Source organism: Brenneria roseae subsp. americana (assembly GCF_003115815.1).
Lineage (GTDB): Bacteria > Pseudomonadota > Gammaproteobacteria > Enterobacterales > Enterobacteriaceae > Brenneria > Brenneria roseae.
The window spans coordinates 1-57671 of record NZ_QDKJ01000012.1 but is presented as its reverse complement, the minus strand read 5'-3'; the positions used below and the strand labels follow the sequence as shown (position 1 = coordinate 57671).

Genomic DNA, 57671 nt, shown 5'->3' with positions numbered 1-57671 from the left:
GCCGTTTCGCTGTCCGGCCAGGGCTGATTCTCGCCTGGCTGGTGATCCTGACGGTCACGCTCTGGGCGCTGTTTCCCGGTTTGTTTACCGCCTACAGCCCAACCGCAGGCACGCCGGGCGCACAACGTCTGGCGCCCGGCGGCGAATACTGGCTGGGCACCGACCAGCTCGGACGCGACCTTTACGCCCGTATCGTTTACGGCGCAGTGCACTCCCTCTCCGGCGCGTTTATCGCCGTGGCGCTGGGTCTGGTTCTCGGTAGTTTTCTTGGTCTGCTGGCGGGAGCCGTTGACGGCTGGCTGGATACGATAGTGATGCGTTTTATTGACGTACTGCTCTCGATCCCCGGCTTGTTGCTGGCGCTGAGCGTCATTATCCTGCTCGGGTTTGGAACGGTTAATGCCGCCATCGCCGTCGGGGTAACGTCGGTGACCAACTTTGCCCGTCTGGTTCGTTCAGAAGTGCTGCGCGTGCGCTACAGCGATTATGTCGAGGCGGCTTATGGCAGCGGCGGCACGTTCTTCAGCGTACTGTGGCGACACATTCTGCCAAATTCGTTGACCACCGTATTTGCGTTCGCCGCGTTGCAATTCGGCAGCGCCATTCTGGCGATCTCTACCCTGAGTTTTCTGGGTTACGGCGCGCCGCCGCCAACGCCGGAGTGGGGCTTGCTGATCGCAGAAGGCCGCAATTACATCGCAACCGCCTGGTGGCTGACCACGTTCCCGGGGCTGGTCGTGGTACTGGTGGTGTTATCCGCCAACCGCATCAGCCAATCCATCGGGAGGACGGAACGATGAGCCTTGCTCTCCGGTTGCAAAGCAGCGCCAGCGTGCCCGTGCTGGCTCTGGACAAGGTGACTATCGCCTACCGCAGTGACGGCCGGGAACAAACCGTGGTGGAAGGAGTTTCCTTTCAGATTTACCCCGGTGAAGTCGTCGCGCTGGTGGGAGAGTCAGGCTCCGGTAAAACCACCACGGCTCAGGCCGTTATCGGTTTGCTGGCGGAAAATGGCCGCCTGACGCGAGGCACTATCCGGCTTAACGGCACCGATATCACCCACTGGCCGCAAAAGCGGCTTGATAACCTGCGTGGCGCCCATATCAGCCTGATTCCACAAGATCCCACCAGTTCACTGAATCCGGTAAAAACCATTGGTGAGCAGGTCGATGAAATTCTGCGCATTCACCAGCGGGAAGATCGCCATGCCACCCGCCAGAAAACGCTGACCTTGCTGGAGCGAGTTGGCCTGCACCAACCGGAACTGCGGGCACGCCAGTATCCGCATGAACTTTCCGGAGGTATGAAGCAGCGGGTGCTTATCGCCATGGCGATTGCCCTGAAACCGGCGCTGATTATCGCTGATGAGCCAACCAGCGCGCTCGATGTCACGGTACAAAAACGTATTCTCGATCTGCTGGACGAACTGCGACACGAAAACGGCACCGCAGTCCTGTTCGTCACCCACGATCTGGGCGTCGCAGCGGAACGGGCCGATCGGCTTCTGGTGTTTCAAAACGGCTATATTCAGGAACAAGGGCCGACGAACGACGTCCTGAAAGCCCCCGCCAGCCACTATGCGCAAACCCTGCTGGCGAACGTTCCCTCGCTGAACCCGGTCAAACGCCCTCCGCTACCGCCGTCAACCGATACCATTGTTTCCGTGGAAAATCTGGTACAGGAATTTACGCTGACGGGTAAAAACGAACGCTTCCGCGCCGTCGATAACGTTTCTTTTAACGTCGCACGGGGCAGTACGCATGCCATCGTGGGTGAATCAGGATCAGGCAAAACCACCACGGCTCGCAGCCTGCTGGGGTTTCAGCATCCCAGCGCAGGACGAATTCTGATTGATGGTACGGATATCACCCGCCTGAAGGGAGAAGCCCTGCGTCAGTTCCGGCAAAAGATCCAGTTGGTTTATCAGAACCCGTTTGGCTCGCTCGATCCGTCTCAACGGCTGTATGACATCGTTGAGGAGCCGTTACGCAACTTTAAACGCCATACGCCGGCACAGCGCGAACACAAGGTTCATGAAATGTTCGAGCGCGTCGCCCTGCCTGCCTCGCTGCTGGCGCGTAAACCGCGCGAGCTTTCCGGCGGTCAACGTCAACGCGTCGCCATTGCCAGAGCGCTGGTGCTGGAACCGCAGGTGCTGGTGCTGGACGAAGCGGTATCCGCATTGGATGTCACCGTGCAGGCTCAGATTCTGCGTTTGCTGAGCGAGCTACAGCGTTCGCTGGGCCTGACCTATCTGTTTATCTCGCACGATCTGGCGGTGGTACGTCAGATCGCCGACACCGTTTCCGTGTTGTACCGCGGCAAGCAGGTGGAATCAGGTCCGGTAGAGCAGATCTTTGCCCAGCCAGCAAATCGCTACACCCGCGAATTAATCGACGCAATCCCCGGGCGGCAACACCCGGCTTTCGTCTGATCGCCATACAAAAGAAGGATTTTCAGAATGACAAGTAAACGTCTCGGGTTTTTCACCCGCTTGCTGGATGATGTCTCCGCCCAGCAGCGCTATCGGTTAGCCACCGAGCAAATTATCAAAGCGGAGCAACTGGGGTTCGACAGCGCCTGGGTTGCTCAGCACCACTTTCATGCGGATGAAGGCGGCTTGCCGTCGCCGCTGGTTTTTCTGGCGCAGGTGGCGGCCCGCACTCAGCGTATCCGGCTGGGCACGGGGGTTATCACGCTTCCCATGGAACAGCCGCTACGGGTAGCGGAAGACACCGCCGTACTCGACCTGCTCAGCAACGGCAGACTGGAAGTCGGCGTTGGTTCCGGCGGCACGCCGTCGTCCTTTGCCGCATTCGGTCATGACAGCGCACAACGAGGACATATCCTGGGGCGTCATCTGGCCCAGTTACGCGCCGCCTGGCAAGGCGATGCGCTGAGCGAGGACGGTAATCAACTTTACCCCGCGGCCCCTCATCTGAATAAACGCGTCTGGCAGGCCACTTTTTCCGTAGAAGGCGCTGAACGGGCGGGTAAAGCGGGCGATGGACTGATGTTGTCGCGTACCCAGCCCAGGCCGGAAAATTTCCCCGACGCCACACTGGCCGATCTACAGAATCAGATGATCGATGTCTATCTGGATGCCCTGCCCGCAGGGGTCACGCCGCGTATTCTCGGCTCCCGCAGCGTATTTGTGGCAGACGATCGCCAGCTGGCGCTGGATTTGGCGGAGAAAGGTCTTCAGCGTTCCGCCGCTCGTCTGGGCGCCTTCCGCCCCATACGCAGTGACTCGGTTGAATCGCTGATCGCGTCATTCGATAGCCATGTTGGTACGGCACAGGATGTCATCGCGTCGCTACAGGCGGACAGCTCGCTGGCTCGCGTGACCGATCTGGCATTCCAGGTGCATTCTATCGATCCGCCGCATGCGCTGATCCTTCGATCGCTTGAATTAATCGCCACCCAGGTGGCTCCCGCTTTGGGCTGGAAGCCCGCCGTCAAACAGAAAAATCCGGTGCAGGAGATTGTATGACAACCCCATCCCACAACATCCATTCCCATGACGTATTGAACGTACTGGCTGAAATCCCCGCTGATTCAGAACTGGCGAACGCCAGAAAAACCCGTGAAGCGGCGACACGCCACACGCAGGGAAGCTATGATGCCCTGTTTTCTGCTGTCTCAGAAGAGGAAACGGCGCTTTCGTTATCACTACGTTTATTGCTGGCAGAAAAGATCAGCGGCTGGCATCAGGATGACGTTTTGCAACGCTTCTATTCCGACAGGCTTGCCGATTTCCCGGCGCCAGAACTGACGCCGACGTTACAGCTGGCGCTGGAGCATACTGAACGGCTGACCAAAAACCCGGTCAGTGCCGATGCCGGGCACCTACAGGCGTTGCAACAGGCAGGCTGGTCGGTGGATGACATTGTCACCCTTTCACAGCTGGTGGCCTTTATCAGTTTTCAAAGTCGATTGCTGCGCGGCTATCGCCTGATTGCGGGACATCGGGTCAGTCAGCCGCACTCTCAGGCTGCGGTGGCGGGTCGCTGGCATACCCATGCCAATACCCAAAGCGGGAAACGAGCGCCGCAGGCGTTCACCCAGGCAGAACTGGACTGGGAACCGTGGATTCAGCCCAAGTCGCTGGCCGCGTTCAGCAACGATGAACAAGCGATTCTGGCGCGTTTCGGCCATACCGATTCTGACTATTTCCGCCTGCTGGGACGCAATTTCCCGGTGCTGGAACAGCGCACGCTGACGGATAAGGGGATCTTTTACACTTCGGGCGGATTGCCGCGTAAGGAACGAGAATTGGTCGCCGCCATCACCAGCAAGGTTAACGGCTGCATCTATTGCGCATCGGTGCATGCCCGCAAGGCCAGCCAGCTCTCCAGGCAGGATGATGACGTGCAACGATTACTGGACGTCGCACCCGGCGGTGATTTGAGCATCGGCCAAAGCCCGCGCTGGCAGGCCATCATTGATTTTGCCGCCCGTCTTTCCGTTACGCCCGCACAGGTCAATAGCAACGATCTGTCCCGTTTACGGGAGCAAGGGTTGGATACGCTGGAAATTGTTGATCTGGTGCAGTCGGCCGCCTTCTTCTCCTGGGCCAACCGACTGATGCTAACGCTGGGCGAACCTTTCTGGCCGGAGCGCTAATCTTGTTTCTGCCCGTTTGCCGCCGGTGCAAACGGGCAAATATTATCGTCGAAACATCGCCAGACAAGCGGCGCAAGCCAGAAAAACCACGCCAGCCGTTCTGCCCCCGCCATTTAATCATCGCACCGCGACGTAAAAAACGAACTCATAACATGATAAGATTCCCTATCTGGAACATTAAAACCCTATTTTTGGTTTAATGTTCCACAATAGGAATCTTAAAGTCTACTTCGAAACAAAAAATCATAATGTGCTATTATTGTAATCTAAAGCCACAGTTTTGCGGTTTGTGTCCCCTAAAAGGAACATTATGAGCATTACTAATAAATCACCGGCGGCCATTGCAGAAGAGCTTGGAGAGCGGTTAAAACAAGCTCGTCTCAACAGTAACTTAACCCAGTCAGAGGTCGCGGATCTCGCCGGGTTATCAAGAAAAGCGGTACTCAACGCGGAAAAGGGTAAAGTCCAACTGGAAGCGTTGATCGCTATCATGGCCGCGCTTAACCTGACAGAACAGTTAGATAAGTTTCTGCCTCCGCAGGATATTTCTCCCATCCAGCTTGCCAGACTGCAAGGTAAGCAGCGGCAAAGGGCATCCGGTCAGAGAAAAACCAAAGATAACAAAAGTAATGAGGACGTACTGGAATGGTAATGGAAGTTATCAACGTCAATTACAAAAACAGTGAAGTGGGCGCCGTCAGTTTTAATACGGATACCGGGATAGGCGCATTCGAATATAGCTCGTCATTTATCAGGCAAGGCATCGAACTCTCACCGCTTAAGATGCCGCTGGAAAACCGGATATACGCGTTCCCCGAGCTTGATTTCGCAACCTTCAAAGGGTTACCGGGATTAATTGCGGATTCCCTGCCGGATGACTTCGGCAATGCCGTGCTAAACGCGTGGGTGGCAAGCAAAGGTAAACAGCCAGGCGACATTACGCCCCTGCAAAGATTGCAGTACACCGGTAAGAGAGGGATGGGCGCGCTTGAATACACGCCGGCCACCAGGCTGAAAAGCCTGAATGCTTCACAACAGGTAGAAATTGCATCGTTAGTCAATATTGCTCAGGAAATTCTGGATAGCCGGGCAAACTTTGCAGTTGAGTTAAATAAAGCGGGCCAGGAAGATCGCGAAGCCATGATGACGCTGTTATCCGTGGGCATGAGCGCAGGCGGCGCGCGCGCCAAAGCAGTTCTGGCATTTAATGATGATTTTACTCAGGTTCGTTCCGGTCAGGCCAACGTTCCCCCAGGGTTTACCCATTACCTTATGAAATTTGATGGCGTAAGCGAACACAATAAAAATAAGGAAACATTCGGGGACCCGCTCGGCTATGGCGCCATGGAATACGTTTACCACCTGATGGCTAAATCCTGTGGTATAGAAATGATGCCCTGTAAACTACTCAATGAAGGCGATCGCCGCCATTTCATCACCCGACGATTTGACCGGGCTGGCAATCAGAAAATTCATATGCAAACCCTGAATGGGATGGCGCATGTGAGTTATAAGCAACCGGGCTCTTTTTCCTACGCGGAATTATTTGGGGTAGCCAGACAACTCCGCCTTCCTGCCGCCGCCGCAGAACAATTGTTTAAGCGCATGGTATTTAATATCGTCGCCAGAAATCATGATGACCATGCTAAAAACTTTGCGTTTCTTTTGAATGAGAACACCTGGGCTCTGGCGCCCGCCTACGATATCGCTTACAGCTACAAACCAGAAAGCAAATGGGTCAACCGTCATTGGATGAGTCTCAATGGCAAACGCGATAACTTTTCCCGCGATGACTTCTATTCGCTTGCAAGACTCAGCCCGCGCTTTACCCATGACAAAATCAACCGCATGATTGATGAAACCATCAGCCATGTCGCGCAATGGCGAAAACTGGCGACGGAACAGCATGTACCAGAGACGTTGATAGCGGAAATTGAATCAAACCTCAGATTGTCGCTATAGCCTGAAACGAAGCAAGCGACTGACGAAGCGGCGGTGAGTGAATCCTCAAGCCATTATCAAGAGGTTTCTCAACCGATTCCCGATCAAGAAACCCCTTAAGCGGAAAGCATCAACGCATCGTCACAAACTCTTCCGATGCCGTCGGATGAATGGCGACGGTATTGTCGAAGTCTTTTTTGGTCGCGCCCATTTTTACCGCCACCGCAAAGCCTTGCAGCATTTCATCCATGCCGAAGCCAATACCGTGGATACCCACGATCTTCTCGTCCTTGCCGACACAGACCAGCTTCATGCGGCACGGCTGGCGATGCTGGGTGACAGCGGTATACATGGCCGTAAAAGCCGATTTATACACTTTTACCTGCTCGTCGCCATACTGTTCACGCGCCTGGGGTTCGGTCAGTCCGACAGTACCAATCGGCGGGTGGCTGAACACCACGGTCGGAATGTTGTTGTAATCCAGATGCTCGTCCGGTTTGTTGTTGAACAGACGCTCGGACAAACGACGCCCCGCCGCGACAGCAACCGGCGTTAACTCAACCGCGCCAGTATTATCACCCACCGCATAAATACCCGGTACGTTGGTGTTCTGGAATTTATCAACCTTGATATAGCCTTTGTCGTTCAGCTCAACCCCGGTCACGCCAAGGTTCAGGTTATCCGTTGCCGGTTCACGGCCAATCGCCCAAATCAGGCAGTCAACCGTGTGTGACTGCCCGTTTTCCAACTGTAGCGTCAGGCTGCCATCGGCATTTTTTACTACCACTTTGGGAATGGATTCGGTATGCAGCGCCGGTCCTTCGGTGTTCATCACTTCTACCAGCGTATCGACAATCAGCGGATCAAAGCTGCGCAGCGGCGCGTGTTTACGCACGAACAGATGCGTTTCTGAACCCAGCGCATTCAGCACCCCGGCAATTTCGACGGCGATGTAGCCGGCGCCAACCACGGCAGTACGCTTCGGTAATGCGTCCAGCGCAAAGAAGCCGTCGGAATCGATGCCATACTCCACGCCCGGAATATCCGGATGCGTCGGACGACCGCCGGTCGCGATCAAAATATGGTCGGCCGTGATTTTCTCACCGTTCACTTCCACGGTATGGGCGTCAACAAAACGGGCAAAACCCTGAATGACATCGACCTTGTTTTTACCCAACACGTTGTCGTAAGACTGGTGGATACGATCAATATACGCGCTACGGTTTTTCACCAACGTTCCCCAGTTGAACTGATTAACCGTGGTATCAAACCCGTAATCAGGTCCGTACTGATGGATCGCTTCGGCGATCTGCGCCGCATGCCACATCACTTTTTTCGGCACACAGCCGACATTGACGCAGGTACCGCCCAGCTGTTTTGCTTCGATCAACGCACATTTTTGCCCATACATCGCCGCACGGTTAATCGAAGCGATACCGCCACTACCGCCGCCAATAGCAAGGTAGTCATAGTGTTTGGTCATCAGAGTATCCATGCTTAAGTGAGTAAAATTTGCCTAGAGTGTAACGCCAGAGCCCTGCGCCCCACAAAGTTTATGCCTATGGCTATAATAGGAAAAACCAAACCACGCTAACCTGTGCGGGGATGCCCAACCTACTCCGGGACAATCTGCTCTACCAGAGTATGGCCCGTTCCCGCAGGCACCAGCACGCTGTGCAGCCAGGGCAGCACGCTTTTCATTTGCGCAGCCAGTTTCCACGGCGGGTTAATCACAATCATCCCGGAAGCGGTCATACCGTGCCGATCGCTATCCGGCAGCACGGCCAGTTCAATTTGCAGAATATTACGGATCCCGGTTGCTTCCAGCTCTTTCAGCAACCGCTTGATTTGCTGACGCAGCACCACCGGATACCACAGCGCAAATACGCCGGTGGCAAAACGTTTGTGCCCGTCCTGAATGCCTTTTACCACCGCCTGATAGTCGGTTTTCAGTTCATAAGGCGGATCAATCAGCACAAAACCACGGCGTGAGAGCGGCGGCAACTGCGATTTCAACTGCTGGTAGCCATCCTCGCGTCGTACTTTGGAACGGGCGTCTTTCTGGAATTCATTGCGTAACAACGGGAAATCGCTGGGGTGCAGCTCCGTCAGATGAATTTTGTCCTGCTCGCGCAGCAGTTGACGGGCAATCAGCGGGGAGCCGGGGTAATAACGCAGCTGTCCGTTATGATTATAGGTACGCACCGCCTGCATATAGGGTTCGAGCTCAGCCGGAATATCATCGCGCTGCCAGATTTTGGCAATCCCCTCCAGATATTCCCCGGTCCGTTCGGCGTGCTCGCCGCTGAGTTGATAGCGCCCGGCGCCCGCGTGGGTATCCAGATACAGAAAAGGTTTCTCTTTCTCTTTCAGGGCAGAGATGATCAGGCTCTGAACGGTGTGTTTCAGCACGTCGGCATGATTGCCGGCGTGAAAACTATGGCGGTAACTTAGCATAATGATTATTGCTTTCCGATGACTTGATATTAACAAGGTAGATCAGCTAATTACGCCGACTTGACCTATATGCTGTTCCTGCTGCGTATGCGTCGCGTTGTTGAAACGCCAGCGGGCAGGAAATAAAGAACGGTATGGCGACAGTATAAACTGTCTGACGCTGAACCGGCGATGATAAAAAATTTCCGGGAGAAATTTTTGGCGCGGCGTTAACAACACGCGTTAGGTGACGGTCATTGATAGTCCGTCACAAAAAATCCGCTTCTCACTTTTGAATGCTCTGCAACCATTGATTTTCACCTAACTTGACCTCATCTTAGTGATTAATCCGCAAGTTACATTCGCCTTGTTAGTCAATAACGGCAACGAGACCACCCACAATTATCAGGACTGCGCCATGACGAATCCATTACTGACCCCATTCACCCTGCCCCCGTTTTCCAGCATTAAAATCGAAGATATTGTCCCGGCAATAAAAACTGCGCTGGAGGAATGTCGTCAAACGGTAGAACGCGTTGTGGCTCAGTCAGAAGCGTTCACCTGGGAAAATCTTTGTCAGCCGCTAGCAGACAGCAGCGATCGCCTTAGCCGCATTTTTTCACCGATCAGCCATCTGAACTCGGTAAAAAATAGCGCGGAATTGCGTACCGCTTACGAGCAGTGTCTGCCGCTGTTGTCCGAATACAGCACCTGGGTGGGTCAGCACGCCGGGCTTTATCAGGCTTATCGCAGCCTGAAAGACGGCGAACATTATGCAACCCTGAGCGTTGCCCAAAAGAAATCCGTCGATAACGCACTGCGCGATTTTGAGTTGTCCGGTATCGGTCTGCCGCCAGAAAAACAGAAGCGCTATGGTGAAATCGCCGCCCGTCTGTCAGAACTGGGATCGCAGTACAGCAATAACGTGCTGGATGCCACCATGGGCTGGAGCAAGCTGGTGACGGATGTCGCCGAGCTTGACGGTATGCCGGAAAGCGCTTTGGCGGCCGCCAAAGCGCAGGCTGAATCCAAAGAGCAGGATGGTTGGCTGCTGACGCTGGATATCCCCAGCTACCTGCCGGTCATGACCTATTGTTCCAATCAGGCGCTGCGTGAAGAAATGTATCGCGCTTACGCCACCCGCGCTTCCGATCAGGGCTCGCATGCCGGGAAGTGGGATAACAGCGACGTCATGGCGGAAGAGTTGGCGCTGCGCCATGAACTGGCGCAATTGCTTGGTTTTGACAGCTACGCACACAAATCTCTGGCCACGAAAATGGCGGAAAGCCCACAGCAGGTTATCGACTTTCTGACCGATCTGGCAAAACGCGCGCGTCCTCAGGCTGAGGACGAGCTGGCGCAGCTACGCGCGTTCGCCAAAGAGAACTACGGCGTGGACGAATTACAGGCGTGGGATATCACCTACTACAGCGAACAGCAAAAACAACATCTGTATTCCATCAGTGACGAACAACTCCGCCCGTACTTCCCGGAGCAACGCGCGGTAGCCGGCCTGTTTGAAGTGGTGAAACGTATTTACGGCATTACGGCAAAAGAGCGCAAAGACGTGGATGTCTGGCATCCGGATGTGCGTTTCTTCGACCTGTTTGATGAAAGCGGCGAACTGCGCGGCAGCTTCTATCTCGATCTTTACGCCCGCGAACACAAACGCGGCGGCGCCTGGATGGATGATTGCGTAGGTCGCCTGCGTAAAGGCAACGGCGAACTGCAAAAACCGGTCGCCTACCTGACCTGTAACTTTAACCGTCCGGTCAACGGCAAACCGGCGTTGTTCACGCACAATGAAGTCACCACGCTGTTCCATGAATTCGGTCACGGGCTGCACCATATGCTGACGCAGATCGATACGGCCGGCGTGGCGGGCATCAGCGGCGTGCCGTGGGATGCCGTCGAACTGCCAAGCCAGTTTATGGAAAACTGGTGCTGGGAGCCGGAAGCGCTGGCCTTCATCTCCGGCCATTACGAAACCGGCGAGCCACTGCCGCAGGAACTGCTGGATAAAATGCTGGCGGCGAAAAACTATCAGGCGGCGCTGTTCATTCTGCGTCAGCTGGAATTCGGCCTGTTCGATTTCCGTCTGCATGCCGAATTTGATCCCGCCAAAGGCGCGCAGATTCTGCCAACGCTGGCTGAAATCAAAGCGCAGGTTGCCGTGGTGCCCAGCCCGAGCTGGGGCCGTTTTCCGCACGCCTTCAGCCATATCTTCGCGGGCGGTTACGCCGCAGGCTACTACAGCTACCTGTGGGCCGACGTGCTGGCGGCCGATGCCTATTCCCGTTTCGAAGAAGAAGGTATTTTCAATCGCGAAACCGGCCAGTCTTTCCTGGACAACATCCTGTCCCGCGGGGGTTCTGAAGAGCCGATGGAATTGTTCAAACGCTTTCGCGGCCGGGAACCTAAACTGGACGCCATGTTGCACCATTACGGCATTAAAGGGTGAATATTTGCCTGATGGCAGAGGACGGCGCCGATTACGGCGCCTTATCCCTGCTGGCCGACCGTTGGGGGTTAGTTTCCGATCCCGCCGCCACGATGGCGCTGGTGCTGACGCCGGAACGGCTGGAGCTGCGCAAGCAGGATGAACCCAAACTCGGCGCCATCTACGTCGATTTCGTTGCCGGACCGATGGCGCACCGCCGTCGTTTCGGCGGCGGGCGCGGCGAGGCCGTCGCCAAAGCCGTGGGCATCAAAAAGGATTACCTGCCCGATGTGGTCGATGCCACGGCAGGATTGGGAAGAGACGCCTTTGTGCTGGCATCGCTGGGCTGTCGTGTTCGGATGTTAGAACGCAATCCCGTTGTGGCGGCGCTGCTGGATGATGGGCTGCAACGGGGCTATCAGGACCCGGAAATCGGTTCGTGGCTGCGAGAGCGGCTTACGTTACTGCACGCTTCCAGCCTGACAGCACTACGCGATCTCACACCACCGCCCGACGTTGTCTATCTCGACCCGATGTTTCCTCATCGGCAAAAGCGTGCGCTGGTGAAAAAAGAGATGCGGGTATTTCAATCGCTGGTGGGTTCTGATGATGACGCCGATGCCTTACTGGCGCCGGCGCGGCAGCTGGCAAAGAAACGCGTTGTGGTAAAACGACCGGATTACGCTCCGCCGCTGGCGGGCGTTCCAGCGCAGTCTATGCTCGAAACCAAAAGCCATCGTTTCGATTTCTACCTGCCGCAGATTACGCAATAGAACAAAACCCTCGTTTTCGCGAGGGTTCTGCCGTTGTTACACGACACCTTACGTCAGCACGGCGTCCGCAACTTTTTTTGTCTGCTAAAAAAGACGATCAAATAAGGCGAATTTTTATTCGTCCTCTTCATCTTCGCGTAGCGGAACAATCAGCATATCAATATGAACCGTGTTAATTAGCTGACGCGCGGACGACATCAGTTTGCTCCAGAAATCCTGGTGGTGACCGCAAAGCACCAAATCCACATCGTATTTTCTGATCGCATCGACCAGTACCTGCCCCAGATCGCCGCTACCACTGAGCGTTTCGGTAATAGGATACCCCGCATTCTGAGACAGATCGGTCAATGCATTCTGGGTTTCTTCGGAGATTCGTTGCTGCATATCACCCAGATTGACATCAATCAGCCCGGTGTAGAGATCTGAGTAGTTCACATCGACATGGATTAAAGAAACCTTTGCGTTATACGGTCTTGCCATTGAGACCGCCTTTTCCACTAACACTTTACTTTCCGGAGAAAGATCAACAGCAATAAGGATATGTTTGTAAGCCATAATAAGACTCCTTCCGTAAAGACTAATTAATGGTCAGCAGATATTTTCCCTGCCAATCTGATACTTAACAGCTGTTTATATGATAACACCCGGCTGTCTCACCGATATGTTCAGCAGATCACAACGCCGTATTTTAACAAAAATCAAATAAAGCGTGGCAAATCACAACACCTGGCAATCTTCGCAATATTCTTTATAAGAATAGTAGAAATCGCTTCTTTTCATCATTAAATCACACAGGTTCTTCTTTCCAAAAGGATATTACGCCAGACAAAATAACCGGGTAGCGTGATTGGTCCCCTTCAGGTATGGCAAAAAAAGGCGTTCCTCTTCTACAATAAAAAAGAGGGGACAATTTCATTTCGTCATCCTCGACAGGTGAAAAATGACAATCGGGTTAGCCGTCAAAACCATTGGCTATCCGGGAACACAATAAAATCGCGTGAAAACGTGTGGCATAAGTATTCGCAGGGATATTGTCGGCAAGATGTCGTGCACGATGACACCTGACGAATAACATCTACCGGGAGGGGAGCATGATCAGTACATTTGCGCTTTTCTGGGCTTTATGTGTTGTCTGTATCATCAATATGGCGCGATATTATTCCTCATTACGCGTATTACTGCTGGTTCTGCGAGATTGCGATCCGCTGCTTTACCAATACGTTGATGGGGGTGGTTTTTTCACATCACATGGTCAGCCAAGCAAACAAATCAGACTGGTACGCTATATCTACGCACAGCGTTATCTCGAACACCACGATCCCGAATTTATGCGCCGCTGTGAAAGGGTGCGAGGGCAGTTCCTGCTGACAACCGCGCTGTGTGGATTGGTCGTTATCAGTTTAATTGCGATGCTGATTTGGTACTGACAACCAATTTGGTAATGAAATAATGAATCGTTACAGATAGCAAAAAGGCGATCCCTTACAGAATCGCCTTTTTTATACGCTATACCCAATCGATTTCGAATTACAGGGAGCGCTAGATCAGCTTTAACGCCAGCCAATACAGTGTGCCAGACAGTATCAACGAAACTGGCAGCGTCAGCACCCAGGCCAACATAATATTTTTCACTGTTTTACTCTGAACGCCGCCGCCGTCGACAATCATTGTCCCGGCAACCGCCGATGACAAGACGTGGGTAGTCGAAACCGGCATCCCGGTGTAGCTCGCCACACCAATCGACAACGCCGCGGTAACCTGTGCGGAAACCCCCTGCGCATAGGTCATGCCTTTCTTGCCAATCTTCTCGCCGATTGTGGTGGCGACACGTTTCCAACCCACCATCGTACCCAGAGAAAGGGCCAGCGCTACCGCGATGATGATCCAAATCGGCGCGTATTCGATAGTCTGCAACAGGTCTTTACGCAGGTTGCTCAGGTAACGTTTATCTTCTGACGGCGTTTCCGGCAGCTTGATAATCCGATCCATGGTATCGGCAATACACATCAGCAAACGGCGTACTTTGCCACGATCTTCCGCATTTAACTGATCGTAGCCCTTCAGGTTATTCAACTGTCCTGCGGCATGCTCAATGGCAAGCATGACGCGTGAACTATCGCAGTGGAATTCGGCCTGTCCGTTTGCGGGAATCGTTTTTTCCGGCGCAGGAATCAACGGTGGCGAAAGATCGATAACATGCATCAGCGCTTCACCGTGCTGCTGGTAGTATTCCTGCAAATTGACAACCGCATCGCGGGTTCGACTGATGTCGTAGCCGGATGCGTTCATATTGACGATAAACCCGGCCGGCGCCACTCCGATCAGAACCAGCATAATCAGACCGATGCCCTTCTGACCATCATTCGCACCGTGGGAAAAGCTGACCCCGATAGCGGATAAAATCAGTGCGGTACGCGTCCAGAAAGGTGGCTTGCGCTTACCGTCCTGTTTCTCGCGATCGACAGGCGTCAGGTGAACACGTTGACGTTTTTTACTGTTGTTCCAGAAACGGCGCAAGAAGAAAACCATCATCCCGGCGACAATCATCCCCACAATGGGCGACAGAATCAACGACAGGAAAATACTGATCATCTTAGGTACATTGAGCGCGTCCACCACTGACGTGTCCGTCAACAGCGCGTTAGTCAAACCAATACCGATAATGGAACCGATCAAAGTATGCGAACTTGAAGCCGGGATACCGAAATACCAGGTTCCGAGATTCCAGATGATCGCCGCCAGCAGCATGGAAAAAACCATCGCCAGGCCATGAGCGGAACTGACATTCAGTAATAAATCGGTAGGCAGCAGGTGGACAATCGCATAAGCAACGCTTAGCCCGCCCAGCAATACGCCCAAAAAGTTAAACAAGCCAGCCATAACAACGGCGAACTGCGCACGCATGGCTCGGGTATAGATAACGGTAGCAACAGCATTTGCTGTATCGTGGAAGCCATTGATAGCTTCATAAAATAATACAAACAACAAAGCCAGGATCAACATCAGGCCGGTGTAGTAATCCAGTCCGGCAAATAAATGTAGCATAAGCGTTAGGCCAGTTAGTGGTCATGAACGCGGCGCATTATCTGCGACAAGCGGGGGTTGGGAAAAGGGAAATATGAACTTTTTTTGACATAGTATAGAGTGCGATATAACGTCAAAATAATTTAATTAATAAAAATCAATCTATTACATATTTTTACCGAAGCACGCAAATTGTTACGCTGGCATCCGGCAACAACGAACACTACAATTTGCCGTCCTGATAGTTCACCACCCGCCAGAAATACTCGAGCCTTAACCGGAGAAAGCATTGTGGAACAGTTTGACGTTGTCATTATTGGCGCCGGCGCTGCGGGGTTGTTCTGCGCCGCGCAGGCGGGGCGGCGTGGACTGCGCGTACTGTTACTCGATAATGGTAAAAAGGCTGGCCGCAAGATATTGATGTCCGGTGGGGGACGCTGCAACTTTACCAACATGTACGTCGAACCTGCGGCCTATCTGTCGCAAAATCCACATTTCTGCAAATCAGCGCTGGCGCGATATACCCAGTGGGATTTCATCAGCCTGGTGAACCGCTACCAAATCGCCTATCACGAAAAAACGCTCGGCCAGCTCTTTTGTGATGATTCCGCCCAGCAGATCGTCGATATGCTGGTGACCGAATGCGAAAAGGCCAACGTGACGATACGGCTGCGCAGTGAAGTGACCTCGGTGGAAAAATCAGAAGACACCTTTATCCTGCAATTGGTCAGCGGCGCCACGCTGCACTGTACCTCGCTGGTGATTGCCAGCGGTGGTCTGTCCATGCCGGGACTGGGCGCAACCCCCTTTGGCTATCAGTTGGCTCAACAATTCGGGTTGAATGTTTTGCCAACGCGGGCCGCCTTAGTGCCGTTTACGCTGCATAAACCCTTGCTGGAACACCTGCAAACGTTATCGGGCGTCTCCGTCCCCGCGCTGATCACCGCAGAAAACGGGGTTACCTTCCGGGAAAATATTCTGTTTACGCATCGCGGCCTCTCCGGCCCGGCGGTGCTGCAATTATCCAGCTATTGGCAGCCCGGTGAGTTCATCACCATCAATTTGTTGCCCAATCAGGATTTATCTGCGCTGATTAACGATGAACGGGTGTCTCACCCCAACCAAAGCCTGAAAAACACATTGGCGCAGTGGCTTCCCAAACGCCTGGTGGAATGTCTGCAAACGCTGGGGCAACTGCCGGATGTCACGCTGAAGCAGTTAAATCACACCCAACAACAGCAAATTGAAACAAACATCCAGCAGTGGCGGATACAGCCCAACGGTACGGAAGGCTATCGGACGGCAGAGGTTACGCTGGGCGGCGTAGATACCCGCGAGCTCTCTTCCAAAACAATGGAAACCAATAAAGTCGCGGGGCTTTACTTCATTGGTGAAGTCGTTGACGTCACCGGCTGGCTCGGCGGCTACAACTTTCAATGGGCATGGAGTTCAGCCTGGGCTTGTGCGCAGGCACTGCCGGTTGTGATGGGAAAATAAAGTTTGTACATTGCCATAATCATAAGAAAGTTTATTACTTCGCGGTTTAAGGAAATAACTGAATGGCAGCCCGGTTATATTGAACCTGCCGATATGCGGAGAGCAGGAAATGCTTTTTTAACCGGCTTTATGCTGGCGTTATTATTGTCTGACCATACCGAACCGGATGAAAATATCATTATTCTCGCCATGGAGACAGGCGGAAAATCGGCAGGCAACTTTTATATCATCACGGAGCGTTTGGTTTCGGTAAGCCTTATTCAGGCCGATATCGCTTTCCCTTTAAATAAAAACATGTCTGGCATTTACTCCGTAATAATCTTGGGCTAACTATGTTTTGGAGCAAATTGTGTTTTCTCATTGTGGCCCTGATGTTTGGCGCCAGAATTGGCGGTGCATTTTTAGGTATGATCGGAGCATCGGCGTTCTTTAGATACGGTGAGTATCGCAGTAATATCTTTTATAAATAAGGATCAGTAAGGTTACCTAATTTATTAAGAAAATCTGTTCTTTTTATAAATAATTAAAAAAACGCCTTACGACAATGAATTCGCGCTTAAATCCAGCATTTATCTCTTCTACAAAAATCGTACTCAATTTATCAAACAGTTCAAATTTTTTAACTCGCTTCTTCACTGCGTTTATCAGCCAACTTGATAAGCACATCATATTTTGAAAAAGATTTGTCGTACATTCAAGCGATATAAATTGCGCACTAAGAAATCGGCTTGGAACGATTTCAATCAACTACCTGAATCATTTTCAATGATGGGAAGCATTACGCAGACATCGAAGTGTGCCAGGTATCAGCACGATTTCCTTCACCAGCGAGGGGGAAGAAGAAGATGAAAAAGAAACTGTGTGTAATCGGGCTGGCGGAGGTCGTCTGCGACGCCATGGGCGCGCGCCTGAGATCGCTGATCGGTGAATACGCCGAGATCATGTGCTGGTGCCTCGAGACCAGCGCCAATGCGCCGCCGCGCGGCTACGACCTGTACCTCGCGACCTATCCCGGCACCTATGAATACGCCAAGCGAATTCTCCCTGACGGCACCCCGATACTGCTGGCGGGTCGATTCGTAAACCCATCGAACTTCGACCGGCTTCTCGAATTGCCCAAGGGGACCCATGTGCTGGCGGTCGACAATTCACTGGAGAGGGCGAAATACCTCATGTGGGAAATTGCCCGCTTCGGGATCAATCATCTCGACATATCCCCGTATTACCCCGGCGGTCCAGAGCCTGCGGACATGGACCAGGCTGTCGCCATCGGCGCCGGCAGAAAGAAAAACGTTCCCGACGGCATGGAATTCATCGATCTCGGCGTGAAGGACATCACCATCACGACCTATGCCGAGATCCTGCGGGCGCTCTCCATTTCCGACAACGTGCTCAACGCCATCGCCCACACCTACATGGATTCCGTTTTCGAGACGGCGCGCCGCAGCAACAAACTCAGAACGCGCCGAGATACAATCATCAACAACATCGACGAGATCATCCTCGGTATCGACGAGAAAGGCGCCATCATCTTCAAGAACCACGCCGCCGAAGGCCTGATCGCGAGCGTCGGCAAGACCGATGCGTTGCGCTTCGGGGACGTCTTCACCGAGTTGGAGCATCCCTTCTCGTATTATTACGAGAACAGCAACGAGGAAATCGTCACCAGGATCAACAATCTGTACTACGTTCTCCAGATCAAGCCCGTCGCCGAGCCGATCGGGGGGAATATCGGCGCGATCATCATCGTGAAACCCGTCAATCGGGTCCAGGAACTGGAGAACAAGGTCAGACGCAAGCTGAAAGGGACGGGACTGACGGCGAAATATTCCTTCGCCGACATATTGGGGAAATCTCCGGCCATCCGGCAGGCGGTGGAGATAGCGCGCAAGTTCGCCGACACCTCTCTGACTGTGCTACTGGAGAGCGAGAGCGGAACGGGCAAGGAACTCTTCGCCCAGTCCATCCACCAGGCTTCCGCCTGCGCCAACGGCCCGTTCGTCGCCTTCAACTTCTCCGCGCTGCCGGAGACCTTGGCCGAGAGCGAGCTGTTCGGATACGAGGAGGGCGCTTTCACCGGCGCGCGCCGTGGCGGCAAACCCGGCCTGTTCGAGCAGGCCCACAACGGTACGATCTTTCTGGACGAACTGGGAAGCGCCTCGCTCGGCGTGCAGGCCCGGCTGCTCCGGGTGCTGGAGGAGCGGGAGGTGCGCCGCATCGGCGGCGAGCGGGTGCTGCCGATCTCCGTGCGCGTCATCGCCGCCACCAACGAAAGCCTCGGCGCCATGATCCGCGACAAACAGTTCCGCCAGGATCTGTTCTATCGAATTTGCACCTGCCCCTTGTACATTCCGCCGCTGCGCAAGCGCAAAGGCGACGTGCTACTCCTGGCCAAGCATTTCGCCGAAACGCATCACGCCCACAATCTGAAGTTCGACAGGGCGCTGGAGGACTTCTGCAACACCTACGACTGGCCGGGCAATGTGCGCGAGTTACAGAACATGGTCACCTATCTGTGCACGGTCGTGCCTTCGGGCCGCACCTGCACCATCGCCGATCTACCGCGCTACTTTCAATCGGCCAGCTATTCACCGAACGTCGACGAGAAGGAGCAGATGCTGCTTGCCACCCTCCGCGAAGAACTGATGAAGAACGGCACTCTGGACATCTGCAAAGCGATCCTGTCCATCTACAGCACAAAGACCAAGGGCCGGAACATGGGGCGGGAGCCGCTGTTCAGCCTGCTGAAGAACAACGACGACGACATCACCTATCCGGCGCTGAGGCGCCATCTCGGCGTGCTGAAGCGCCACGACATGCTGCACGCGGGCTCAACCAAACAGGGCACCGAAATCACGCCTCTTGGTCGCGAATTTCTGAACTATGTCAACCGCGTAAAACCATGAGCGGAAGGCAAAGGCCGCGCCGGACCGGTGTGAGATCCACCGCCGGAAGCGGGCTTCACCGCAATGCACAGACCCTGCAAGACACCGCACGGCGGAAAAAATATTAAAGCACGACGCGACTATTGGGATGGATTAGGTCGGTCCAATATCCCAATAGTTGCTATAAATATCGCTGATATTCTTATTTTATAAGCAATTTCAATGCGTTGTGAATTTGGCATATCTCCTGCATAACGAGCGCATCAAACAACTGCATCATACCTCACGGAGACTCCAGACATCATGACGTCAATTCAAAACAACCCTTTCACTACCGTCCCGGCCGACACGACCATGACACGGGACGCGGCGAGATTCGTCGAAACCGTCGTCTTCGGCGACATGCCGACGGAAGTGCTGCGCGTCGGCACCCGTTGCCTGCTCGACGGCCTTGGACTGTACGTAGCCGGCTCGGACCATGAATGCGTGAGCATTCTGGCGAAGGTCGCAAAAGACACCGGCGGCAAGGGAGAAGCCCTGCTCCTCGGCGATCCCGGCATCAGGGTACCCGCGCCCATCGCAGCGCGTGTCATGGGGACCGCCGGTCACGTGCACGACTGGGATGACTCCCAGGTCAGCCTCGACCCCGATCACGTGTATGGTCTCCTCACCCACCCGACCATGCCTTCCCTTACCGGCGCCCTGGTCGCCGCGCAGATGCGCGGCGGCGTCTCCGGCATGGATTTCATGCTGGCGTTCATGACCGGATTCGAAGTCGAGACGAAGATCTCGGAATGGATGCTGCCGCAGCACTATCGACGCGGCTTCCATTCCAGCGGTACGGTCGGCACGTTCGGCGCCTATGCGGCCGCCGCCAAAGTGCTTGGCCTAAAAGGTGACACGCTGCGCTGGGGTTTCGGCATCGCCGCGAGCCTCGCCGCCGGCATCCGCGTCAATTTCGGCACCATGACTAAATCGCTGCATGTCGGCCGCGCCTGCGAGAACGGCATCACCGCCGCCATCCTCGCCAAGGCCGGCTATACCGCCGATCCCTCTGCGCTGGACGGAATCTGGGGCTTTTGCGCCGTGCTCGGCGGCGGTGTTTCGCCAGACAAGATCGCGCAAGGCTTCGGCCAGACCTGGAGCATCGACCGGCCGGGGGTGAGCATCAAGCCTTATCCCTGCGGCGTGCTGACTCATCCGTCCGCCGACCTGATGCTGAAGCTGGTCAGGGACAATGGCGTCAATAGCGGCGAGGTTGAACGGATCATCTTGCGCGCCGGCTCGAATATTTTGAACCCAATCCGCTACCCGATCGCGAAGAACCACCTGCAAGCCAAATTCTCGCTGCCGGCGATCCTGGCCATGATGGTACTCAGCGGCAAGGCCGGTAAACGGGAATTCTCCGACGCTTTTGTTGGCAGCGACGCCATGCAGGCAATGCAGCAACGTATTTCCTGCCAGTTCGATCCGACCATCGAGGCCAAAGGTTTCGACAAGATGCGATCGAGCATCGAGATCGTCCTCAAGGATGGCCGCTCGTTCCGCGGCGACGCCGACGAGCGCTACCGCGGCGGGCCCGATAATCCCATCACCGACGCCGAACTCGAAGGCAAGGTTTTCAGTTGCGCCGAAGGCGTGCTTAGCAACGCCGCCACCGTGCGATTGATTGACCACGCCTGGAGGATTTTGGACCTGAAGGACGTCTCGATTCTGACGACACTTCTGCACGAATAATAATAATTCCGCAACCCGGAGAGACCATTATGGTAAACATTCAAGGTATTCCTCCAGCAGGGAAAACGCCCTCAAAACATTTTCTCGCGACGTACTGGCCGCACCTGGCATGGGTCGGTACGTTCCTGGTTATCTGGCTGATCCCAAGTCCAGCCGGCCTCGATCCCAAGGCCTGGCAGCTGTTCGCCATCTTCGTGGCGACGATCGTCGGCTTTATGACCAAACCCTACCCGATGGCGGTCATCGCCCTCACCGCCATCGCCGTGACGGGACTGACCCAGACGCTGACGCCTGCGCAGACCTTGAGCGGCTTCAGCGATACGACCATCTGGCTTATCTGCAGCGCGTTCTTTATTTCGCGCGCCTTCCTCAAGACCGGACTGGGCAACCGCATCGCCTATCTGTTCATGAGCATGGTGGGCAAAACGCCCCTTGGTCTGGCCTACGCCACGACGTTGACCAATATCGTCCTGGCTCCCGTAATCCCTTCCAACACCGCGCGTCTCGGCGGCATCCTGTTCCCCTTGCAGTTGGCGATCTCGCTCGCCTATGACAGCGATCCGGCCAAGGGCACCGGTCGGCGCATCGGCTCGTTCCTGATGTCCAACGCATTCCAGGGCAATCTGGTCATCTCGGCGATGTTCCTGACGGCCATGGCGTCCAACCCGCTGATGGTCGGCTTCGCCCGCGACGTCGGCGTGGAAATCACCTGGGGCACCTGGGCCCTGGCGGGTGCCGTCCCCGGTCTCCTGTGCCTGACTATACTGCCGCTGATCCTGATGGTGGTGTGGCCGCCCGAGATCAAGAAAAGCCCCGAGGCTGCGGCCCTAGCCAAAGAGAAGCTAACGGCGATGGGGAAGATTACGCGTAGCGAGTACATCATGCTTGGTGTGTTCGTCGGCTTGATCGGGCTGTGGACCATCGGCGACATGATGTTCAAAGTCAACGCCACCATTGCCGCCCTGATCGGTCTCGCCATTCTGCTGCTGACACGGGTTTTATCCTGGTCCGACCTGGCCGCGGAAAAGGGCGCCTGGAATACGCTCATCTGGTTTTCCGCTCTGGTCATGATGGCCAATTTCCTCAATAAACTCGGCCTCATTCCGTGGATGAGCGAACAGTTGGCAGGCTACGTCAGCGGATTTGATTGGTATGCGGCATTTATCCTGTTGTGCGTGATTTATGTGCTCGCGCATTACTTCTTCGCCAGCGCGACGGCGCATGTGGCCTCCATGTATCCGGCCTTCCTGGGCGTCATCCTGGCGGTTGGGACACCGCCGGTGCTCGGCGTGCTGGGTCTGTGCTTCGCCAGTAATTTGATGGGCGGCATCACGCATTACGGACTGGGTTCCGGACCGATCTTCTACGATTCCGGTTATATCCCCCTGCGGCCCTTCTGGCTGCTCGGCCTGCTGTTCTGCGTCGTGTTCCTGACCATTTACCTGGGTATCGGCCCGATCTGGTGGAGGATGGTGGGTCTGATCTAAAGATGCCCGGCGCGTTAATGCGACGATTTTCTATTCTTTTGATTCATAACATCTTTTAAGGAGTTCCAACATGAGCCAGTCTGCTACTACGGACCTCAGCGTCAGCGAACGCTTCGCCCAGAGCCTCGCCAAGATCCGCTACGAGGATATTCCGGAAAAAACCCGCGGCGTCATTCTTGATGATCTTATCGACTGCTTCGGCCTGATTATCTCCGGGCGACACGCCCCCTATGTGCGCCAGCTTATCGACAGTTGCGACAGTGACGGCGAATGCACCGTGCCGGGCCAGTCCAGAGCCCTTGATGCGGCGGGAGCGGCCATGGTGAACGGGGCCGCCATCCACGGCGAGGACTTCGACGACACGCTGGAGGGCTCCCCCCTCCATGTCGGATGCTTCGCCGTCCCGGCCGTGCTGGCGGCCACCGAACGCTTCGGCCTGAGCGGCAAGAACCTGATGCTCGGCGTCGCCGTCGGAATGGAAGCCGCGAGCCGGCTCAACGCTGTCGCGCCGGGCAAGATCCACGCGCAGGGCTTCCATCCCACCGCCGCAATCGGACCGTTTGGCGCCGCCGCTGGCGTTTCCGCCGCACTCGGCCTGAGTCCGCAGACCATGGCCAGCGCCTTCGGCGTCGCCGGCAGCCTTGCCTCGGGCATCATCGAATATCTGGCGGAAGGGGCGTGGACCAAGCGCCTGCATCCCGGCTGGGCCGCACAGGCCGGCTATCGCGCCGCCCGCATCGCCCAGCAGGGCTTTCTCGCGCCGCGGCGGGTGTTCGACGGCAAGCACAGCTTCTATCATGCCTTCGCGCCGACGGCGCAACCCGCTTTCGAGCATCTCACCGAAGGCGTGGGCGAGAACTGGCGGATCGACGGCCTGACCTTCAAACCCTTTGCCAGCGGCACCATGACCCATCCCTACATGGATTGCATGATCCGCCTGGCGGCCGAAAACCACGATCCGGACGACATCGTCGACATTCTCTGCGAAACGAGCGACGGTTACGTCCATCGGCTGTGGGAGCCACTGGCGGAAAAGCACCAGCCCGGCAACGGCTACGCCGCCAAATTCAGCGTCCCCTGGTGCATGGCCATGGCCTATTTCGAGAAGGATGCGGGGCTGGCGCAATTCGCCGAGGAACTCGTCCACGATGCCAAGATTGTGCAGCTAGCCAAGAAGATCCGCTACGTCGTCGATCCGAACAACGAGTACCCGGCCAACTACACCGGCCACATCAAGGTCACCTTCCGTGACGGCAAGGTACGTGAAATCCGCCAGCCCTATATGCGCGGCAGTTCACGCGCCCCCCTGTCCCACGACGATCTGGTGCGCAAATTCCGTGGGAATATCATCTATGGAGGCTGGTCTCCCGCGATGGGAGAAAGGCTGCTGGACTTCCTGCTCGACATGCCGGCCCATCGCGATCTCACCGGACTGTGCATGTTCCGCCTGTGAGGTTCCAGTTCGGGCGCGGACTCGTCAACGGCCTGGCAGACTGTATCGACCAGGTGAATGAACTGCGGCGCTGAGATATCATTCTCAGCGCCGAATAAACGCCAATATGGTTCAGGCTGAACGCTTACGGACGTAAAAAAACCCGCCAATCCAGTAAGGATCCGCGGGTTTGTTTATTTTTCGGTGAAATCGTCTATTCCAGATATTCGCCGAAAATCAATTTGGTCGGTGAGAGAGGATTCGAACCTCCGACCCCTTCGTCCCGAACGAAGTGCGCTACCAGGCTGCGCCACTCACCGAGTGCGGCGCATATTACTGCGACCCTATTGAAGCGTCAATCCCTTTTTAGAAAAAGGATTATGCCTGTTTGTAAAGTGTCCGACCACCCTTCTATCATCCTTCCACCGACATCCCTGTCGGATATTTTTATCAACTGGACGGCTTATTACACCAGTTGTTTTTCGGGTTGATACCACCGTCGGGCGAGGTATATCCCAGACACCCCAAAATGGTATCAAACAGCTCTTCGTGACGATGGGTCTTACCGATCCGCTGCTGCGCCTTGAGCTGATCAAACGCATTCATGTTATTGGGTTCAGCCAGAAATTTATCCGATGCCCATACCATCATGGGAGAGCGAAACTGCTCCGGCGGCGCCATATCACGCGGAGTACCATGCAGGTGATAATTATCATTGATGGATTCGCCGTGATCGGAGGCATAGAACACCAACGCTTTTTTATCCCTGACCTGATCAATGACCCGATCGATAAAACTATCGGTATACAGCACACTGTTATCAAACGCGTTAATTAGCTGTTCGCGAGAGCAAGAAGCATCCACGCCCAGACACTCCGGCTGATAACGGGCATAGCTGCGGGGATAGCGCATGGAATAAAGATAATGCGACCCCTTGGTATGCAGCACAATCAAATGTTTTCCTTTCGGATAATAAGCCAGGGATTCCTTCACTTCATCCACCAGCAACATGTCATCCACTGACTTACCATCATTTTGTTTTTCAGACGCAATCATTTCACGGAAAGAGTAATTATCCGCCTCAATACTGTTGTAGAACCATACTTCGCTTTGCATTGCGAAAAGCTCAGAGGTGAATCCCAGCTCTTTCATCACGGCGAAAATGTTTTGCTCTTTCAATGTCCGCTGCGGGTTATCTTCCGTCCCGCCTTCGCGCACGAACATACAACGCAGGGAAAGCTTGGTTGAGGTATCACAAGATTGCCCCCGGAAAGCGACCAGATTCCGCTCCTTGGACAACTTCGGTGTCGTATCCCGTTCGTATCCCAGTAACCCCATATGATCCCAGCGAGTTGTTTCACCAATGATGAAAACCACATAGGTATCCTCAATCCCCTTCGGTGGAATGTATGTGAAATGCTTACCCGGATCGAAGAGGTTTGATGAATCCTGACTTTCGTCATATTTGGTATAGGCGAACAAACCTAATGCCGATATCCAGTTGGAGGGAAGATAGGAGTGAGCCACCACACCGCCATAGCTGGGAAGATCAACATTGGAGAGCTTTTCTGATACCGACTGGACCTTATCCATATAGCGAATTGGCAACCAGACAAGCGCCACCACCACCGCCAAAATCGTCAATGGCATCAGGCGCTTTCCGGGCGAGGTCAATTGCTCAATCAGCGTATGGCGTAACGTATTTTTCCAAATCAGAAACAGCGGCAATACGCTGACCGCGACCATCCATAGCACAAAGTGTAAGCCGACCACTTCTTTGGAAAGATCAACGTCGGTTGTCATTACCGCCGCAATAATGCCGTAGCCAATAACGACATTAAAAAACGTCATGTAATAGCTGGCAGCAACAGAAATCAGAACCAGCAGTGATGCCACCACACGGTAAAAATGGCGTCCCCCGAGTGAAATGATGCGCATCAGAAAAAAGGTGAATAATATACAGGCCGTCAATTCTATCAGTGCAGGAATAAACGCCGGGATCGTTTTACCTGATGGAATGGGGAAGGCATCAAGCCGTCGATAAAATACGGAGAGGTTGAGGAAAAGACCGATATAAATTGCCAGGACAAATGATAACTTCTGGTGTGATAAAGAATGAACAAACTTCATTGCAACAAGTGCTCCAGCAAAACTTATTTTATTATCTGAAGCTATACGACAACGGCGCTATGCCGTAGTTCAAACCACCAAACAAGAAGAATCTTTCCTTTAAACAGGGTAATACTCCTTAAAAACAACAACAAATAGATCATAAATAATAAAAACATATATTTATCAGCACTAAATTCTGACAAACAATGCGGAAAAAGCGGGTGATTCTCACCAGTTTTTCAAAATCCTGAACGTTAAGCATCTGGCATTAAAAGCATTGATGTCACATTTAACCGCAGACCGTTGATCGCCAATGCGTTATATTTTAATCCCTTCGCTATCCAACCGTGCAATAAACTCAACAATGATCGGATGCTGTAAAAAAGCCATGATCTCTTCAGCCCGTCTGGCGCCAATGCCTGAAAATTGCTGCCATTGCAACGCAGTGCGCTGCTGTAGCTGCTGCCAATGCGTATTTTCCAGCGCTTTTCTTGCCGACTTCGGGACAGGTGCGCCCAGCGCCAGTAGCCAACGTGACAAGGGTTGACGGCGGGCCGTTTGCAGACGCTCATAGATGCTATCTGCCCGCTTGTCACCCATCCCTTCCACCGACTTTACCTGTTCTGACGTCAGCGTTAGCCAGGATAAAATATCATTCAGCATGCCTTTTTCTACCAAACGCCGCCATATCCCTTCGCTGATACCGCCAAGATTGAGCCCATGCTCTCCACTCAGCCAGGATAGCCGGGCAAGCATCTGCTGTTGGCACGCCGAGCTGTACTGAAAGCAGCTGAAAGTATGAAAATCACTTTCTGCCGGGGGGATAATCACCGGGCGTTCCGCCACTCTCCAGACCACGCTATCCAGTCGGGGGATCCCATGTCCGGCCAAACCAATCGTGACCTGATCCCCTGGTAACACATCCCACTGCCTCCAGCGAGATAGCGAACCAACATGTACCCGACGGACAGACTTGTCATCCAACTGTAGTGGATTAAGGTTCAGCACCACGGTAATTTTCCCTGTCCGGCCAACCGAGAACACCACGCCATTAACTTCAGCAACCCGTTGCACCAGAGGATATTTCCAGGCTATGGCCCAATCGGCGGGCGTATCGCGCCAATAGCGCCCCTCCGGCGCTTTATCTTGTCGAATTACCACGCCGTCGGTCACAAAAGGCAGAGGACTGCGATACCAGACATCCCGCCATTTCTCAGCCTCCTCGAACGAAGCAATGCGATGGGTATAGTCGGCAGTCATGCCAAATCCCATCGTCCGTAACGCCTCAAGACGTTCAGACAACGTTGCTGGGCCATCCGGCCATTCCCAGATAAAAACCCCGATGCGCGATAATATCGCTGAAGATTGGTGCCGACGCATTTCTCCGGCGACCAGCGACCGGGCGTTAATTCCACCTTGCCGCTGTTGCCGATGATCGGTGACGTTGAGAAAAAGCTCACCCTGCAACACCAGCGTGGCGGGCGAATGTTCTAACGTTTGCGGAACCCCCGGAATATCCCGCACCTTGGCTGTCCAGTCCTCTCCTTGCCGGCCATTTCCGCGACTGATGGCGGATGTCAGCTTTCCCTGCTGATAAACCAAGGTTACCGCCACACCGTCTACCTTGGGCTGAACCCAGACGTCCTTACGTTGCCCTATCCACTGCATCAGTTGCCTGCGGTCAGCGAGCTTTTTCAAACCGGTATGCGCCACAGGATGAGTTTGTTTACCGTTATCGGGCAGCTTGATACGAGCGGACTCGGCATCAGGATGGAAACAGATTTGCCAATGGTCCAACTGTTTTCTGAGTTGGTCATACACCTCATCATCAACCTGGCTCTGTCCCAACCTATAGTAAGCGTCATCCCAGCTTTCCAACTGCTTTTGTAACGTATCGATTTCTTTATCCGCACGAACCACCGACCAATCGGGGCAAACCGATGCCGCTATCGAGACACAACTGATAAAACCGGACAACACCAGAATGAATAATTGTCTGAGCCAGCAATCCATACCGCCTCCCTGCATCAGAAAGATGCCGCAGTAAAACGCAGTGACAGAAGTAAAACGAGCCCGAAAAAGGAAAAATGCAAAGCGCTCCTCAAGATGCTTTACGACTTACAACAGAGGGAAAAGCCGCAGGAATCGGCTACGCAAATTGAATTAAACGTATTGGCAAGCCGAAAATTGAATGGCATAAGAGAAAAACATTCGGCGCTGATATTTATCGCAGCGCGACTGATGGCATATCGGTGTGTATAATGTGGGAAATGCGCATCCTGCCGCATCTGTACCGATTATATTTCAACGCTCAGATCGCATAGCCTGAAGATTGAAAGATGACTGGTATATTCCAATAATCGTAATTAATAAAACTTCACTATGGCTCAAGGCACGTTATATATCGTTTCCGCTCCCAGTGGGGCAGGAAAATCAAGTTTGATTCAGGCGCTATTAAAAACGCAGCCGTTGTATGACACGCAGGTATCGATTTCACATACCACTCGTGACCAAAGGCCGGGAGAGAAGCACGGCGAGCACTATTTCTTTGTCTCCGTTGATGAATTCAAGCGTATGATTCAGGAAAAAGAATTCCTGGAATATGCTGAGGTTTTCGGCAATTACTACGGGACATCCCGGCTAGCCATCGAACAGATATTAGCGACGGGCGTAGACGTGTTTCTGGATATTGACTGGCAGGGCGCTCAGCAAATCCGTAGCCAGATGCCGCAGTCGCGCAGTATTTTCATACTGCCTCCGTCGAAAGAGGAACTGGCACGCCGCCTGCGAGGCCGGGGGCAGGATAGTGAAGAGATTATCGCCCGCCGTATGGCGCAGGCGGTAGCTGAAATGACACACTACAGCGAGTATGATTATTTAATTGTGAATGACGATTTCGATCTGGCTTTGCTTGACCTGAAAACCATTATTCGCGCAGAACGTCTGCTTCTGAGCAGACAAAAAGTACGGCATGGTGCATTAATCACCAAACTATTGGCAGACTGACGCCTCTTTCAGTATGATGCGCAGTCATTTTATTTCCTGTGGAGTAGCACATTTATGGCACGCGTAACTGTTCAAGACGCTGTAGAGAAAATTGGTAACCGTTTTGACCTGGTGTTGGTCGCTGCTCGTCGCGCCCGTCAGATCCAGACAGGCGGTAAAGATCCGCTGGTACCGGAAGAAAACGATAAGTACACCGTGATCGCGCTGCGTGAGATCGAAGAAGGTCTGATCAACGCCCAGATTCTGGACGTTCGTGACCGTCAGGAGCAGCAAGAGCAGGAAGCCGCGGAAATTCAGGCGGTTACCGCGATTGCTGAAGGCCGTCGTTAATTAGCCCACGAGTCGCCTTTGTACATTTTCGAAAGCCTTAATCTGCTGATTCAACGTTATCTGCCGGAAGACCAGATAAAACGTTTACAGCAGGCGTATCTCGTTGCACGTGATGCTCACGAGGGGCAGACTCGCTCCAGCGGCGAACCTTATATCACTCATCCGGTCGCGGTGGCCTGTATTCTGGCCGAGATGCGTCTCGACTATGAAACGCTGATGGCCGCATTATTGCATGATGTGATAGAGGATACGCCCGCCACCTATCAGGATATGGAACAGCTTTTTGGTAAAAGCGTTGCTGAACTGGTAGAGGGCGTTTCCAAGCTGGATAAACTGAAGTTTCGCGATAAGAAAGAAGCGCAGGCTGAAAACTTTCGCAAAATGATCATGGCGATGGTGCAGGATATCCGCGTCATTCTGATCAAACTGGCTGACCGCACCCATAACATGCGTACACTGGGTTCGCTGCGCCCGGACAAACGGCGCCGTATTGCCCGTGAAACGTTGGAAATATACAGCCCGTTGGCTCACCGACTGGGTATTCACCATCTAAAAACCGAGCTTGAAGAGCTGGGTTTTGAAGCGCTTTACCCCAACCGTTACCGCGTGATTAAAGAAGTCGTCAAAGCTGCCCGTGGTAACCGGAAAGAGATGATTCAAAAAATCCTCGCCGAGATTGAGGGGCGCTTGACCGAAGCCGGAATGGCCTGCCGAGTCAGCGGTCGCGAAAAACACCTTTACTCTATCTACTGCAAAATGCACCTGAAAGAACAGCGTTTCCATTCGATTATGGATATTTACGCCTTTCGGGTCATCGTTAAGGAAGTGGACACCTGTTATCGCGTGTTAGGTCAGGTACACAGCCTGTATAAACCGCGTCCCGGACGGGTAAAAGACTATATAGCCATCCCCAAGGCCAACGGCTATCAATCGCTGCATACCTCGCTGATTGGTCCGCATGGCGTACCGGTGGAAGTACAAATCCGCACCGATGATATGGATCAGATGGCGGAAATGGGCGTTGCCGCGCATTGGGCTTACAAAGAAGGCGAAAGCAGCACCACCGCACAGGTTCGGGCGCAACGCTGGATGCAAAGCCTGCTGGAATTACAGCAGAGCGCAGGCAGCTCCTTTGAGTTTATCGAAAGCGTTAAGTCCGATCTCTTTCCAGATGAAATGTATGTGTTCACGCCGGAAGGCAGAATTGTGGAATTGCCCGCAGGCGCGACGCCGGTGGATTTTGCCTATGCCGTACACACAGACATTGGTCATGCCTGCGTCGGAGCCAGAGTGGACCGGCAGCCTTACCCGCTATCTCAATCGCTGACCAGCGGACAAACCGTTGAAATCATTACCGCACCAGGCGCAAGACCGAATGCGGCCTGGCTGAATTTCGTCGTCAGCTCGCGCGCGCGCGCCAAAATCAGGCAGATGCTGAAAAACCTCAAACGTGATGATTCGGTCAGCCTGGGGCGGCGTTTGCTGAATCACGCGCTGGGAAGCGGCCGTAAACTGTCAGATATTCCGGAAAAGAACATTCAGCTTGAGCTGGAGAGAATGAAGCTCGCGACGCTGGACGATCTGATGGCGGAAATCGGTATGGGTAATGCCATGAGCGTGGTGGTGGCGAAAAACCTGCTCAACGAACAATCCCAGCAGGGGAATACCGGGTTGCGCAAATTGCCAATTAAGGGCGCGGATGGCGTTATGATTTCCTTCGCGAAATGCTGCCGACCTATCCCGGGCGATCCCATTATTGCCCACGTCAGTCCGGGAAAAGGGCTGGTGATCCACCACGAATCCTGTCGTAATATCCGCGGCTACCAGAAAGAACCCGAGAAGTTCATGGCGGTTGAATGGGATAAAGTGACCGAGCAAGAGTTTATTGCTGAAATTAAGGTGGATATGTTTAACCATCAGGGCGCATTGGCCAATCTGACGGCAGCGATTAATGCCGCGAACTCCAATATTCAAAGTATCAATACGGAAGAAAGAGACGGCCGCGTATACAGCGCGTTTATCCGCCTTACCACGCTCGACCGCGTTCATCTGGCCAACATTATGCGTAAGATCCGCGTGATGCCGGATGTGATAAAAGTTAACCGTAACCGAAATTAAATGTTATGACCCCTCAACGTTATGCACGCATAAGAGAGATGCTGACCTGTCGTCAGCCCGATCTGACGATTTGCATGGAGCAGGTGCATAAACCCCATAATATTTCCGCGGTGATCCGTACCGCCGATGCGGTTGGCGTTCATCAAATTCATGCTGTTTGGCCCACCAGCCGCATGAAAACGCTGGTCTCTTCCGCTGCGGGCAGCAACAGCTGGGTCGAAGTCAAAACGCACCGCACCATTCATGACGCCGTCAGCTATCTAAAATCAACGGGTATGCAGGTTCTGGCTACCCACTTGTCTGAACAAGCCGTCGATTTTCGCGACATTGATTACACACGTCCGACCTGCATTCTGCTGGGGCAGGAAAAAACCGGTATTACGGCGGAAGCGCTGAAGCTGGCGGATCGGGATATCATCATTCCAATGACCGGTATGGTGCAGTCGCTGAATGTCTCCGTCGCATCCGCCTTGATTTTGTATGAGGCTCAGCGGCAGCGTCAGATGGCAGGCATGTATCAACGCGACGATAGCCCGTTGGAAAAGGAAGAACAGCAGTGTCTGCTGTTTGAAGGGGGTTATCCGGTGTTGGCACGCGTAGCCAAACGTAAAGGTTTACCCCGCCCTTATATCGATGATAGCGGCCAGATCGTTGCCGATGCCCCCTGGTGGGCGGCAATGCAAGCGTCGGAGTCCTGATGCAAGGTCGCCTGCTGCACACCCAACCGCTGAGCACGCTTGCTGGCGTGGGTGCCAGTCAGGCCGCAAAACTCGCCCGTATCGGACTGGAAACCGTTCAGGATTTGTTGCTTCACCTGCCGTTGCGCTATGAAGATCGTACCCACCTTTATGCGATCGGCGATCTCCTTCCGGGTATGTATGCCACCGTGGAAGGCGAAGTATTACGTCATGACATCTCGTTTGGCCGCCGCCGTATGCTAACCTGCCAAATCAGTGATGGCAGCGGTATGCTGACCATGCGCTTTTTCAATTTCAACGCCGCAATGAAAAACAGTCTGGCTCCCGGTCAGCGAGTCACCGCCTATGGTGAAATCAAGCGTGGTAAAATTGGCGCTGAAATTATCCACCCGGAGTACCGGGTGCAAGGGGATCACTCTCAGGTTGAATTACAGGAATCCCTGACGCCGGTTTACCCCACGACGGAAGGGGTTCGTCAGGCAACGTTGCGTAAGTTAACCGATCAGGCGCTGGCTTTGCTGGATGCCAATCCCATCGATGAACTGTTGCCAGAAGAACTGAGCCACTCGCTTATCAGTCTGCCGGAAGCCCTGCATATCCTGCATCGTCCACCGCCTGATATGCAACTCAGCGAGCTTGAGCAGGGTAAGCACCCGGCGCAGCAGCGGCTTATCATGGAAGAGTTGCTGGCACATAATCTGAGTATGCTGGCGGTTCGTGCCGGTGCCCAGCGTTATCGGGCATTATCACTGCCGGTCAATGATCGCCTTAAACAGCGCCTGCTTGCCAACCTGCCTTTCTCGCCCACACAGGCGCAGGATCGGGTCGTCGGCGAAATTGAAGCTGACATGGTCAACGATTTTCCCATGATGCGACTGGTTCAAGGGGATGTAGGGTCAGGCAAAACGCTGGTTGCTGCGCTAGCGGCACTACGCGCTATCGCGAACGGTAAACAGGTGGCGCTCATGGCTCCCACCGAGTTACTGGCGGAGCAACATGCCTATAATTTTCGTCAGTGGTTTGAACCACTGGGGATTGAAGTGGGCTGGCTGGCCGGAAAGCAAAAAGGGAAAGCCCGTCAGGCACAGCAAGAGGCCATTGCCAGCGGTCAAGTATCTATGGTGGTAGGTACGCATGCCATCTTCCAGCAGCAGGTAAAATTTAATGGACTGGCGCTGGTGATTATTGATGAACAACACCGTTTCGGTGTACATCAACGTCTGGCCCTGTGGGAAAAAGGCGAAGAGCAGGGATTTCATCCTCACCAGCTCATCATGACGGCGACACCGATCCCCAGAACGCTGGCGATGACCGCTTACGCCGATCTGGATACCTCCGTCATTGACGAACTGCCGCCGGGAAGAACGCCCGTTACCACTGTCGCTATCCCTGATTCACGCCGTAGTGACATTATTCAGCGCGTGAACAGCGCCTGTCAGCAGGAAGGTCGGCAAGCCTATTGGGTTTGTACGCTGATTGAAGAATCCGAGCTATTGGAAGCCCAGGCCGCCGAGGCAACCTGTGCGGAGCTGAAAGCGGCGTTGCCCGGACTTTCCGTCGGGCTGGTACATGGTCGGATGAAAGCGCAGGAAAAACAGGCCGTCATGCAAGCTTTCAAACAGGGGGAACTGCAATTGTTAGTTGCCACGACGGTTATCGAAGTTGGCGTCGACGTTCCTAATGCCAGCCTGATGATTATCGAAAACCCAGAGAGGCTGGGGCTGGCGCAGCTTCATCAGTTACGTGGCCGGGTTGGCCGTGGTGCGGTTGCCTCACACTGCGTACTGCTTTATAAAACCCCGCTTAGCAAAACGGCGCAGAAACGTCTTCAGGTATTGCGCGATAGCAACGATGGATTTGTCATTGCGCAACGCGATTTGGAAATTCGTGGCCCCGGTGAGTTATTGGGCACCCGCCAGACGGGTAATGCCGAGTTCAAAGTGGCGGACCTGCTACGCGATCAGGCGTTAATCCCGCAGATACAGCGTGTCGCCCGCCACCTTCATCAACGTTACCCAGAACATGCCAAGGCATTGATTGAACGTTGGTTACCGGAACGAACCCGCTATACCAATGCCTGAACATCAGGCCATGTTACTGCGCCTCATCCAATAACCCTTCAAATAACAAGTCATTATCTACCAGATGAATTTCATATCAGAAACAGCGTTTCGCAAACGTTTGCTTTTGCCAAAGAGATCATTAAAATGCCCTCTTTGTCATTTCAGGTACGCCAACTATTATGACCATCACCACCACGGATATCCCTCAGCCAGATATGGCCGCCGCCCCTAAACGCAGCGAATTAATCTACCGTCTGGAGGACAGACCTCCTCTGCCGCAGACCCTGTTTGCAGCCTGTCAGCATCTGCTGGCGATGTTTGTCGCGGTGATCACGCCAGCCATGCTGATTTGTCAGGCATTGGGATTGCCGGCACAGGACACACAGCACATCATCAGCATGTCGCTTTTTGCCTCTGGCCTTGCTTCTATTTTGCAGATTAAAACCTGGGGCCCCGTAGGCTCAGGCCTGCTGTCTATTCAGGGCACCAGCTTTAATTTTGTTACCCCATTGATTATGGGCGGCCTGGCGCTGAAAAACGGGGGGGCGGATGTTCCCACCATGATGGCGGCCTTGTTCGGTACGCTGATGGTCGCTTCCTGCACAGAAATTGTCCTTTCGCGCTTTTTGCACCTTGCGCGCCGCATTATCACCCCGCTGGTATCAGGAATTGTGGTGATGATTATCGGTCTGTCGCTGATTCAGGTTGGCCTGACATCGATCGGCGGCGGCTATGCCGCGATGAACGATAATACCTTTGGCGCCCCGAAAAATCTGTTGCTGGCAGGTATCGTTCTGGCCGTGATTATTGTACTGAATCGCCAGCGTAACCCCTATCTGCGCGTGGCATCGCTGGTGATAGCCATGGCGGTAGGTTATCTGGGCGCGTGGATCATGGATATGCTGCCGGGCAGCGCACCGGCAGCGGAAAGTTCACTCATCATGGTGCCAACGCCGTTGTATTACGGTCTGGGCTTTGACTGGAATTTGCTCATCCCGCTCATGCTGGTCTTCATGGTGACCTCACTGGAAACCATTGGCGATATTACCGCCACCTCCGACGTATCAGAACAACCGGTCAGCGGGCCGCTGTACATGAAACGCTTAAAGGGCGGCGTATTGGCAAACGGCCTGAATTCCTGCCTGTCAGCAGTTTTCAATACATTCCCGAACTCCTGCTTTGGTCAGAACAACGGCGTCATTCAACTCACCGGCGTTGCCAGTCGCTATGTCGGTTTTGTCGTTGCACTGATGCTGATCGTTCTGGGACTGTTCCCGGCCGTCAGCGGCTTTGTACAGCATATTCCTGAGCCGGTACTGGGCGGCGCGACAATCGTCATGTTTGGTACTATCGCTGCATCCGGCGTTCGTATCGTGTCTCGCGAGCCGTTGAATCGCCGCGCGATCATGATTATCGCGCTTTCTCTGGCCGTAGGTCTGGGTGTGTCACAGCAGCCGCTGATTCTGCAATTCGCGCCTGAGTGGATGAAAACGCTGCTTTCTTCCGGTATTGCTGCGGGTGGTATCACCGCAATCGTACTGAATCTGGTTTTCCCCCAGGAAGAGAAATAATACCCGCCAGCGTCAATCACGCTGGCTATACCCGATATATTTTACGTTACAGGGATATATACCCTAAATAATTCGAGTTGCGGGAAGGCGGCAAGGGAAGGAATCCCGATGAGCTTACTCAGGTAAGTGATTCGGGTGACTGAGCGCAGCCAACGCACATGCAACTTGAAGTATGACGGGTATACACCAATAAAAGCGACGCGTGGTGCAACACGGGTCGCTTTTTACTGTCTGTAACTGCATTATCTATTGAGCCTTATGGGCAATTGCGGCATAAACTCAGTATCCCTGACGATTGGCATGGACAGACACGATGAAATTTCTCGGGAAATTATTGCTGACGCTACTCCTGCTGGTATTACTGGCGCTGGTTATTTTATATGTATTACTGCAAACGGCATGGGCGGCAGGCTGGGTTAGCAATTGGGTGAATCAAAATACAAATTATCAGCTTTCATTAGGCAAAATTAGCCATGACTGGTCTTCACTCAACCATATTCAGTTGAAAGACGTCACCTTTGGTCATAAGGACCAGCCGCCGACACTCTCAGCCCCCACCGTCTCGGTCGGTCTTGGTATGCGTCAGATCACCGATCCGCGTCACTTTTCCAGCCTGGAACTGGAAGGCGGTACGCTGAATCTGTCGTCCACGGCCGTTACGCTGCCTATCGAAGCAGACATTTTACAATTACGGTCGATGGCATTGCAGGCGCAGGATGGCGACTGGCGTTTGAATGGTCAGGTAATCAACGGTGGCATCACCCCCTGGCAGCCAGAAGCGGGATATCTACTGGGCAAGCAAGGCCGCTTTCAGCTCAGCGCCCGTTCATTGCGGCTTAATGATATTCCTGCCAGTCAGGTTCTGATGCAAGGCGAAATCAACCAGAACCAGCTTATTTTGAGTAACTTCGGTGCCGATGTGGCGCAGGGTCAGCTCACAGGCAACGCCAGCCGCGGGGAAGATGGCAGTTGGCAAATTGGTAACCTGCGACTGAGCAACGTTCGCCTCCAAACACCGCGGGCCATACAGGATTTCTGGGAACCGATCACTGCAATTCCGTCCGTGGCGGTCAATCGCTTCGATTTGATTGATGCCCGAATTGAAGGGCCGGGATGGGCGTTTATCGATCTTGATGTGACGTTGCAGGATGTCACCTTTAAAAAAGGTGATTGGGAAAGCGAGGACGGCGAACTGTCCTTCAACGCCACCGATATTGTCAACGGCAGTATGCACTTCATCGACCCCATCGTTAATCTGGCTCTCTCACCGGACGGCGTGGATATCAAGCAGTTTACTACACGCTGGGAAGGTGGCCTGCTGCGAACCAACGGTAGCTGGCAACGTAGTAACCACCGTCTGCTGTTGAATGAATTTGTCGTGGCGGGCATGGAATACACCCTGCCGGCCGACTGGCGTCAGCATTGGCAAACGTCGCTGCCTGACTGGCTGACAGAGGTGACTATCCGAAAATTCACGGCGAACCGCAATCTGCTGATCGATATCAACCCGGATTTTCCCTTCCAGCTTACCGCGCTGGATGGATACGGCAGCGATCTGGTGCTGGCGCGTAATCATGAATGGGGCATTTGGGCTGGCAGCCTGAATCTGAATGCCAGCGATGCCACCTTCAATAAGGTGGATATCCGACGTCCGTCATTGGCTTTGACCGCCACCGACAGTCAGATTTCCATCACCGATCTCAGCACATTTACGCAGGCGGGCCTGCTGGAAGCTAAAGCCACCATCAGTCAACAGCCTGCCCGTGAGTTTTCATTTACGATGAGCGGACGTTCCGTCCCGATGGATATCTTGACGCGCTGGGGATGGCCGACATCACCCTCTGCCCCCGCAGGCAATTCGAATCTGCAATTGCAGCTTAATGGGCAGCTTGCCGCCAGTACGCCGTTGAAACCAACGTTAACTGGTTCACTTCAAGGCGTTGACAGTAACGGGCAGCCTATCAATCAGCAAATGCATCAAGGAACATTAACGACGCATACCGAGCAGTAAACATCATCACGGGTGATGGCGATAACGCCATCACCGTATTTCCGACCCGCCTTGTTCCAGAGGATCTTCCGGCTTCGCGGGTAAAACAATATAAATCCCTTCAAACAAGGCGCCTTTTATATCATCGCCAAACAGCTCCACATTCAGTTGGACTCTGGCTTTGCGCCCACGGGCAAGGCGATCCAAATCACCGCTTAGTGAGCCAAGATCGGCAACCGCACTTGGCCTGCCCATCACGGGTGTGCTGTAACGAATATGCGCATCAGCCAGAATAATCGTTCCGCCCAAATGCCTTTCACGCAATAACAGCCAGATCAATCCCCAGCCTGTCAGCGTAGCAAGCGAAAACATACTCCCGGCAAACAGCGTGTGATGAGGATTCTGATTACCTGTTTCCGGCATTGTAGTAATAAATTTCTGCCCGGTGTATTGGCTGATGCGCACGCCCATTTTTTCGCTCAGCGGAATATGCTCATACCAGGCCTGCTGTAACTGACCGCACCAATCCGGACGATGTAAAATATCATCCAGCGTCGCAACCGGTTTAATCATCAGAAAATGTCGTATCGGCGTAGTCTGTGGCGCGGTGATTTCGCCCTGATTGACAAACCCCAGCTTGGCGAAGAAATCGATGGCGTCTTCACGCGCGCTGCATACTACGCGCTTTACTCCTTCCTGACGCGCCACCGACTCCAGAGTCATGGCCAGCAATGTCCCTAACCCTTTCCCCCTAACCTGCGGATGTACCGCTAAAAACCGGATTGCCGCTTCATTATCGGCATTGATGGAAAGGCGTCCAATCGCCACCAGCCGCCCTTGTTCGTCAACCACGGTCTGATGGTGCGCCAGCGCGTCATAGGCGTCACGCTCAGAGCCAAGAGGCTGATGCAGAGGTTTACGCAGCATCTCCCAGCGGAACTGATAGTACGCATCAAGTTCTTCGGCGCTTTCAGGTACTCTCAGGTGGTACATAACCATTCCCCTTTAAAACCATGCTTAATGAAAACCACATCTCATTAAAAAATACGTCATACCTGTAACCAGAAGGTCACCGGACCATCATTAACCAATGCGACTTTCATGTCTGCGGCAAAACATCCTGTTTCCGTATGAATAGCCCGTTCACGGCACTGTCCGACGAAATACTGATAGAGACGATCGGCCTGCGCTGGCGCCGCGCCGCGGGAAAAACCGGGACGCATTCCTCTCTGGGTATCAGCCACCAGCGTAAATTGCGACACCACGAGTACACTGCCGCCGGCCTGACTGACATTAAGGTTCATTTTGCCATTTTCATCACCGAATATTCGGTAACCCAAAACCCGTTCGCAAAGCCGCTCAGCCTTTTGTTCATCATCGCCTTGCTCAACGCCCAGCAATACCAGTAATCCTTGCCCAATTTCCCCCACAATCGCATGGTCTACGGTGACACTGGCGCTGGAAACTCGCTGAATTAACGCGATCATAGAACGTTTTCACTCCTGTTTTTATGATGTTGGCAGGCTTCATCGCAGAAAGGTACGATGAAACCGATTAACAATGGCTTACACACTGGCCGTGGCTGACTGTGTGGCGAAAAAGTCCGGGATCGCCTGACGATCGGTCACCAGAATACTGTGGATCCCCAGCGCCTGGGCAGCGGCAACATTGGCGGGGTTATCATCAAAGAAGATTGCCTGCTCCGGCGCGACGCCTTCCTGCGTCAACACATACTGATAGATAGCCGCTTCTGGCTTGCGTAAACCGATATCCTGTGACAGATAAAGACGATCGGCTGCGTTCTCCACTTCGGGGAACAAAACCGGCCAATGACCACAGTGCAGGCGGTTGGTATTGGAAAGAATGACGACACGATGCCCATCCTTTCGCAGCTGCTGCATGATCGCGATCGCCTCCGGACGCAATGCCACAAAAATAGCCTGCCAGCCCGCGGAAAACTGCTCGAAGCTCAACGAAATCCCCATTTCATGACATAGCTGTTCAGCAAATTCTTCATCACTGATTTCGCCACGTTCATGCTGTTCAAACGCTTCTCCCATGACAAAACGCTCTTTCAGCGTCGCCAGCGGCGCACTGCTGAGATTGCTCCAAACGCCTAAAACCCGGTTGAAATCAATATCGATGACGACGTTGCCCAAATCGAAGATATAAAGCATGGTCTCTCCTCCTGATATAACCGTTGGTTTTTCACTGTAGCGGGAAATCGCAAAACTGAACAGGGAGGATGAACAGGAAAAAATGAAAGCAGAGATGTAGATAAAAACGATGCGCATAAAAAAGGGCATCCGAAGATGCCTTTTGCACAAAAGAAATCACTGATAAAAATCAGCCTTCTTTCGGGCCGCGGTTAGCACGTTTGCGATCGTTTTCGGTTAGATAACGCTTACGAATACGAATCGACTGAGGCGTGACTTCAACCAGTTCATCATCATCGATAAACTCCAGCGCTTGTTCCAGAGACATTTTGATGGCCGGAACCAGTGTCGTGGCTTCATCCGTACCGGAAGCACGCATGTTGGTCAGTTTCTTACCGGTCAGACAGTTTACTGTCAGATCGTTTGAACGTGAGTGAATACCGATAATCTGGCCTTCATACACTTCAGCACCGTGTCCCAGGAACAGTTTGCCGCGATCCTGCAAACTGAACAGGGCGAACGCCACCGCTTTACCCTGACCGTTGGAGATCAGAACGCCATTCTGGCGTTGACCGATTTCACCCGGGCGTACGTCATCGTAATGACTGAAGGTGGAATACAGCAGACCGGTACCCGACGTCATCGTCATGAATTCGGTACGGAAACCGATCAGACCGCGAGCAGGGATCAGGTAATCCAGACGAATACGGCCCTTGCCATCAGGGATCATGTCTTTAACATCACCCTTACGCTCACCCATAGCCTGCATGACCGCGCCCTGGTGCTGTTCTTCGATATCCAGCGTTACGTTCTCGAATGGCTCCTGCAAGCGGCCATCGATTTTGCGATTGATAACTTTAGGACGAGAAACCGCCAGTTCGAAACCTTCACGGCGCATGTTTTCGATCAGAACCGACAGGTGGAGTTCACCACGGCCTGAAACGCGGAATGCGTCAGCGTCTTCGGTTTCTTCAACGCGCAGCGCGACGTTATGCACCAGTTCTTTGTTCAGACGCTCAAGGATCTGACGAGACGTCACATACTTCCCTTCTTTACCGCAGAACGGCGAAGTGTTGACGTTGAAGTACATGGTCACGGTCGGTTCATCAACAGACAGCGCAGGCAAGGCCTCAACCGCGTTCACATCACAGATGGTATCGGAGATGTTCAGCTCGCCCAGACCCGTGATAGCAATAATATCACCCGCTTCAGCCACCGCCGCTTCGATACGTTCCAGCCCCATATGGGTCAGAACCTTACCGACTCTACCGTTACGAGTTTTGCCTTCGCTATCAATGACAGTGACCTGCTGGTTAGGCTTCACACGACCGCGTTTGATACGGCCAATACCGATAACACCCACGTAGTTGTTATAGTCTAACTGGGAGATCTGCATCTGGAACGGCGCTTCAAGCTCTACTTTAGGCGCAGATACGTGGTCAACGATCGCCTGATACAGCGGAGTCATATCTTCCGCCATATCATTATGATCATTACCCGCGATCCCCATTAACGCTGATGCGTAAATGATAGGGAAATCCAGTTGCTCATCCGTCGCATCCAGGTTCACGAACAGGTCGAACACCTGATCGACAACCCAGTCAGGACGCGCCCCGGGACGGTCAACCTTGTTGATCACCACAATCGGTTTCAGACCATTAGCAAATGCTTTCTTGGTCACAAAACGGGTCTGCGGCATCGGACCATCCATTGCGTCAACGACTAACAGCACCGAGTCAACCATCGACATTACACGTTCTACCTCACCGCCGAAGTCGGCGTGTCCAGGGGTATCCACGATGTTAATGCGGTAGTCTTTCCAATTAATGGCGGTATTTTTGGCGAGGATGGTAATTCCACGCTCTTTCTCCAAATCGTTGGAGTCCATTACACGTTCGGTTGCTTCAGTACGTTCTCCGAAAGTTCCGGATTGTTGCAACAACTTATCGACCAGGGTGGTTTTCCCATGGTCAACGTGCGCAATAATGGCGATGTTACGCAAATTTTCGATCACAGCTTTGCCTCAGGCATTTAGAAATAGCGCGCTATTGTACACGTATTAATCGAGGGACTAAACAAGATCACAAGCATCTATGATAAACAACCCAATGCTGCCTGCTTTGTGATCCCTTTCACGGTGCAAAAACGCTACAAGAGTGAACCAAAGCACCAAATTGGTGCGCAAGCTCACCACAAAGCACCATTTTGGTGCTATAACCTATAATGGTGCAGAGGTCTTCACGCGGAAAGCCCCTAAGAGCAACACATTGCACGTATTTAAAAAGTTGGCACACTTTTAGCTTTAGTTTACGCACGGTAACAACATCAATCCACAATGATATTCGTTCCACGACGATAAATAACAATCGGGAGAACCAAGTATGTCCGCAGAACATGTTTTGACGATGCTGAATGAACATGAAGTGAAGTTTGTTGATTTACGCTTCACCGACACCAAAGGTAAAGAACAGCACGTCACCATTCCGGCTCATCAAGTTAACGCTGACTTCTTTGAAGAAGGTAAAATGTTTGATGGTTCCTCGATTGGCGGCTGGAAAGGCATTAACGAATCCGACATGGTCTTGATGCCAGATGCGAGCACTGCCGTTATCGACCCGTTCTTTGAAGAGTCTACTCTGATTATCCGTTGCGACATTCTGGAACCAGGCACCATGCAGGGCTACGATCGCGATCCGCGCTCTATCTCCAAACGTGCTGAAGACTTCCTGCGTTCTTCCGGTATTGCCGATACGGTGCTGTTTGGGCCGGAACCAGAATTCTTCCTGTTTGATGATGTTCGCTTCGGCAGCAACATCTCCGGTTCTCACGTAGCCATTGACGACATCGAAGGTGCGTGGAACTCCGGCACTAAATACGAAGGCGGCAACAAAGGCCACCGTCCGTCAGTAAAAGGCGGTTACTTCCCGGTTCCACCAGTAGATTCTTCACAGGATCTGCGTTCTACCATGTGTCTGACCATGGAAGAAATGGGTCTGGTTGTAGAAGCACACCACCATGAAGTAGCCACCGCTGGTCAGAACGAAGTGGCAACCCGCTTCAATACCATGACCAAAAAAGCAGATGAAATTCAGATTTACAAATACGTCGTACATAACGTTGCTCATGCGTTCGGTAAAACCGCGACCTTCATGCCAAAACCCATATTCGGTGACAACGGTTCCGGTATGCACTGCCATATGTCTTTAGCCAAAAACGGCACCAACCTGTTTGCTGGCGACAAATACGGCGGTCTGTCTGAAACTGCGCTGTTTTACATTGGCGGCATAATCAAACACGCTAAAGCCATCAACGCATTATCCAACCCGACCACCAACTCTTATAAGCGTCTGGTCCCGGGTTACGAAGCGCCAGTAATGCTGGCTTACTCCGCACGTAACCGTTCTGCGTCTATCCGTATTCCGGTTGTCGCAAGCCCGAAAGCACGTCGTATCGAAGTTCGCTTCCCGGATCCGGCGGCTAACCCGTACCTGTGTTTCTCAGCATTGCTGATGGCGGGTCTGGATGGCGTGATCAACAAAATCCATCCTGGCGATGCAATGGACAAAAACCTGTACGATCTGCCGCCAGAAGAAGCGAGTGAAATCCCAACCGTTGCCGGTTCTCTGGAAGAAGCGCTGAACGCACTGGATGCAGACCGCGAGTTCCTGACCCGTGGTGGCGTGTTCACTGACGACGCTATCAATGCTTACATCGAACTGCGCAAAGCAGAAAATGACCGTATTCGCATGACTCCGCATCCGGTTGAGTTTGAACTGTACTACAGCGTGTAATTACTGCGATTAGCCGTACAGTAAAACAGTAGCCCAATCGTGCTGACGGTTAGGCTACTGACAGAATAAATCGTTAGTTTGTTTTTGTGGCGGGCTATTCATGTTCGTCACCCCGGTAGGGACTGTTGCGGTGCGACGGGCTAACGTTACGTTAATAAAAATTTTTCCTGAAAATTTTTTGTTGCCGTGGAAACTTTTCAGCCCATCTCATGATGGGCTTTTTTCTCCACAAACTCTGAAGTTGCAACATCATATCCATCATATACACTACTATGCACCAATATGGTGCGGGAGTCTGCGTTATGGCAACAGGCACGCTGCCCGATGCTGGGCAGATCCTAAATTCTTTAATCAACAGCATCTTATTGCTGGATAGCGATCTGGCGATTCATTATTCCAACCCGGCAGCGCAACAATTATTGGCACAAAGCTCGCGTAAATTATCAGGTACGCCGTTACCTGACTTGCTGGGATATTTTTCTCTGAATATAGATTTGATGCGTGAGAGTCTGGATTCAGGGCAAGGTTTTACGGATAACGAAGTCACCATCGTCGTGGATGGTAAAGCCCATATCATGTCGCTTACCGCGCAACGGGTGCAGGGGGATTTCATTCTGCTGGAAATGGCGCCGATGGATAACCAACGTCGTCTTAGCCAGGAGCAACTCCAGCAGGCTCAGCAACAGGCCGCCCGAGATTTGGTCAGAGGGTTGGCGCACGAGATAAAAAATCCACTGGGTGGATTACGTGGCGCCGCGCAGCTACTCTCCAAAGCCTTACCCGATCCGGCGTTGACCGAATACACCAAAGTGATCATCGAACAGGCGGATCGTCTGCGCAATCTGGTTGACCGTCTGCTTGGCCCTCAGCAGCCCGGCCTGCATGTCACCCAAAGCATCCATCAGGTTGCGGAGCGGGTATGCCAACTCGTTTCTCTGGAAAAACCTGACAACGTGACGCTGGTGAAAGATTACGATCCCAGCCTGCCTGAACTCACACACGACCCAGATCAGATCGAACAGGTGTTACTGAACATCACGCGTAATGCGCTACAAGCATTAGGTAAGGAAGGCGGCACCATCACGTTGCGTACCCGTACAGCATTTCAGCTCACCTTACATGGTGTGCGTTATCGCCTCGCTGCACGCATTGATATTGAAGATGACGGCCCAGGTGTACCGGCTCAGTTACAGGATACGTTGTTTTATCCAATGGTCAGCGGTCGGGAAGGTGGCACAGGTTTGGGATTGTCCATTGCACGCAGCCTTATCGATCAACACTCCGGTAAAATTGAATTTAACAGTTGGCCAGGACACACCGAATTCTCGGTCTACCTGCCCATTCGCCAGTGAGGTTCACAATGCAACGAGGGATAGTCTGGATTGTCGATGACGATAGCTCCATCCGTTGGGTGCTCGAACGTGCGCTCACTGGTGCGGGGTTAACCTGTGCGACGTTTGATAACGGAAACCAGGCTCTGCATGCGTTGGCAACACAAACGCCAGACGTACTGTTGTCCGATATCCGTATGCCGGGAATGGATGGGCTGGCATTATTGCAGCAAATAAAACAACGTCATCCTATGTTACCGGTCATCATTATGACTGCGCATTCCGATCTGGACGCTGCCGTCAGCGCCTATCAGCAAGGCGCATTTGATTACCTTCCAAAACCTTTTGATATCGACGAAGCGGTCGCGCTGGTCGAACGTGCCATCAGTCACTATCTGGAACAGCAGCAGCCCGTTCGTAGTCAACCGATCAACGGCCCGACAACAGATATTATCGGTGAAGCGCCTGCAATGCAGGATGTGTTTCGGATCATTGGCCGTCTGTCACGTTCTTCCATCAGCGTGCTGATTAACGGGGAATCCGGTACCGGTAAAGAACTTGTAGCCCATGCTCTGCACCGCCATAGCCCGCGGGCCAAGGCACCTTTTATCGCCCTGAACATGGCGGCAATTCCAAAGGATTTGATCGAATCAGAATTGTTTGGCCATGAGAAAGGCGCATTTACCGGCGCCAATCAAATTCGTCAGGGACGCTTCGAGCAAGCCGATGGCGGTACGCTGTTTCTGGATGAAATCGGCGATATGCCGCTTGATGTCCAGACTCGTTTATTGCGCGTATTGGCTGACGGTCAGTTTTATCGGGTTGGTGGCTACGCCGCGGTTAAAGTGGATGTGCGAATTATTGCGGCTACGCACCAAAACCTTGAACTGCGGGTACAGGAAGGAAAGTTTCGTGAAGACCTCTTTCACCGTCTGAATGTTATTCGTGTTCACCTGCCGCCGCTGCGTGAACGCCGTGAGGATATTCCTCGCCTGGCGCGCTACTTTTTGCAGGCAACGGCCAAAGAACTGGGCGTGGAACCGAAAAATCTGCATCCGGAAACAGAAACGGCACTCACCCGCCTGCCCTGGCCTGGCAACGTGCGGCAACTGGAAAACACCTGTCGCTGGTTAACGGTCATGGCGGCTGGTCAGGAAGTGCTGATTCAGGATTTGCCACCAGAGTTATTTGAAACCACCGCTCCCGATTCCACCGTACATATGTTGCCTGACAGTTGGGCAACCTTATTGGCACAGTGGGCAGATCGGGCATTACGTTCCGGTCATCAAAATCTGTTGGCAGAAGCGCAACCCGAAATGGAAAGAACCTTGCTCACCACCGCGCTGCGGCATACACAGGGACACAAGCAGGAAGCGGCCCGCTTATTGGGATGGGGAAGAAATACCCTTACGCGCAAGCTGAAAGAACTGGGAATGGAGTAATCAAGGCTTGCACATCTATTTTGTGCAAGCACTTTTCACCGTAGCGCAAGGATAGCGGTATCGCCTCTAAACCGTCAGGCGGCCCCCAAAACAAGCCGCCGTGGGTGATCCAGAAACACACTCGTGCTACTTCGGAAAGCAGCTGGTGACAAGCGGTGAAAATTAGCGTGAAAAATACAATCTGGCGCACGAAATTGTCATAAATTTGTTCTTTACTTGCCGTTGGCCAGCAGTATGATCGTGTCGCTGATTCGGGAGGAGTAACATGCTGGATTCATTAATTTCCATAGTGACACACAGTGCTGAAATAAGCTCTGCTGCGAGCCATTCACCGCAAACAGCGATTGCCGCTGTCCTGTGCGCCGCTTTGATCAACTTCTTTAGTTAATACACCGCCATCTCAATGCCGGTGTTCTCACTAAAGAGGTATCACTATTAAAAAAACAGCCGCGTAACGTGGCTGTTTTTTATTAGATCACCCGAGAAAATTGCTGCGTCCGTATTTTATCCCGCAGATAATTATCGAAACACATGCAGATATTACGGATCAACAGACGCCCTTTCGGCGTAACCGCAATCCCGGCTTCCTGCATATCCACCAGCCCATCAGCCGCTAATGGCGCCAACTGCTGCAAATCCTGCGCAAAATAGGACTGAAAATCGATACCGTAATCCGCTTCAATTGCCTGATAGTTTAGCTGGAAATTACAAATCAGCGTCTTGATGACATCACGCCGGATGCAATCATCCTGCGTCAGTTGCAATCCACGCCACAACGCATTCCCAGAATCCCTGACCTGAGCATAATAGCGTTTCAGCTCCTTCTGGTTTTGGGCATAACTATCACCGATCATACTAATCGCCGATACCCCCATGCCCAGCAAATCGCTATCTCCCTGGGTTGTGTAGCCCTGGAAATTACGATGCAGCTTTCCCGCCCGCTGCGCCACCGCCAGTTCATCATCTGGACGTGCAAAGTGATCCATACCAATAAACTGGTAACCTGATTGCGTCAGGGTGCTGATTGTCTGCTGCAAAATCTCCATCTTCTGTTCTGCATCCGGCAAATCAGCCTCTTTGATTTTCCGCTGAGCCGCAAACAAGCTGGGTAAATGCGCATAGTTAAACACACTGAGCCGGTGTGGGTTCAGTTCAGCGACACGCTGTAGCGTAAATGCAAAACTTTCAGGGGTCTGCTTTGGCAAGCCATAAATCAGGTCAATATTGGTTGACGTAAAACCCAGAGATTTCGCTCGCGCGATCAATGCAAAAATGAAATCTTCATCCTGTTCACGATTGACCAGATTCTGTACTTCTTTATTAAAATCCTGTACCCCCATGCTCAGGCGATTAAATCCTTCGGCACGCAGGTGATCGAGAACATCCAGCTCAATTTCACGAGGATCAACTTCCAGCGACAGCTCGGCCTGAGCTGAAAAGGAATATTGCTCACGCAGCAGCCGCATCAAGCGACTAATTTGCGATTTATTCAAATAGGTCGGCGTACCGCCTCCCCAATGCATTTGCGTCACCGTTCGTCCGGCAAACAACGGGGCCCGCTGGCGGATTTCCTGCTCCAGCACATCAAGGTATTCATCCGCTTTATGCTGCTGGCGCGTGACCAGCTTATTACAGCCGCAGAAATAGCACAGACGGTGGCAAAATGGGATATGGACATATAGCGAGAGCGCTCGCTGTGGATAACGCGCAATAGCCTGCCGAAAAGCAGGCTCATCGAACTGTTCACTGAACTCCAGCGCGGTGGGATAAGACGTATAACGGGGCCCGGAATAGTTATATTTTTGAATCAGGGCTAAATCCCAATCAACTGACTGCACGGACATGCTGCTCACTCCTTCCTGTCTTTGTTATTGGCCAAATCCTTGCCCTCCCTCTACGGGGTCGCCGGAGACTTACCTTTTTACGGATCGTTTAAAAACGCTCCCGGCGTTTTTTTATTCGTCTCATCCATGAGACTCACCCTAAGGGCCGCCATAAATGGCGTTTAAAAACGTTCCCGGCGTTTTTTTCTTGGGCGTATCAATGACGATCGGCCATTCATAACTGCACGATGTAATCGGTTTTTCCGTTTCGACAGGAGCCAGAGTTTACCTAACAGGCAAAACAGATAAAACGTAACCAGCAATACCAGTAACAGAAACAGCAATTTCATCGATTAGAATGCATCTTTCGGGTTATTGCGCTTCAGAAGTTGCAGCATATCTTCCGGTTGCTCTTCTTCGTCATCCCCCAGTTCGATACCAAGTTGTTCCATCAACATATCAATACGATCCAGCGTTTCATCAACCCAGGATTGCTCTTTGGCACTCAGCGTTTCTCCGTTATCCAGACGATCCAGCAGCGCGTCCAAACGAGTATCGTTTTCCAGCATCGCCAGTTCTTCTTCGGGCGACATGGCGGCAGGTGTTACCGTTTCTTTGGCTGCCCGGGCGACAGATTTGGATTTCGCAGATACGGTTTCCTGAATCCCCAACGGAATCGGTTTTTTACTGCCGATGCGTGGATCGGCAGCGTTACGCTGTCCGGCAGTTCCATTTGACGATCCTTTTTCCTGAGCACGACTTCCCGCCGCATGACCACGGTGTTTTTTCTGACGTTTCCTGTCACGTGCTTCCCGATCCAGCTCTTCGCGGGTTTTTCTTTTGATTTTGGGTTTGGCGGACCCTTTAATTGATTGGCTCATAATGTTGTTCTCAGGTACACAGGTGAAGGTAATTGCGGCGGAATCTAGCAGAAAGCCCGACAATAAAAAAGTACTCACATAGACTGATGATGGTTTTCATTATTTCAGACTTGAATATAGGCTATACCCATTGCCTTTCAAGGTGCAAGGAAGCCGCCCATCGAATGTCTCTCTCGTCACATCGCTAACCGCGACGACCGGATACGCGAGGCAATCCAGTACCTCAGGAACCAGATTTCGGAACAGATAAAACCGCCTTTATTGTCAGTTACAGGTATAATCCCCAACCTGACTCGATCCAGACAGAGATAATCATTGTGACCCAGCAATATAACTACCACATGACGCATTTTGTCATCAGCGCCCCGGATATTCGCCACCTGGCAACAGATAGCGGTATTGAAGTTGCCTTTGCTGGGCGCTCTAACGCCGGAAAATCCAGCGCGCTGAACACGCTGACCAATCAAAAAAACCTGGCGCGTACCAGTAAAACACCGGGAAGAACACAGCTCATCAACCTGTTTGAAGTTGTGGAAGGCGTTCGTTTGGTGGACTTACCCGGTTACGGTTATGCCGACGTGCCGGAAGCCATGAAACTCAAGTGGCAACGTTCGCTGGGTGAATATCTTCAGAAACGTAATAGCCTGAAAGGCCTGGTGATACTGATGGATATCCGCCACCCGTTGAAAGATCTCGATCAACAAATGCTGCTGTGGGCCGTTGATGCACAGCTTCCCGTTCTGGTTCTGCTGACCAAAGCGGATAAATTGGCATCTGGCGCACGTAAAGCTCAACTTAATATGGTACGTGAAGCGGTATTGCCATTTATGGGTGATATTCAGGTGGAAGCCTTTTCTTCATTGAAGAAACTGGGCGTTGAGAAATTACGTCAGAAGCTTGATAGCTGGTTCAGCTCGTTGCCATCTATCGATGAGGAAGAAGAACAGAAAAGCGAGTAATTCCTGTTTCCTGCCAATCCTGAACTGCCCCAATAAAAAATTTCCGGGAAATATTTTCAACACCGCTTATGACGGGCTGGACGTCCGTCATAAAAAACGCGGGGGAGCGTTGTTAAACGCCGCTTGCGGCGGGCCATAGGGGTGAGCCTCAGGAATAAGACAAATAAAAAACGCCCCAGTCAAAAAATGACCGGGGCGGCTAATATTCAGCCAAATCCGATTACGTGAAGTAAAAGGTCTGAAAGATAGAACATCTTACCTCTGTACCCTACGTCTTTAACTCTACCCTATTTTTTCGTCGGAACAAAGGTTTTTTTGTTGTTTACTTTCATAAAAATTGGCGACCAACTACACAAAGTCAAACCAGGTCACACTATCCTGTTATTTTATTACAGAAATATATGACCCAACATGGCTTAATGGGCTTCATCCCAGTTCATACCGGTTCCAATATCAACTCGCAACGGTACATTAAGCTGCATGCATCCTTCCATTAACTCCCTGATTTTGTTTTTAGATGCTTCCAAAACGGAATCATGGATCTCAAAAACCAATTCATCGTGAACCTGCATGATCATATTCACGAGCGGTTTCTCTTGTTGTAACCAATCGTCAATCGCGATCATCGCTTTCTTGATAATATCGGCCGCAGTCCCCTGCATCGGCGCATTGATGGCCGCTCTCTCTGCCGCTTTACGGGCTATTGCATTACGCGAATTAATGTCAGGCAGATAAAGACGACGACCATCCAAGGTAGAAACATAGCCCTGCTCGGTGGCCTGCTGGCGGGTACGATCCATATATTCCAGAACACCAGGGTAACGTTCGAAATACAGATTCATGTATTTCTGCGATTCATAACGAGGAATATTCAACTGGCGCGACAGCCCAAACGCACTCATACCGTATATCAAGCCAAAGTTAATGGCTTTTGCACTGCGACGCTGTTCAGATGTTATCTTATCCAGCGCAATGCCAAATACTTCCGAAGCGGTAGCACGATGAATATCCAGCCCATCAGAGAACGCTTTCAATAGACCCTTATCGCCGGAAAGATGCGCCATAATACGAAGCTCAATCTGCGAATAGTCCGCGGCAACAATGCTGTATCCCTTCGGTGCAATAAAAGCCTGGCGAATACGCCGCCCTTCTTCATTACGCACCGGAATGTTTTGCAAGTTGGGATCGCTGGAAGACAGGCGACCGGTAGCCGTCACCGCCTGATGATAAGAAGTATGCACACGCTTGGTTGCCGGGTTAATCATCAACGGCAGCTTGTCGGTGTAGGTAGACTTCAGTTTCGCCAGTCCGCGATACTCAAGAATCAATTTTGGCAGAGGATAATCCAATGCCAGCTCAGCCAGCACTTCTTCGTTGGTAGAAGGCGCGCCTTTCGGCGTTTTTTTCAGGATCGGCAGCTTTTGCTTTTCGTACAAAATGCCTTGCAACTGCTTTGTCGATGACAGGTTAAACTCTTCACCCGCCAATTCGTAAGCCTGGGTTTCCAATTCGGCCAGACGAACTGTCAGCTCTTTAGAGTGTTCGGACAGAATGCCAGGATCAATCAGCACGCCAGTTCGTTCCATTCGGGATAGCACGGGCACCAACGGCATATCGATGGTCTGAAACACCTGACGAAGTTCAGCATGTTGCTGTAATTGCCCCCACAGTTTCTGGTGCAAATGTAATGTGACATCCGCATCCTCCGCCGCATAAGGCCCCGCTTGTTCCAGTGCGATTTGATTAAATGTCAGTTGGTTCTTGCCTTTGCCGGCAATCTCTTCAAAGGTAATTGTTTTATGACTCAGATGGCGTTCAGCGAGGCTATCCATATCGTGACGCCCGGCAACGCTATCCAGAACATAAGATTCGAGCATGGTATCAAACGCGATCCCTCGCAACTCGATGTCATAACGTTTCATCACGCCTTTATCGAATTTAAGGTTCTGACCAACTTTTAAGCTTTTTTCATCTTCCAACAGCGGCTTAAGCAAGGCCAATACCCGATCGCGATCCAGCTGCTCCGGCGCATCCAGATAATCATGAGCTAATGGAAGATAAGCCGCTTCCCCTGGTTTTACCGAAAATGAAAGCCCAATGAGGTTGGCGGTTAATGTATCCAACCCATCGGTTTCGGTATCAAAAGCAAAAACGTCGGCATTTTTTAAACGTTCAATCCATTCCAGCAGCGTATTTTCATCCAGAATGGTGACATAGCCATCAGCAGAAAGTACCGGCTCTGTTTCAGGCTTATCAATATGTTTCTCAGCCGCTTTGATCGCTTTCGGCGCAGGTGAGTGGCTCTTTTTACCCTGCAACCATGTGCCGGATTCAATATCCGCTAACCAACGCTTGAATTCATAATGGGAAAATAAACGATGCAGTTCATCAACATCCGGTTCGTTGACCGTTAACTGCCCGCAGCTCAGGTCAAGCTCAACATCTGTTTTAATGGTGGCAAGCTGATAGGAAAGGTACGCAATTTCTTTATTTTGCTCGAGCTTAGGCGCCATGGTTTTAGCACCGCGGAATGAAAGCCCGGCGATCTTATCCAGATTGGCATACAACATATCCAGACCGCCGCCGATGCCCTGTAATAACGCTTGCGCCGTCTTCTCTCCAATACCGGGGACACCAGGAATGTTATCGGATGAATCACCCATTAACGCCAGGAAATCGATAATCAACGCCGGTGGAATACCATATTTCTCACACACCTCCTGCGGGCCCAGGATGGTGTTGTTCATGGTGTTGATGAGCGTTATGTTCGGCGTAACCAACTGCGCCATATCTTTATCGCCAGTACTAATCAATACTGGCGTTCCGGCTTTTTCAGCCTGCAAAGCCAGCGTACCAATCACATCGTCAGCTTCCACACCGGAAACCGCAAGCAATGGCAATCCCATGGCCTTCACCATCTGGTGCAAAGGTTCAATCTGTTCGCGCAAATCATCCGGCATTGGTGGACGATGTGCCTTGTAGTTCTCGAACAACTCATCACGGAACGTTTTACCTTTGGCATCAAACACCACCGCGACATGACTGGGGCGATATTGCAGCAGCAAGCTGCGCAGCATGTTTAATACGCCATACATCGCACCGGTTGGTTCTCCTGCGCTATTGGTTAACGGAGGAAACGCATGATAAGCACGGTACAAATAAGATGAGCCGTCTACCAGAATGAATGGGTTTTCTGCAATCTGAGCCATAGCCTGCTGTAATCTTTGTTATCTGTCATGACGCTAAGCATGCCATAGCTGAAGGAAAGAGACGATCCTTAACGTGAGGTATTCATCATTTTTGCATGCATCATCGCAAGATCTTCCTGTGGATAAGTTTGTGAATAGAATTGAAAAGTTAATTATCCATAGATCCACTGGAAAAATTGATTCTATTTATATCCATATTATTCATGCAGTTAAAATAATTTTGATTATTAGCAAGGATCGGTAAAAGATAATCCATTTTGTGGATATAAATTAATCGATAACATATTGATGAAATCACAATGTATTTGTTTGAGAGATGAAAAAGACGAGGCCTAAAGAATAAAACCACGCTGATTCATCAGCGTGGTTTATTTACCGTTTATTTCTTGTCGATAAGAAATTTTACAACATCAGCATACTGTTTTACGTAGGCATCCATTGAGCTGGTATCCAAACCATCATTCTTAATCATGTATTTGCCATTAACAAACGTAGCTGGAACGCCACGTAATTGTAAATCTGCCGCGGCTTTTTCCTGTTGAGCAACCAGGGATTTCACAACAAAGCTATTTAATGCACCGTCAAATTCTTCCGCACTAACACCCGCGCTGATAAAAACGTTACGAATATCGTCAGGATTTTGTACAGTCTGCGTTTTCTGAACCGCATCAAACATCAAGGGACTGACTTTTTCTTCCACGCCCAATGCCATGGCCACAGCCCAGGCTTGAGTCAGATTTTTACCCAATGGACCTAAAAAATCCACATGATAGCGGGTTATTTTTGTCCCGGCCGGCAGCGCTTTTTTTACTGCTTCAGGTATATGATAAACCTGCTCAAATTGATAACAATGCGGGCAATAAAATGAGAAGAATTCAAGAACCTGAGGTTCCTGAGTTGCCGATTTATCCAATTCGACAAATTGTTTACCATTGGAGAATTCAGCCGCCGAAACACTAAATGACAGAACGACACCAATCAGCGCAAGCCATAAATTTTTCATAAAATACACTCTCTCCATTTAATTTCAGTACATTGGCATTAGCTGCAAAGGAGGCTCCTGTAACAGCTTAACCTGTTCGGTAAATATTGATATCTGCTTAAGCCAAAAATCGGCATCAGTCATCCAGGGGAAATTTCGAGGAAAAGCGGGATCTTTCCAACGGCGAGCAACCCAGGCCAGATAATAGATCTGCCTCATCGCGCGTAAAGGTTCGATTAATGCCAACTGATCATCCTGAAATTCAGCAAATTCACTGTAAGCCTCCAACAGAATATCCAGCTGTATGCGTTGTTCATGGCGCTCTCCATGCAGCAACATCCATAAATCCTGTATTGCCGGACCATTACGTGCATCATCCAGATCCACAAATAGCGGGCCGTCACGCCACAAAATATTGCCCGGATGACAATCACCATGCAAACGCAGAGAATGCCAATCAGTACGCCAATAAACCGCGATAGTATCAATCAGCTTTCTGGTTGCCTGTAAAAAAGCATTTCGATGTGTTTTCGGTATTAACGGGCAGCGTTCCAATAGTTGATACGGCTCATGCAAATACTCATTCAAGCCGATAGTTGGCCGCTCTGAAAAAGAAGATTTACTGCCCGTCTGATGAATTCTGCCTAAGAATCGACCAACCCATTCCAGCTGTTCTTCATTATCCATTTCATATTGCCGTCCGCCGACACTAGGAAAAACGGCAAAATAAAATCCTTCATAACGATGCAGAGTACGACCATTCAGCATTAACGGCGCGACAATAGGGACTTCATCTTCAGCGAATTCGCTGGCAAACGTATGTTCTTCGAGAATTTGCGCTTCTGTCCACCGCTCCGGGCGGTAAAACTTCACCACAAATCGCTTCCGTTCTTCATCAGTAAACTGATATACCCGGTTTTCATAGCTGTTTAAAGCGGTCAAACCTGAATCTACACGCAATCCGGTATCCAGCAATGCATCCATGATTAATTCAGGGAACAACGTCTGAAAATTAAAAACTGAGCTGTTCATAACAACCACTGTCAGTATGTAAGATAAAGATGCGCACTTATCGGCACCAGGAGCACGTTACTTTTTGACCTTATTAATCTTTAATAACGCCACGCGCACGAAGTAATGCGGTTTTGAAATCTTCTTCATAATCTTTTTTCAAACCAGGAATCACCTGTGCTTTATCTGAGTCGCGCATTTTCAGATGGTAAATAAGGATATCATCAGTCAGTTCACTAAACTGCCCTTCGAACCCCGCCTCCTGTGCAAGTTTTTGTAAAAATTGGACAAGATTTAAATCAGGCTCTTTTTGCCAGGCTGGGTGTAACAGTTCGACCAGTTCATTAACGCGATGACATTTCATTTTTTTATCCTCAAAAAGTAAATACTATGACAAAAATAACAGTCTTGGCTGTATGTGGAAAGAACTTGGTCTTCAGTAAAAGTTTTCAGAAAATGACATATGACTCAGGTAACAGGGGTAAAAAATGATCACGGGCGTCATTCTGGCGGGTGGGCAGTCAACGCGAATGGGTGGTAACGACAAAGGACTGGTGGAACTTCGTGGCATACCGTTATACCAGCATGTTCTCAGCCGCCTGAAAAATCAGGTTGATGACATCATCATTAGCGCCAATCGTAATCTATCCGCTTACCAACAAAGTGGATATCGGGTCGTTAGCGACATTGAGAAAGGCTTTGCCGGCCCATTGGCTGGTATCCTTACCGGCATGCAGGCGTCGGCATCAGAGTGGATTGTTTTTGTTCCCTGTGATGTTCCAGGGCTCCCGCTGGATCTTGTCCATCGGCTATGGAAAGAGAAAGAGGGGAACAATGCGGTCTATGTAACCGATGGGCGTCGAGATCATCCAACACTATTGTTAATCAACCGATGTCTTATCGAGCCCTTAAAAACCTATCTTCATAATGGAGATCGTAAATTAATGCTTTTTATCGAACAGATAGGCGCCAAAGCGGTTTCATTTGCCGATCAGCCAAACGCATTCCTTAACCTGAACTCACCGGAAGACTTATCCAATTGGCAGAGACAGCAAAATGAATGTTAATCATCCCCCTCTGCTTGCTATCACAGCCTATAGCGGTACGGGAAAAACAACGCTACTTAAACGAGTTATCCCGCTTTTGGTAAAAAAGGGCATCAGGGTGGGCCTAATCAAGCATACACACCATCAAATGGATATTGATACCCCTGGTAAAGACAGCTATGAGTTACGCAAGGTAGGAGCCGCACAGACCATCGTGGCAAGTAACCAGCGATGGGCGTTGATGACAGAAACGCCAAAGCAGGAAGATCCTGATTTATATGAATTAGCCAGCAAAATGGATTCTTCTGCTGTTGATCTGGTCTTGGTCGAAGGATTCAAACATGAAAAGATCGCCAAGATCGTTTTATTTCGTCAGTCTTTAGGTCGAGAGCTTGCTAATTTGTTTGACGAACATGTGATTGCTATTGCTTCAGACACAAAAATAGCAACCGCCATGCTTCCACAATTAGACCTTAATCAACCCCAAGAAGTCGCTCTGTTTATCTCCCGGTGGTTATCTAGGCAAAAATAGGAAAGGTGGTTTTACCAAACTAGTGCGAGAGTCTATTAAAAACAAAAGGCCCAGTCTTTCGACTGAGCCTTTCGCTTAATTTGATGCCTGGCAGTTCCCTACTCTCACATGGGGAGACCCCACACTCCCATCGGCGCTACGGCGTTTCACTGCTGAGTTCGGCATGGGGTCAGGTGGGACCACCGCGCTATCGCCGCCAGGCAAATTCTGTTTCATCCCGACCGTCGCAGTCTTCTCCGCAACCATCAGAACCAATCTTCGAACAAGCTGAACTTGAGTAAGTCTTTCTCTCTAAAACACCTTCGGTGTTGTAAGGTTAAGCCTCCCGGGTCATTAGTACTG

At 52.0% G+C, this 57671-nt stretch carries 46 protein-coding genes, 1 tRNA gene, 1 rRNA gene and 1 pseudogene (1 of these 49 running past the window's edge); 30 read left to right on the top strand and 19 right to left on the bottom strand.

The annotated features are described in order from the left end of the window. The 6 genes from B4923_RS15140 to B4923_RS15115 form a co-directional block, all read left to right on the top strand. Nucleotides 1–800: the 3' portion of an ABC transporter permease gene (locus B4923_RS15140; protein ID WP_109055204.1), read on the top strand. It extends 61 nt beyond the left edge of the window; 800 of the gene's 861 nt are visible here — the last part of the coding sequence; its start codon lies beyond the left edge, outside the window; it ends in the stop codon at nucleotides 798–800. Further along, nucleotides 797–2434 carry a dipeptide ABC transporter ATP-binding protein gene (locus tag B4923_RS15135; protein WP_109055203.1) on the top strand — a complete coding sequence of 546 codons (1638 nt, stop codon included), beginning with the start codon at nucleotides 797–799 and terminating at the stop codon, nucleotides 2432–2434. Before B4923_RS15140 ends, B4923_RS15135 begins: the two co-directional genes overlap by 4 nt. A gap of 27 nt (nucleotides 2435–2461) precedes the next feature. Continuing rightward, nucleotides 2462–3493 carry a putative FMN-dependent luciferase-like monooxygenase gene (locus B4923_RS15130; RefSeq protein WP_109055202.1) on the top strand — a complete coding sequence of 344 codons (1032 nt, stop codon included), beginning with the start codon at nucleotides 2462–2464 and terminating at the stop codon, nucleotides 3491–3493. Further along, nucleotides 3490–4626, top strand: coding sequence for an alkylhydroperoxidase domain protein (locus tag B4923_RS15125; protein ID WP_109055201.1), 1137 nt, complete (start codon nucleotides 3490–3492; stop codon nucleotides 4624–4626). Before B4923_RS15130 ends, B4923_RS15125 begins: the two co-directional genes overlap by 4 nt. Before the next feature lie 310 nt (nucleotides 4627–4936). Further along, on the top strand, nucleotides 4937–5278 hold the full coding sequence (locus B4923_RS15120; protein ID WP_211313964.1) for a helix-turn-helix transcriptional regulator: 342 nt from the start codon (nucleotides 4937–4939) through the stop codon (nucleotides 5276–5278). Next, on the top strand, nucleotides 5278–6588 hold the full coding sequence (locus B4923_RS15115) for a type II toxin-antitoxin system HipA family toxin (RefSeq protein ID WP_342752539.1): 1311 nt from the start codon (nucleotides 5278–5280) through the stop codon (nucleotides 6586–6588). Before B4923_RS15120 ends, B4923_RS15115 begins: the two co-directional genes overlap by 1 nt. A gap of 109 nt (nucleotides 6589–6697) precedes the next feature. Here the strand turns inward: B4923_RS15115 and gorA are convergent, their stop codons facing one another. Together gorA and B4923_RS15105 are read right to left on the bottom strand one after the other, a co-directional pair. Next, nucleotides 6698–8050 (bottom strand): glutathione-disulfide reductase, encoded by a 1353-nt coding sequence (gorA, locus tag B4923_RS15110; RefSeq protein WP_109055199.1) that lies wholly within the window; start codon nucleotides 8048–8050, stop codon nucleotides 6698–6700. 131 nt (nucleotides 8051–8181) lie between these two features. Then, the gene (locus B4923_RS15105) at nucleotides 8182–9024 is read right to left on the bottom strand and encodes a 23S rRNA (adenine(2030)-N(6))-methyltransferase RlmJ (RefSeq protein WP_109055198.1); all 843 of its coding nucleotides are present in this window, start codon (nucleotides 9022–9024) and stop codon (nucleotides 8182–8184) included. Nucleotides 9025–9421: 397 nt separating this feature from the next. Between B4923_RS15105 and prlC the strand changes: the two genes are divergently transcribed. Together prlC and rsmJ are read left to right on the top strand one after the other, a co-directional pair. Then, entirely contained in the window at nucleotides 9422–11464 is a 2043-nt protein-coding gene (prlC, locus tag B4923_RS15100; protein ID WP_109055197.1) for an oligopeptidase A, read from the top strand. A gap of 11 nt (nucleotides 11465–11475) precedes the next feature. After that, entirely contained in the window at nucleotides 11476–12216 is a 741-nt protein-coding gene (gene rsmJ / locus B4923_RS15095; RefSeq protein ID WP_425428633.1) for a 16S rRNA (guanine(1516)-N(2))-methyltransferase RsmJ, read from the top strand. A gap of 114 nt (nucleotides 12217–12330) precedes the next feature. Here rsmJ and uspA read toward each other — a convergent pair whose 3' ends face one another. Further along, nucleotides 12331–12771: a universal stress protein UspA gene (uspA, locus tag B4923_RS15090; protein ID WP_109055195.1), complete on the bottom strand. Its 441-nt coding sequence runs from the start codon at nucleotides 12769–12771 to the stop codon at nucleotides 12331–12333. 536 nt (nucleotides 12772–13307) lie between these two features. Between uspA and uspB the strand changes: the two genes are divergently transcribed. Further along, the gene (gene uspB, locus B4923_RS15085) at nucleotides 13308–13643 is read left to right on the top strand and encodes a universal stress protein UspB (RefSeq protein WP_109055194.1); all 336 of its coding nucleotides are present in this window, start codon (nucleotides 13308–13310) and stop codon (nucleotides 13641–13643) included. Between the two features lie 112 nt (nucleotides 13644–13755). Here uspB and pitA read toward each other — a convergent pair whose 3' ends face one another. Continuing rightward, a complete protein-coding gene (gene pitA / locus B4923_RS15080) occupies nucleotides 13756–15261 on the bottom strand; it encodes an inorganic phosphate transporter PitA (protein WP_109055193.1) in 1506 nt (501 codons plus the stop codon). A gap of 270 nt (nucleotides 15262–15531) precedes the next feature. On the opposite strand from pitA, the gene B4923_RS15075 reads away from it, so the two are divergent. The 7 genes and pseudogenes from B4923_RS15075 to B4923_RS15050 all read left to right on the top strand — a co-directional run bounded on the left by B4923_RS15075 (nucleotide 15532) and on the right by B4923_RS15050 (nucleotide 24299). Then, on the top strand, nucleotides 15532–16737 hold the full coding sequence (locus B4923_RS15075; protein WP_109055192.1) for a BaiN/RdsA family NAD(P)/FAD-dependent oxidoreductase: 1206 nt from the start codon (nucleotides 15532–15534) through the stop codon (nucleotides 16735–16737). 3 nt (nucleotides 16738–16740) lie between these two features. Then, a complete protein-coding gene (locus B4923_RS20800) occupies nucleotides 16741–17067 on the top strand; it encodes a hypothetical protein (RefSeq protein WP_146187263.1) in 327 nt (108 codons plus the stop codon). A gap of 2 nt (nucleotides 17068–17069) precedes the next feature. Next, nucleotides 17070–17153 (top strand): annotated as a pseudogene (locus B4923_RS21105) (hypothetical protein); the annotation flags it as partial. Between the two features lie 429 nt (nucleotides 17154–17582). Beyond that, nucleotides 17583–19643 (top strand): sigma-54 interaction domain-containing protein, encoded by a 2061-nt coding sequence (locus B4923_RS15065; RefSeq protein WP_109055190.1) that lies wholly within the window; start codon nucleotides 17583–17585, stop codon nucleotides 19641–19643. Nucleotides 19644–19925: 282 nt separating this feature from the next. Then, complete coding sequence (locus B4923_RS15060) at nucleotides 19926–21359, top strand: MmgE/PrpD family protein (protein WP_109055189.1); 1434 nt, start codon at nucleotides 19926–19928, stop codon at nucleotides 21357–21359. A 29-nt stretch (nucleotides 21360–21388) separates the two neighbouring features. Next, complete coding sequence (locus B4923_RS15055; protein ID WP_109055188.1) at nucleotides 21389–22846, top strand: anion permease; 1458 nt, start codon at nucleotides 21389–21391, stop codon at nucleotides 22844–22846. Nucleotides 22847–22916: 70 nt separating this feature from the next. After that, on the top strand, nucleotides 22917–24299 hold the full coding sequence (locus tag B4923_RS15050; protein ID WP_109055187.1) for an MmgE/PrpD family protein: 1383 nt from the start codon (nucleotides 22917–22919) through the stop codon (nucleotides 24297–24299). A 222-nt stretch (nucleotides 24300–24521) separates the two neighbouring features. On the opposite strand, the gene B4923_RS15045 is transcribed toward B4923_RS15050, so the two are convergent. The 3 genes from B4923_RS15045 to ligB form a co-directional block, all read right to left on the bottom strand. Continuing rightward, nucleotides 24522–24598, bottom strand: a tRNA-Pro gene (locus B4923_RS15045). Between the two features lie 130 nt (nucleotides 24599–24728). Further along, the gene (eptB, locus tag B4923_RS15040; RefSeq protein ID WP_109055186.1) at nucleotides 24729–26408 is read right to left on the bottom strand and encodes a kdo(2)-lipid A phosphoethanolamine 7''-transferase; all 1680 of its coding nucleotides are present in this window, start codon (nucleotides 26406–26408) and stop codon (nucleotides 24729–24731) included. Nucleotides 26409–26708: 300 nt separating this feature from the next. Further along, a complete protein-coding gene (gene ligB, locus B4923_RS15035; RefSeq protein WP_109055185.1) occupies nucleotides 26709–28403 on the bottom strand; it encodes an NAD-dependent DNA ligase LigB in 1695 nt (564 codons plus the stop codon). Nucleotides 28404–28772: 369 nt separating this feature from the next. On the opposite strand from ligB, the gene gmk reads away from it, so the two are divergent. The 7 genes from gmk to B4923_RS14995 all read left to right on the top strand — a co-directional run bounded on the left by gmk (nucleotide 28773) and on the right by B4923_RS14995 (nucleotide 38187). Continuing rightward, nucleotides 28773–29396, top strand: coding sequence for a guanylate kinase (gmk, locus tag B4923_RS15030; protein ID WP_109055184.1), 624 nt, complete (start codon nucleotides 28773–28775; stop codon nucleotides 29394–29396). Nucleotides 29397–29450: 54 nt separating this feature from the next. Further along, complete coding sequence (gene rpoZ, locus B4923_RS15025; RefSeq protein WP_009115009.1) at nucleotides 29451–29726, top strand: DNA-directed RNA polymerase subunit omega; 276 nt, start codon at nucleotides 29451–29453, stop codon at nucleotides 29724–29726. 18 nt (nucleotides 29727–29744) lie between these two features. Beyond that, nucleotides 29745–31844, top strand: a complete 2100-nt coding sequence (spoT, locus tag B4923_RS15020) for a bifunctional GTP diphosphokinase/guanosine-3',5'-bis pyrophosphate 3'-pyrophosphohydrolase (RefSeq protein WP_109055183.1) — start codon at nucleotides 29745–29747, stop codon at nucleotides 31842–31844. Between the two features lie 5 nt (nucleotides 31845–31849). Then, on the top strand, nucleotides 31850–32542 hold the full coding sequence (trmH, locus tag B4923_RS15015; RefSeq protein WP_109055182.1) for a tRNA (guanosine(18)-2'-O)-methyltransferase TrmH: 693 nt from the start codon (nucleotides 31850–31852) through the stop codon (nucleotides 32540–32542). Then, on the top strand, nucleotides 32542–34623 hold the full coding sequence (recG, locus tag B4923_RS15010; RefSeq protein WP_109055181.1) for an ATP-dependent DNA helicase RecG: 2082 nt from the start codon (nucleotides 32542–32544) through the stop codon (nucleotides 34621–34623). The genes trmH and recG overlap by 1 nt, the downstream gene beginning before the upstream one ends. Nucleotides 34624–34784: 161 nt before the next feature. After that, nucleotides 34785–36176: a nucleobase:cation symporter-2 family protein gene (locus B4923_RS15005; RefSeq protein WP_109055180.1), complete on the top strand. Its 1392-nt coding sequence runs from the start codon at nucleotides 34785–34787 to the stop codon at nucleotides 36174–36176. A gap of 313 nt (nucleotides 36177–36489) precedes the next feature. Then, complete coding sequence (locus B4923_RS14995) at nucleotides 36490–38187, top strand: AsmA family protein (RefSeq protein ID WP_109055179.1); 1698 nt, start codon at nucleotides 36490–36492, stop codon at nucleotides 38185–38187. 30 nt (nucleotides 38188–38217) lie between these two features. Here B4923_RS14995 and fabY read toward each other — a convergent pair whose 3' ends face one another. The 4 genes from fabY to typA form a co-directional block, all read right to left on the bottom strand. Next, nucleotides 38218–39159 carry a fatty acid biosynthesis protein FabY gene (gene fabY / locus B4923_RS14990; protein ID WP_109055178.1) on the bottom strand — a complete coding sequence of 314 codons (942 nt, stop codon included), beginning with the start codon at nucleotides 39157–39159 and terminating at the stop codon, nucleotides 38218–38220. A gap of 56 nt (nucleotides 39160–39215) precedes the next feature. Beyond that, the gene (dtd, locus tag B4923_RS14985) at nucleotides 39216–39653 is read right to left on the bottom strand and encodes a D-aminoacyl-tRNA deacylase (protein WP_109055177.1); all 438 of its coding nucleotides are present in this window, start codon (nucleotides 39651–39653) and stop codon (nucleotides 39216–39218) included. Nucleotides 39654–39731: 78 nt separating this feature from the next. Then, on the bottom strand, nucleotides 39732–40343 hold the full coding sequence (gene yihX / locus B4923_RS14980; protein WP_109055293.1) for a glucose-1-phosphatase: 612 nt from the start codon (nucleotides 40341–40343) through the stop codon (nucleotides 39732–39734). 169 nt (nucleotides 40344–40512) lie between these two features. Next, on the bottom strand, nucleotides 40513–42336 hold the full coding sequence (gene typA / locus B4923_RS14975) for a ribosome-dependent GTPase TypA (RefSeq protein ID WP_109055176.1): 1824 nt from the start codon (nucleotides 42334–42336) through the stop codon (nucleotides 40513–40515). Between the two features lie 367 nt (nucleotides 42337–42703). Between typA and glnA the strand changes: the two genes are divergently transcribed. The 4 genes from glnA to B4923_RS20795 all read left to right on the top strand — a co-directional run bounded on the left by glnA (nucleotide 42704) and on the right by B4923_RS20795 (nucleotide 47274). Continuing rightward, nucleotides 42704–44113, top strand: coding sequence for a glutamate--ammonia ligase (glnA, locus tag B4923_RS14970; RefSeq protein ID WP_109055175.1), 1410 nt, complete (start codon nucleotides 42704–42706; stop codon nucleotides 44111–44113). Nucleotides 44114–44415: 302 nt separating this feature from the next. Continuing rightward, the gene (gene glnL / locus B4923_RS14965) at nucleotides 44416–45465 is read left to right on the top strand and encodes a nitrogen regulation protein NR(II) (RefSeq protein WP_109055174.1); all 1050 of its coding nucleotides are present in this window, start codon (nucleotides 44416–44418) and stop codon (nucleotides 45463–45465) included. Between the two features lie 8 nt (nucleotides 45466–45473). Beyond that, nucleotides 45474–46886 (top strand): nitrogen regulation protein NR(I), encoded by a 1413-nt coding sequence (gene glnG / locus B4923_RS14960; protein ID WP_109055173.1) that lies wholly within the window; start codon nucleotides 45474–45476, stop codon nucleotides 46884–46886. A gap of 265 nt (nucleotides 46887–47151) precedes the next feature. After that, nucleotides 47152–47274: a YshB family small membrane protein gene (locus B4923_RS20795; protein ID WP_136157249.1), complete on the top strand. Its 123-nt coding sequence runs from the start codon at nucleotides 47152–47154 to the stop codon at nucleotides 47272–47274. An 82-nt stretch (nucleotides 47275–47356) separates the two neighbouring features. Here B4923_RS20795 and hemN read toward each other — a convergent pair whose 3' ends face one another. Both hemN and yihI read right to left on the bottom strand, forming a co-directional pair. Beyond that, nucleotides 47357–48730: an oxygen-independent coproporphyrinogen III oxidase gene (gene hemN / locus B4923_RS14955; protein WP_109055172.1), complete on the bottom strand. Its 1374-nt coding sequence runs from the start codon at nucleotides 48728–48730 to the stop codon at nucleotides 47357–47359. Between the two features lie 332 nt (nucleotides 48731–49062). Next, a complete protein-coding gene (gene yihI, locus B4923_RS14950; RefSeq protein WP_109055171.1) occupies nucleotides 49063–49590 on the bottom strand; it encodes a Der GTPase-activating protein YihI in 528 nt (175 codons plus the stop codon). Nucleotides 49591–49931: 341 nt separating this feature from the next. Here yihI and yihA point away from each other — a divergent pair, with 341 nt between their 5' ends. Next, nucleotides 49932–50549 (top strand): ribosome biogenesis GTP-binding protein YihA/YsxC, encoded by a 618-nt coding sequence (yihA, locus tag B4923_RS14945; RefSeq protein ID WP_245929611.1) that lies wholly within the window; start codon nucleotides 49932–49934, stop codon nucleotides 50547–50549. A gap of 206 nt (nucleotides 50550–50755) precedes the next feature. Here the strand turns inward: yihA and spfP are convergent, their stop codons facing one another. From spfP to B4923_RS14925, 5 genes are all read right to left on the bottom strand, one after another. Then, complete coding sequence (gene spfP, locus B4923_RS21405) at nucleotides 50756–50803, bottom strand: small protein SpfP (protein ID WP_071892919.1); 48 nt, start codon at nucleotides 50801–50803, stop codon at nucleotides 50756–50758. Between the two features lie 162 nt (nucleotides 50804–50965). Further along, nucleotides 50966–53758 (bottom strand): DNA polymerase I, encoded by a 2793-nt coding sequence (gene polA, locus B4923_RS14940; RefSeq protein ID WP_109055169.1) that lies wholly within the window; start codon nucleotides 53756–53758, stop codon nucleotides 50966–50968. 379 nt (nucleotides 53759–54137) lie between these two features. Then, on the bottom strand, nucleotides 54138–54761 hold the full coding sequence (gene dsbA, locus B4923_RS14935; RefSeq protein ID WP_109055168.1) for a thiol:disulfide interchange protein DsbA: 624 nt from the start codon (nucleotides 54759–54761) through the stop codon (nucleotides 54138–54140). Between the two features lie 24 nt (nucleotides 54762–54785). Next, nucleotides 54786–55772 (bottom strand): serine/threonine protein kinase, encoded by a 987-nt coding sequence (locus B4923_RS14930; RefSeq protein ID WP_109055167.1) that lies wholly within the window; start codon nucleotides 55770–55772, stop codon nucleotides 54786–54788. Between the two features lie 73 nt (nucleotides 55773–55845). Next, nucleotides 55846–56115 (bottom strand): YihD family protein, encoded by a 270-nt coding sequence (locus B4923_RS14925; protein WP_109055166.1) that lies wholly within the window; start codon nucleotides 56113–56115, stop codon nucleotides 55846–55848. Between the two features lie 124 nt (nucleotides 56116–56239). On the opposite strand from B4923_RS14925, the gene mobA reads away from it, so the two are divergent. Together mobA and mobB are read left to right on the top strand one after the other, a co-directional pair. Continuing rightward, complete coding sequence (gene mobA / locus B4923_RS14920) at nucleotides 56240–56818, top strand: molybdenum cofactor guanylyltransferase MobA (protein ID WP_109055165.1); 579 nt, start codon at nucleotides 56240–56242, stop codon at nucleotides 56816–56818. Next, complete coding sequence (gene mobB / locus B4923_RS14915; protein WP_109055164.1) at nucleotides 56808–57329, top strand: molybdopterin-guanine dinucleotide biosynthesis protein MobB; 522 nt, start codon at nucleotides 56808–56810, stop codon at nucleotides 57327–57329. Before mobA ends, mobB begins: the two co-directional genes overlap by 11 nt. Nucleotides 57330–57414: 85 nt before the next feature. Here mobB and rrf read toward each other — a convergent pair. Further along, nucleotides 57415–57530, bottom strand: a 5S ribosomal RNA gene (rrf, locus tag B4923_RS14910). Nucleotides 57531–57671: the final 141 nt, after the last annotated feature.

Coding starts and splice junctions, on each gene's coding strand:
- glnL (WP_109055174.1), top strand. CDS start 44,416: ATGGCAACAGGCACGCTGCCCGATGCTGGGCAGATCCTAAATTCTTTA.
- B4923_RS15055 (WP_109055188.1), top strand. CDS start 21,389: ATGGTAAACATTCAAGGTATTCCTCCAGCAGGGAAAACGCCCTCAAAA.
- prlC (WP_109055197.1), top strand. CDS start 9,422: ATGACGAATCCATTACTGACCCCATTCACCCTGCCCCCGTTTTCCAGC.
- rsmJ (WP_425428633.1), top strand. CDS start 11,476: ATGGCAGAGGACGGCGCCGATTACGGCGCCTTATCCCTGCTGGCCGAC.
- trmH (WP_109055182.1), top strand. CDS start 31,850: ATGACCCCTCAACGTTATGCACGCATAAGAGAGATGCTGACCTGTCGT.
- gmk (WP_109055184.1), top strand. CDS start 28,773: ATGGCTCAAGGCACGTTATATATCGTTTCCGCTCCCAGTGGGGCAGGA.
- fabY (WP_109055178.1), bottom strand. CDS start 39,159: ATGTACCACCTGAGAGTACCTGAAAGCGCCGAAGAACTTGATGCGTAC.
- B4923_RS20795 (WP_136157249.1), top strand. CDS start 47,152: ATGCTGGATTCATTAATTTCCATAGTGACACACAGTGCTGAAATAAGC.
- dtd (WP_109055177.1), bottom strand. CDS start 39,653: ATGATCGCGTTAATTCAGCGAGTTTCCAGCGCCAGTGTCACCGTAGAC.
- B4923_RS15115 (WP_342752539.1), top strand. CDS start 5,278: ATGGAAGTTATCAACGTCAATTACAAAAACAGTGAAGTGGGCGCCGTC.
- polA (WP_109055169.1), bottom strand. CDS start 53,758: ATGGCTCAGATTGCAGAAAACCCATTCATTCTGGTAGACGGCTCATCT.
- B4923_RS15050 (WP_109055187.1), top strand. CDS start 22,917: ATGAGCCAGTCTGCTACTACGGACCTCAGCGTCAGCGAACGCTTCGCC.
- mobB (WP_109055164.1), top strand. CDS start 56,808: ATGAATGTTAATCATCCCCCTCTGCTTGCTATCACAGCCTATAGCGGT.
- glnA (WP_109055175.1), top strand. CDS start 42,704: ATGTCCGCAGAACATGTTTTGACGATGCTGAATGAACATGAAGTGAAG.
- gorA (WP_109055199.1), bottom strand. CDS start 8,050: ATGACCAAACACTATGACTACCTTGCTATTGGCGGCGGTAGTGGCGGT.
- glnG (WP_109055173.1), top strand. CDS start 45,474: ATGCAACGAGGGATAGTCTGGATTGTCGATGACGATAGCTCCATCCGT.
- B4923_RS14995 (WP_109055179.1), top strand. CDS start 36,490: ATGAAATTTCTCGGGAAATTATTGCTGACGCTACTCCTGCTGGTATTA.
- B4923_RS14930 (WP_109055167.1), bottom strand. CDS start 55,772: ATGAACAGCTCAGTTTTTAATTTTCAGACGTTGTTCCCTGAATTAATC.
- hemN (WP_109055172.1), bottom strand. CDS start 48,730: ATGTCCGTGCAGTCAGTTGATTGGGATTTAGCCCTGATTCAAAAATAT.
- B4923_RS15005 (WP_109055180.1), top strand. CDS start 34,785: ATGACCATCACCACCACGGATATCCCTCAGCCAGATATGGCCGCCGCC.
- B4923_RS15130 (WP_109055202.1), top strand. CDS start 2,462: ATGACAAGTAAACGTCTCGGGTTTTTCACCCGCTTGCTGGATGATGTC.
- uspA (WP_109055195.1), bottom strand. CDS start 12,771: ATGGCTTACAAACATATCCTTATTGCTGTTGATCTTTCTCCGGAAAGT.
- recG (WP_109055181.1), top strand. CDS start 32,542: ATGCAAGGTCGCCTGCTGCACACCCAACCGCTGAGCACGCTTGCTGGC.
- B4923_RS15060 (WP_109055189.1), top strand. CDS start 19,926: ATGACGTCAATTCAAAACAACCCTTTCACTACCGTCCCGGCCGACACG.
- B4923_RS15105 (WP_109055198.1), bottom strand. CDS start 9,024: ATGCTAAGTTACCGCCATAGTTTTCACGCCGGCAATCATGCCGACGTG.
- dsbA (WP_109055168.1), bottom strand. CDS start 54,761: ATGAAAAATTTATGGCTTGCGCTGATTGGTGTCGTTCTGTCATTTAGT.
- B4923_RS15135 (WP_109055203.1), top strand. CDS start 797: ATGAGCCTTGCTCTCCGGTTGCAAAGCAGCGCCAGCGTGCCCGTGCTG.
- B4923_RS15120 (WP_211313964.1), top strand. CDS start 4,937: ATGAGCATTACTAATAAATCACCGGCGGCCATTGCAGAAGAGCTTGGA.
- yihX (WP_109055293.1), bottom strand. CDS start 40,343: ATGCTTTATATCTTCGATTTGGGCAACGTCGTCATCGATATTGATTTC.
- B4923_RS14925 (WP_109055166.1), bottom strand. CDS start 56,115: ATGAAATGTCATCGCGTTAATGAACTGGTCGAACTGTTACACCCAGCC.
- yihI (WP_109055171.1), bottom strand. CDS start 49,590: ATGAGCCAATCAATTAAAGGGTCCGCCAAACCCAAAATCAAAAGAAAA.
- ligB (WP_109055185.1), bottom strand. CDS start 28,403: ATGGATTGCTGGCTCAGACAATTATTCATTCTGGTGTTGTCCGGTTTT.
- uspB (WP_109055194.1), top strand. CDS start 13,308: ATGATCAGTACATTTGCGCTTTTCTGGGCTTTATGTGTTGTCTGTATC.
- B4923_RS15125 (WP_109055201.1), top strand. CDS start 3,490: ATGACAACCCCATCCCACAACATCCATTCCCATGACGTATTGAACGTA.
- rpoZ (WP_009115009.1), top strand. CDS start 29,451: ATGGCACGCGTAACTGTTCAAGACGCTGTAGAGAAAATTGGTAACCGT.
- pitA (WP_109055193.1), bottom strand. CDS start 15,261: ATGCTACATTTATTTGCCGGACTGGATTACTACACCGGCCTGATGTTG.
- B4923_RS15065 (WP_109055190.1), top strand. CDS start 17,583: ATGAAAAAGAAACTGTGTGTAATCGGGCTGGCGGAGGTCGTCTGCGAC.
- yihA (WP_245929611.1), top strand. CDS start 49,932: ATGACGCATTTTGTCATCAGCGCCCCGGATATTCGCCACCTGGCAACA.
- eptB (WP_109055186.1), bottom strand. CDS start 26,408: ATGAAGTTTGTTCATTCTTTATCACACCAGAAGTTATCATTTGTCCTG.
- mobA (WP_109055165.1), top strand. CDS start 56,240: ATGATCACGGGCGTCATTCTGGCGGGTGGGCAGTCAACGCGAATGGGT.